Raw genomic sequence first — 52,240 nt, 5'->3', positions numbered from 1 at the left:
GGCCGCCAGATGACCACGCACGCGATAGGTGCGGATTAGCATCATCGCACGAATGGAGTCGGCGGCAGCAGTGGCGATGTCCGAAGCGCCAACCGCCGCTTTGCCCGGCTTGGCGGGTTTGGCCTCGACGGCCATTTGGGTTGGATCGAGCGCAGCGGTCAGGCTGTCATTGCCGACGGGCGGCCAGTTCTTCCGCTGCCAGCTTGGACCGGAAACGCTTTCCTCCAGCCCGTCGAACCAGCGCTGCCATTCCGGAGCCACGCTGGAGGGATTTGCGGAAAACTGGCGGTAGAGCGATTCCACGAAGGATGGGCTGACGCCCTCTATACCTTCGAAATCCTGACCCTCGAAACCCATGAGACTTGTCCTTGTTAGGCTGGTGCAGACAGACCTAGAACGTGCTGAAGGCCGCAATCCTGAATTGGCGGCTCATTCGAGTAGCTATTGAGCTTGTCGAACGGGCCATGGAGGCGCTTCGAGCGTGACTGAAAACGGACTGCCGTAGGAAGATAGTTCGCTTCCAGTCACCTTCGATAAATTCAACCCCTCAGCATGAGCGGTCATGGAAATCAGGCAGGCACACCCTTCAGCAGCGCGGCAAGCGTGGTGCCTAGTTCCGACGGGCTCGGCGACACACGGATGCCCGCCGATTCCATGGCCGCAATCTTGTCGTCCGCGCCGCCTTGGCCGCCAGACACGATCGCACCGGCATGGCCCATGCGGCGGCCCGGAGGAGCCGTGCGCCCGGCAATGAAGCCGACCATCGGCTTCTTGCGCCCGCGCTTCGCTTCGTCCTTCAGGAACTGTGCGGCTTCTTCTTCCGCGCTGCCGCCGATTTCGCCGATCATGATGATGGATTGCGTCGCCTCATCGGCCAGGAACAGTTCCAGCACGTCGATGAAGTTGGTGCCGTTGACCGGGTCGCCGCCGATGCCCACGGCCGTGGTCTGGCCAAGGCCTGCCGCCGTCGTCTGGTGCACCGCCTCATAGGTAAGGGTGCCCGAGCGGGACACAACGCCCACCGAACCCTTGGAGAAGATATTGCCCGGCATGATACCGATCTTGCATTCGCCCGGAGTCAGTACGCCCGGGCAGTTGGGACCGATCAGGCGCGATTTGGATCCGGAAAGCGCGCGCTTCACCTTCACCATGTCCAGCACCGGAATACCTTCGGTGATGCAGACGATCAGCGGCACCTCGGCGTCGATCGCTTCCAGGATCGAGTCCGCTGCAAAGGGGGGCGGGACATAGATTACGCTGGCGTCGGCGCCGGTCTTGGTGACCGCCTCCTTGACGGTATCGAAGACGGGCAGGCCGACATGCGTCGTACCGCCCTTGCCCGGCGTCACGCCGCCGACCATTTTGGTGCCATAGGCAATGGCCTGCTCAGTATGGAACGTGCCCTGCGAGCCGGTGAGGCCCTGACAGATCACCTTCGTGTCCTTGTTCACGAGAATTGACATCTCATTCGGTCCTTTCAGCACCCTGGCAACGGCCGGGGTCCCAGTTGCAGTGATGACTTGCCGGGGGTTAGGTCAGGCGAGCGAGCTGTCGATAGCCTTGCAGGCGACCAGCAGTTCCTTCACCGCATCGACGGAGACGTCGAAATTTGCCTTCGCTTCGTCATTGAGCTTGATCTCGACAACCTTCTCGACGCCGCCCGCGCCGATCACGATCGGGACGCCGACATAGAGATCGTCAACGCCATATTCGCCTGAGAGATAAGCGGCGCAGGGCAGGACCCGCTTCTTGTCCTTGAGGTAGCTTTCCGCCATCGCGATTGCGCTGGTCGCGGGGGCATAATAGGCCGAGCCGGTCTTCAGCAGCGCAACAATCTCGCCGCCGCCGGACCGGGTACGCTGCACGATGGCGTCGATGCGCTCCTTCGTCGTCCAGCCCATTTCAATAAGATCGGGGATGGGGATGCCAGCGACCGTCGAATATTCGACGACCGGAACCATGGTGTCGCCATGGCCGCCCAGAACAAAGGCAGTGACGTCCTCGACCGACACACCGAATTCCTCGGCCAGGAAATGACGGAAGCGCGCGCTGTCCAGAACGCCCGCCATGCCGACGACCTTGTTGTGGGGCAGGCCGGAAAATTCACGCAGCGCCCACACCATTGCGTCGAGGGGGTTGGTGATGCAGATGACAAAGGCGTCGGGGGCATATTGCTTGATGCCTTCGCCCACGGCTTTCATGACCTTGAGGTTGATGCCCAGAAGATCGTCGCGGCTCATGCCGGGCTTGCGGGGGACGCCGGCAGTGACGATGATGACATCCGCGCCCGCGATGTCTGCATAGTCATTCGCACCCTTGAGGTTCGAATCAAAACTTTCGACGGGTCCGGATTGCGCGAGGTCCAGAGCCTTGCCCTGGGGCATGCCCTCGGCGATGTCGAACAGGACCACGTCGCCCATTTCCTTCATCGCCGCCAGATGGGCGAGCGTTCCACCGATCATGCCAGCGCCGATGAGCGCAATCTTCTTACGGGCCATCACATTACTCCCAAGCGGGCCGGCGCAGGACCGGCGAGAAAAAGCCACGCCCGCTTAGGCGCAAACGTTACGGAGTTCAACCGGCGAAATGCCCGATTGGCCGATTATCTTTGCAAATGGTTCGCAATTGCATTAGGTGCGATAGGGTTTGTCACAATTCACAAAAGAGTCATGGCGGAGAGACGGAAATCTCTCTTTCTGTCAGGTGGAAAATGGGGATCACGTCTTCTGGAGACGTGTTCTCAGACGACACAGGGCGTGACCTCCCAGTCTGCTGCGATGGCAACAATCTCACACGTCAGGTCGCCGAGCCTGGCCATAACAAATACAGATGGCGTGCTTACCTCACACCCGCATCGGCATCAGCACATACAGGGCGGCGCTCTTGTCATTCTCCCGCAGCAGAGTCGGCGCGGCGGCGTCCGCCAGGTGGAGTTCAACCGTATCGCCCTGCATCTGTTGCAGGATGTCGAGAAGGTAACGGGCGTTGAAGCCGATCTCCAGCCGCTCGCTGCTATAATCGCCTGGCACCTCTTCGGCGGCGGTGCCATTCTCTGGGCTAGTCACGGACAGCGTCACCTTGTCCTTGTCGAGCGCCATCTTGACCGCGCGGGTCTTCTCGGTGGCGATCGTTGCCACGCGGTCGACACCTTCCTCGAAACTACGGGGATCAATGCGGAGCAGCTTGTCATTGCCGGTCGGGATGACGCGGCTGTAATCCGGGAACGTGCCGTCGATGAGCTTGCTTGTCAGGATGGCGCTGCCCAATCCGAAGCGGATTTTGGTGGCGCTGAGGTCCACCAGCACGCTGCCGTCGACTTCATCGAGCAGCTTGCGCAGCTCGCCAATGCATTTGCGGGGCACGATGATGTCAGGCATGCCTTCCGCACCATCGGGCCGGGGGACGGTGACACGCGCAAGGCGGTGGCCGTCAGTGGCGGCGGCCTTCAGCACTGGCTGCGCTTCATCCGACACATGGAAGAAGATGCCGTTCAGATAATAGCGCGTCTCTTCGGTCGAGATGGCAAAACGCGTCTTGTCGATGATCTGAATGAGCGTTGCCGCGGGCAGCTCGAAGCTGACCGGCAGCTCGCCCTCAGCAATCACCGGAAAGTCATCGCGTGGCAGCGTCTGCAGGCTGAACCGGGCGCGTCCGGCATTGACCTGCATCTTGCCTTCCGCTGCCGACAGCGAAACTTGGCTCCCCTCCGGCAGCTTGCGGACGATGTCGAACAGCGTGTGGGCCGACACCGTGGTTGCACCTGGCGTTTCCACCTGGGCCTGCACGCTATCCACGATTTGCAGGTCAAGGTCGGTCGCCATCAGCTTGATTGCGCCGTCCGACGTCGCTTCGATAAGGACGTTGGACAGGATGGGAATGGTGTTGCGCCGTTCCACCACCGATTGCACGTGGCTCAGGCTCTTGAGCAGCGTTGCGCGTTCGATTGTCGCCTTCATTCCCTGGTCCCGCTTCTGTTCTGGTCCGGCTGCCGGGGAAGGCAGCCATTGTGCTGAAAGGATTCTTCCCCTTCATTACCAGCTATGATGAACGGAGCAAGGAGGGACGGAAGGCTTTTGAAGGCTGAGATGCTTGCAAAGGCGAAATGTTTGCGCTTCATGAGGGGCGCATGAGGCATTTCGCACTTTTTCTGGTTTTGGCGTTTACCTTTTCGGTTCCCGCAGAGGCGCGGCAGTCGCTCGGCGTTTTCGAGGGCTGGGGAGCCTTTCGTGACCCTGCAACGCCGCGATGCTATGCCATAGCCCAGCCCGCAAACCATAAGGCAAAGGGCGACTGGCCTGCCTTTGCGGCCATTGGCTATTGGCCCAAGAAAGGCGTGCGGGGCCAGCTACATTTCCGCTTGAGCCGGGAGAAGGCGGCAAGGGCCAAAGTGACGCTAACCATCGGCATTCGCCGTTTCGAACTGATCGGCGGCAGGGCGGACGCCTGGGCCAGGGATAAACGCATCGACGCGGCAATCATCGCCGCCATCCGCTCGGCTAGCGGCATGAGCTTGCAAACGGTGGGAAAAGGAGGCAGCGCCTTCAGGGATACATATGCCCTGCGCGGCGCGGCAACGGCCATTGATGCGGCGGCATTGGGATGCGCGCGGTCCTGAAGCTCCTGCGCTAGCTATTTGGGCCGTTTCTCCCTATATGCGCGCCATGCAGATTCCCGGCCATATCGATCCCGTGCCTGTGCCGCGCGCTGTCACTCCGCGTGAAGACGGCCGCATTGACCTTCTGGGTCTCAACAAGGCGCAGATCCGTTCTGTGCTGGGGGAGGCGGGCCTCGACGTCAAACAGGCCAGGCTTCGTTCCAAACAGCTCTTTCACTGGCTCTATCATCGCGGCGAGACGGATTTCGAGCGCATGACGGACCTAGCCAAGCCAATGCGTGGCTGGATGGCTGAGCGCTTTGTCATTGGCCGGCCGACGGTGGTAGAGGCGCAAGTCTCTTCCGATGGCACGCGCAAATGGTTGCTTCGTTCGGATGACGGGCAGGATTATGAAATGGTCTTCATCCCCGACGCGGATCGGGGAACGCTTTGCGTCTCCAGCCAGGTGGGATGTACGCTCAACTGCCGTTTTTGCCATACCGGCACAATGCGTTTGGTCCGCAATCTGACGCCGGGAGAAATTGTAGGGCAGGTGATGCTGGCCCGCGACGCCCTGGGTGAATGGCCCAAGGGGAATATGGCCGCCACCAATGATGCGGATGAGGATGACGACACCCCGCAATATTCGACCGACGGCCGGATGCTCACCAATATTGTCATGATGGGCATGGGGGAACCGCTTTATAATTTCGAGAATGTCCGCGATGCGCTGAAGGTCGTGATGGACGGGGACGGTCTGTCGCTGTCAAAGCGCCGCATCACGCTTTCGACTTCCGGCGTCGTGCCGATGATGGCTCGTGCGGGTGAGGAGATCGGAGTCAATCTGGCCGTCTCGCTTCATGCGGTGACAAAGGACATTCGGGATGAAATTGTCCCGATCAACCGCAAATATGGCATCGAAGAGCTGCTGCAGGCCTGTGCCGATTATCCGGGTGCCAACAATGCGCGGCGCATCACCTTCGAATATGTGATGTTGAAGAACAAGAATGACAGCGATGAGGACGCACGGGAACTCGTCCGCCTGATCCGCAAATATAAGTTGCCCGCGAAGGTCAACCTCATCCCGTTCAATCCTTGGCCCGGCGCGCCCTATGAATGTTCCAGCGCGGAGCGGATCAAGCGCTTTTCCGACATTATCTTCGAAGCTGGAATCTCTGCCCCGGTCCGCACGCCCCGCGGCCGGGACATCATGGCGGCCTGCGGACAACTGAAGTCCGCATCTGAAAGGAAGAGCCGGGCGGAACTGGATCGCCTGGCGGAAGAGAAGCTGGCAGCCTTGGGTTAAGCTGGACTGGGCATCTTGGCTGAGAATCGACCGCCCGATGGGCGGCGCGAAAACTGAAAATCAGTTCCGAAGCCGCTCGATCGCTTGAGCCAGCGCAACATACAGCTTGCCCATGTCCGATGACAGCAGCGTAACCGCCAAGGCGCTGCCGTCGCGCGTCGCCAGAATGTGCCGCAGCATTGCCTCAAAATCATGGATATAGCGGTTCACATGCTCGCGGAACTCGGCGTCCTGATCATAGTGGTGCGAAATTTCCCGCGCTTCCCCGGCATCCAGAAGCTTTACCGCGCGGCGCGTGAAGACGCCTCGGTCACCCTTCAGATAGGCGGCCCAGCTTGAGTCGGTGATTTCGTTGGAAAGGATCTTGCTGACGTCGATGGCCGTGCTGTTCAGGGCCTCGATGAGTACCGCGACGCGGCGGGCAAAACTGTCGCGATCGCGTTCCTCTGCCTCGTGCCGCGCTTCATCGATCCGGCGCTCGACGCTGGCGCTCGTGTCGGCAATGGTCATCATCTGCCGCATAAGCCGTTCGGTCGCCTGATGCGCGCTGGTAAGCGCGTTCTGAGCCACGACAGAGATCTGCTCCATCTGTGCCACGACCTTCTGCGAGACAGCATCATCGAGCGCCTTCTGGCTGGCTTTGCCAAGAGCGTCGGCTGCCTCCGGAATGGTTCGAGCGAGCGATTGGCGCGCACGTTCTGCGGCTTGCTCGGCAGTTTCCTTGACTCGCAGCAGGGCCTCGATCAGCTTTGGCCCGGCCTGTTGCGCCAGGCGTTCCGATTGTTCATCCGCCGCCGCAATGGCGCTCCCCAGCTTTTCGACTTCGATGCGATTGGTCACGATGTGAGCTTCCGCGCCCGATAGCCATTCCCTGAGCAGAGTGGCCTGGGCGCGGATCATCTCCTCCGCCTCATTGACGCGACCCAGAATGGCTTCAGTAACGGCCTCCAGCTTCTCCGCTTCGGGCGAGGCACCTGCGATGATCCGCAGGGTCGTGCCAAGCCGCTCGTCCATCCGCGCAAGCGCCAGCGGCAGCGTTTCGTCCAATTCCCTTGTGCTGGAGTCGAGCGCCAGCAGCAACGATTCGGACCGGCTGATGAGACGGTCGGCCGTGTCATGGCCGCTGGAAAGCGCCTGGTTCAGTCGTTCAGCTTCCTTGCCGAGCGACTCCATGGCCAGCGTAAGCCGCTGATTGCGCTCGCCGCCTTCATTTTCGAGCGCGGCAAAGCGCTCGGTCACCACCCGCAGGCCATTGTCGAGGCCGCCCGTAAGCTGGTTTGCAAGACCGCTCTGCCGTTCCAGCAACATATCTATTTCACGCAGCTTGGCCTCCAACTGGGAGCTGCTCTCGGCAAAGCCGGCCGCAGTCTCCGCACCTATGGCAGTTAGGGCGGAGCGCGACTGGTCGATCATCACGCCGAGAGCCTCAGCTTGCGCATCCAGCCCCTTGCGGCTGACGTCCACAGCCTCGCGTGCCCGCTCAAGCGCAGAGTCGATACGGTCGCTTGCCATTTGCGTCATATCGTCGATTTGGCCGGTAACTGCCCTGGACGCCTCCTCAAGCTGCAGCAATTGCCCGGACAGGACCTGGGTAGCGTTGAGCGTTTCCTTCTTGGCCCGTTCGGTCAGCAGGGCGATCGCCTCTATCTCGACCTGCAGCAGCGTCGCCTGTTCCAGAGCCGCCGCGCCGCTGGCGCCGATCTGATCGGCAGCCGCCGTCAATTGCTCGCGCGCGCGAGGAAGGCCGCTGTTCAGCACATCGAGATTTGCGTTGATGGCGGAGCCCGCCTGATGCAGCCCTTGGGCCTTTTCCTCGGCGATCCGCATATTGTCAGCAAGCGCGCTGGCCGACTCCCTCAGCCGCGCGGCTGTATCGGTACCCAAATCCTGGAGCTGCTGGGCCTGCTGCTGCAATTCAGTCCGGGCGGCGGCGAGCTCCTCACGCATGTTGGAAAGGCGCAGTTCGAGTTTGCGGCCTTCGATGCTCAGCAGATTGGCGGCGTCACCGAAGCGGCGCATCTCCGTCCGGCTATTGCGCATAAAAACGAGATAGGTGAGCGCAATCAGCCCCAGGGGAATGGCTGCGGTGGTGATAATGGATGGAACTTCAGCCAGTCCGGGAGAGGGAAAACCCGCGCCAAAAAGAAACCAGCCATAAAAGACAAGCCAAGATAGGGCGACGGCAGCCGATCCCGCCTTGATCAATCGCGGCAGGGGCGACGGGTTCTCGAGAATCTCATCCAGTTGGGCAGGTCCGGCCGCGTCGATGCCGGTTGGTTCAACGCTCTGCTCGACCGGCAGCGATTCGGCGCCCTGATCTTCGCTCCCGAAGCTGGGTGCCGTGTTGCGAGGCTGCTGCTTGTCGCGCCAGAGGCCGACGATCTTGGTATCTCTGGACATGGCGGCATGTTTAGCATTTTTTCCCGGCGCTGGAAGTCGGCAATTTGGCAACAGTTCATTAACCGCGAACATGTTAAGCCCAGAAAATGTCTTATGATCCAGGAGCCTTGGACGCCGCGCTGGCCGCAGCCGTGGGCGATGATGCAGCGCTGATCGCTGACCTGCGCTATGCCTTTATCGAAAGCGCGGAGCGGCAACTCGATCTGCTGGAACGGGCGCGCTGCGATGCCAATTGGGAGATCGCCGCCTGGCGATTGAAGGGCCTTGCCGCCAGCTTTGGTGTCGTGGGGCTGATGGCACTAGCCGAGGAAGCCGCCCGCAGCGTCCCGGGCGACCCGGTCATGCTCCGCAAGCTCAGGGCTGCGCTCGTCGGCTTTGAGGCTGCCTGACCCGCCATTCTTACCGTCAAAGGCTTGCAATCTGCACATCGGATTGCGAAGAGGACAGTTCCAGGGATCAGGAACCGGGGACGCGCTCTTGCCCTTTGCGGCTGTCATTTCTGCAACCGCCACCGTCGGCCATGATGAAGGATCGCTAAGGGCGACCCTGGTCATAGCCGGACAGACATTGGTCGAATATCAGGCGCGGCAGGCGGCTGAAGCCGGGGCGGGTCATATTTCGGTTCATGTGGAAACGGTGACGCCCGCCCTGTCCCGGTCTGTGGATCGCTTGATAGCCGATGGCATCAATGTGTCGCTCGTACGGAGCACGACCGAATTGCGCCAGACGGTTCCCCCAGACACCGACATTCTTCTGATCGGAGACGGGATCATCGCGGCCCAGGCCTGGTTTGCGAGGATCGCTGGACAACCGGCGCCGGCCCTCCTCGTCGTCAACGATCATGTGACGCAGTCCCAATATGAGCGGATCGACGCGGAGCACCGCTGGGCGGGGCTTGCGCGGCTCAGTTACCGGCAGCTTTCCGACACCCTCGATACCTTGGACGTCCTTTCGGACTGGGATCTTCAGTCCACATTGCTTCGCCATGCGGTTCAGTCGGGTGGCGAACGCGTCCTTGTCAGCGACGAGGCACTGTTCAATGGAGGCGTCTTTCAGATCGAGTCGCAGGCGGCCGCCGACGAGGCGGAACAGCATTTCCTTCCCAGGCCCTCCAGTGAAAAGGCTGGCGAGGGGTGGATGGAATATTACCTCTTCCGGCCGATCTCCCGAAGACTTGTTCCGCTGCTGCTCCGGCAACAGCTCGAACCTGCGCCAATCAGGGTGTCTGCGGCGGCGATTTCCGCCATTGCCATCATCGTCGCAAGCTACGGTCTAACCTGGCCTGCTCTGTTGCTTTTCCTGATTGCGCTTTCCGCCCAGCAGGTTGCCGATGATCTGGGCGCGGCCGTCCGCCGTCCGGCCGGCGCAGCCTGGCCTGGCTATATCTCACCCGCGCTTGCTTTGCTGGGCCTGGCGGTTCTTGGCGGCGAGTGGAGGATCGGTGATCGGACGGCCGATTTTACCGGCCTCTATCTGGCCACCTCTATACTGATAGTCGAATTGACGATTCGTACCGGAAAAGCGCAAGGCTTGAATCCGTGGGCCCTCTGCAGCCTGGCTACAGCATTGCTGCTATTGCTGCTGTTCAGATTGGTGGGGGTTCTTGAGCTCGGCTTCGCCTTCGTCATCCTCTATGCGCTCGGGAGCATGGCAATCACCATCCTTGGCCAACGAAGGACGTCGGAAAGTCCCGCTGGCGTCAAATAGCCACTGATAATTGGGCGACGCGGTTTAGGGCAAATAAGCAGCACAGTCCGAGTCGATGGCGCATTTGAGCCATTTCCACTCGCGGGAACATGGAAAACTGACCCACGGAATCCTGCGGTGTCCGGCGTGGAATGGAAAACCGATTCCACCCCCTCCCTCAGCCGGGGAGGGGTGGCGATATGAGGGCACCACGTTTCCTCATCGGCTACTCCTGCTGCGGCGTCACGAGAGAGGCTTTCGAGCGGCAGGGCGTTGAGGCATGGACATGCGATGTGCGGCCAGCGCGCGACGGTTCGCCACGTCATCTCCAATGCGACATCTGGGACGTAGCGGAGGACGATTGGGACGGCGGCCTCTTCCATCCCATGTGCACGTATCTGACCGTCAGCGCGGCGTGGGCGTTCAATGACCCAGACTATGATCGCTATCCGGGCGTTGGATATCACCAGAAGATCAAGCCCGGCACGCTCACCGGGGAAGCGAGGCGGGAAGCGAGGCGGGAAGCGATAAAGGGCTTCCGAAGGATTTTGGATCTGCCGTATCCGAAGGCAATAGAAAATCCGGGAGCTTCGTTCATTTCGAAGGCAATCCGCCCGGCTGATCAGCTTATCCAGCCCTACCAGTTCGGTGACGACGCAAGCAAGCTGACGGGGCTTTGGCTGGACCGCCTGCCGCCCCTGACGCCCACGAAGCGCATTCCCGGCCGGGTCGTCAACGGCAAGGAGCGCTGGGCCAACCAGACGGACAGCGGGCAGAACCGTGTGTCGCCGTCTGAGGATCGCTGGCTTGAACGCAGCGAGACCTATGCGGGCATCGCCGCAGCCATGGGCGGGCAGTGGGGACGGTGGCTCATGGACGGCGCACCTGCGATGGCACGGACCTTATTCGCCTTCGCCCCCGAGCAGCAGGAGGCGGAGGGATGAGTGCAATTATCTCGCCGTGCGGCACATATCGCTATCGGTTGGAGCGACCGGATGTGTTCGGCGACTACACCACTGCGGTTATCATGGTGAACCCATCGACCGCAGATGCAGTTGAGGACGATGCCACCATTCGCAAGTTGATCGGTTTCCGCAACCTTTATGGATGGGGCAACCTGATCGTCGGCAACCTCTTTGCCTATCGCGCAACGGATGTGCGGGAACTCGCCAGCGCAAACGACCCCATAGGTCCAGATAACGGCTATCGCCTAGCTGATATATTCTTGGATGCGCAGCAGGTCATTTTTGCGTGGGGGCCATCTGCGAAGCTGCCGAAACGGCTGCGGGATCATTGGCGAGACGTGGATAGCCTCGCCCGCAAGATGCACCTGCTGCCCATGAGTATCGGCGCACCAGCCAAGGACGGCCACCCATGCCACCCGCTGATGCTGCCATACAGCCGACAGCTTCAGCGATGGACCCACCCCACCCCCGAGCAGGAGAGGATGATATGAGCGAGAAGCAGAACTGCCCGAAATGCGGGAGCGACGACATTGACCACCCGCGTCATTACCGGCCCCAAGGGTCATCGATGGCGTTCGATGGGTGTTCGGCCCATTGCCGGGCCTGCAAGCATGAGGAGCGGTTTGAGACGCACCAGAGAGCGTTGGATGCTTGGAGGAAAGCATGATCGGTCGCATCAAAAACATCTGGTTGCGGCGGGTGGCGATCTGCCTCGCGATCTTCCCGTTGACCATCGCTGGCGCAATCGTTGGGGCTGTAAGCGGCGGGTATGAATATGCCGCCAGCGTGGCTAAGTCGGCTGTCCGCGCGTGGAGCCAATCATGACCCCCACCATACCCAATAAGGAGAGAGGGTGATATGAACCACAACACGATGAAAGAATTGCAGAGCGATAAGGCGCTCGTATGTCGCCGCGAAATCAACTGCGACCAAGGCGGGGCGACCGTGTTTATGGTCCTGCTGGCAGACGGATTCCTGATCGATTGTGGATCAAGCGGATATGCCGAGAGGCGTGCCATGAAGCTGGCTGAAATCATCAACGAAAGCGGGCCAGAGCGTTTGGGTAAGGAGGGGTTACGCCCATGAACAAGGATGAACGGTGCGAGAATTGCCGGTTCTTTGTAAAATGCGAAGATCAGCACACTTACGGCGATTGCCATAGACTGCCGCCGCAGTTCAATTTCTCGGCTTATTTCACTGAGGATGGGTACTATACGCCCAAGCGCTACAAGGCTGAGATCAGTCGCCATCGAGACGGGGTATGGCCCAACCTCTCGCAAGATGCATGGTGCGGCGAATTCAAGGAGCGCAGCAATGATGATGGGTGAGGCAGAAACAGCGCGCGCATCGTAATACTTGAGTGTGGTCATCAATCCCGCCTCACAGGCGATAGGGCACTTACGCCACCTGAAAAGATGCGCTGCAAGCAATGCGCGGAGGAAAGCAATGGCTGACCCTATCTCACAGGCGGCGCGGGACTTCGCTGCCGAATATCTGCCCACCGCCGACGAAGATTGCGGAGAGTGCGAGCGCGGCTTAATGTGCGATGGTGGAATGGACCACCACTGGCTCGTTCAGGCTATCGGGCGCGCAATGGCAGACCAGCGGGAACGGGATGCGGAAATTGCCTACAGGGTATGTGCTGAAACTCGGCACGTTACATTGGGCGATAAAGCCGCCACCGCCATCCGAGCACAGAAAGGCGACCAATGAGCCACGCGCTATCACGCACCAGCCCCAAGGGGGGGGCGTTCGTCGGAACCTGCATGAAATGCGGAATGAAGAATATCCCGATAACTCGGATACACGAGCCATGCAGCAATCCAGCCAATTTGACCAGCGGTGAGGATTTGTCTGTGGCGATTGGCCTGCACGACACGGAGACAAAGCAATGACCAACATCATAGAGGACGCGATTGAGGCGCTTAGGCCGTTTATGATGGCCGCAGAGGCTTACACCAGTTTCGACGGGCAGCACGACTTCCCGGATGGATATACGTTCGACATCGGGGCTTTCCAGCGCGTGACCGTTGGCGACCTTCGCCGCGCAGCCGCCACACTCGCCCGTCTTGAGCAGGCCAAAGAGAATGCGCAGCCGGTGGCGTGGATGTATGGCGCGGATAGAGAAGAACCGCATGCATCAATCAAGCGATGGCCTAAAGACATTGTTGAGCGGCAATGCTGGACTGAAACACCCCTATACGCCGCGCAGTAGCGCCGCAGCAGACCTTGGAGCGCATAGGTGCCGAAGTGAAGCGCATATTAGAGGAACAAACCAATGAGCATTGAAATCACTGAGGCGGATAGGAAGCGCACGTGGCCCATTATGCGCCACTTATACACGGAGAAGGACGGCGCAGAGGTCTTCTTTAAGCGCGATTTTTTTGCGGGAGAATACGACTCCCATTTTATTGTCCAAGCCTTCGCCAAGCACCGCATCGCCGCCCTCCAAGCCCGCGAGGAAGAAACAGCATGGCTGATCGAGCGGCATGACTACATACCCGGCCTGCATTATTATGCTGAGTACCCAAACGGTGATCACTATTGGACGCCGGATCATCTGAAAGCCATGCGGTTCGCAACTGAGGCTGACGCTAGAGTAATCGCAAAGGATGACCCACTTTTGACGGTTGCAGAACACATGTGGGTCGCCAATCCTCAAGTGCGTGAGGATGTGGGGGAGGCTCTTCGTTTGGCAGAGAGCTTGTGCGCGCAAGTGAAGATAGACCTTGCCGCAGCGCACGAGCAAATCTGCAAATTACAAGGCTTGGACCCGGAAACGCACGCATGGCCTGAATGGTCGTCGCCAGCGAACACGATGCGTTGGGTAGATGAAATTATTCTACCTGCGATCAAACAGCATGTCACCCACCCCACCCCTACCGAGTTGCCGGGGGATGCTTTGCGCGCAACCTTCAAGCTCGCGGCCAGCCAGATCGAAAGAGACGTTCGCCTCAGCGAATTAACCGATGGAGAGATTGATGCTCTGGTGCGGGCGGTTAGGGGTTGACTGGCGTTGCGTCCTGCAAAACCTGCATCTTCTCCCGAGCGTCATCATATTGCGCGTAGCAGGCTTTCAGGGAGATTCTGATTTCGTCGGAGAGGGAAGCTTCCCTTGCAAGAAATTCTGAATCGTCTCGGTAAAGCTGTGCTCCAGTGCATCCGGGGGCAGCTTGTCCATTGGTGGCAACTGTGGTGGCGGCGGTGGCGGGGCGACGTGGCCGCGTCCGCAACTGCTCAAGAAGAGCATTCCGGTCAGCAACAAGATCGGCAATCGCATCGTTCTTTTCCTTCGTGATGGATCTGGCATTGTCGGCAAGGCGCTTTTCCGTGGCGCGGTAGGATTTGTCAGCGGCTTTGCTCTGGCGATGCATCTCTGCCACCGTCGCCAGCGCCCTATCCCGCTGCCCGGCGATGCGGTCTGTGCGCAACCACAGCAAGGCTGAGAGCGCCACGAGCGCGATGCAGAGCGCTTGCCAGGGGTTACGCTTCACAAAGTCCATGACGAACTGCGCGACGATGGCAAGCCACTGGACGCCGCCGAGAAGGAATTTACCGATTGCGAGAAATAGCGGCATGGGCTAATGTCCTTCGCGTGATGCGGGTAGAGGCCACAGGTTCAAGCCCTGCTGCTGGGTGTAAAAGACTCCGCTATAGCTCAGTTGGATAGAGCGCTGCCCGCTCACAATATTGTCCCGTTGTGATGTTGCTTCATTGGGACTGTGCATGGCTCTGGCTATCCGGTCGTTGATAAACGGGATAAGGACTGGTCCACGGTCGAGCGCCCGTAGCATCACCACACCGCCCTCTGCGCGTCTCTCGACACCTCACCCAGGATGAACCCGAGCAGAAGGCCGAGGACGAAGCGTTTCATGGCTTCGTCGCGCAAGTCAGAAGCAGTCCGCGAACAGTGAAAATGTCGCATCGTGGGCCAACGCCAAAAAGCTCGTATGTGTCTTTCATGATCCGCTCACCTTCCCCGTTTGGCTTTTCTTCTGTGTGCCCAAGGCAGATTGCAACCGTGGTGATGACGCCATATTCGCCAGCCTCTATTTCATCGGCGATCAGGCGCAGTGTGCGGACAATATCTTGCGCGGCATAACCGGCGTGCAATTGGACTACGCTCATTCCTCAACCCCATCGCTTATTTCAACGCCATCCCGCCCGACCTTGAGCACCCGCTTGACCAGCAATGCGGCAAGCGCCGTCAGCCCGACCAGAACTTGCGCATGGGCCGCCAGCGCCAGCCAGAAGGCTTTCTCAGCGTCATCGCGCAGAAGGTACACGCCCACCGCCGCGAACAGCGTGAAGGTCACGCACCCGCCCACGATGGCCACGAATGCAAAGGCGCGGCGTCCGTCTGGGGTGAGGATGTGGCGGAAGATGGTCATAGCTGCATCACGCCTGTTTCAATCATGTCGGTGACGCGCTTTGCCCGCTCCGGCGTCTGCTTGGCCCATAGCGACTTACGGAAGTTGGCCGCCGCCTCATCCCACCGCTTCTGCGCCACGAGCGCCAGTGAATTCTTGAACCCAGCCAGGCCAGCAATTCCCATTTGAAAGCACATGGACAGAAGGGCAGTCGCGCGCACCGGATCGCTCTCAACAGCTTTCCATGCAGGCCAGTCCTTCATGGCATTGGCGAAGCGCTTTATGTCGTTGGCGAGCAGATAACTCATTTCCTCATCGCTCAAACCGCCACCCTTACGCTTGTCGATCAGGCGGCCAACGCCAATGGTCCAATATCCAAGATGATCTTGGTAGGCGTGCTTAACCCGCCCTTCCTCGCGATTGAGATGCTGCGTCGCCATCTTTATGGTTTCGTCGTTCATCCCCGTGCCCCCTTCAAGAACACCCACGCCGCTACAGCCCCGGCGAACAGCCAAGCCAGCAGCGGAGATTTCAGCAGCACGGCCCCGAGATTAACGGCACCGGTCCGCTGGTTTTCCTTCGCTTCAAGCACGGCAACACGGGCTTTCAGATCGGCAATATCGTTCGGTATCCCCTGCGCCTTCGCTGCCGTCACCGCCATGGAATCGAACTTCTGCGACAGGTTGTTGAGGGTGTGATTGACTTCCCTGAGCTGCCCGCGCACTTCTCCCAGCTCCCCCTTCATGTCGCCGATCATGCCTAATAGTTGGGCCTCCTGTGTCATGCGTCTAACCGTTGCGGGAAACCGATGTCAAAGCCTCCAGCGAAGGGGAATCGCTGGGATAATACAATCTTCCTCGTGGTTCTTAACCACGACGCTTCCTTTTCCATAGTCATTACGCCTGCATGTTTCGCCATTGCCAAGAAGGTGCTACTGAATAAGTCACTGCAATAGTACTGCCCGGTTGGACAATAAATACCCCGCTAGTCAGGCCAAAGGCAAAACCATCGACTGTAACGGCAGTCACGGTCCCGCCCCATATGTAGACCATAACAGAATGCCCGGTGGTGTTGGTCGCCGCAACGGTTGACGCTGGAAGTGATGGCGTCGAAACAGAACGGCTGTGAACTATACGGACCCCAGAGTAATTGGATGGGTCTACGAGAGCGCCTGATGGCGTGTAATTGTTTCCAATAAATGTTAGCGGCTCTCCGGAAAGCGAAGCGGAACTATAAATAGCATAAGTGGCGACATTGGAGAATTGGCTGCCCATGACGGTGTGGGCACCGCTGTTCGCAGATCGGTTGCTAAAGCAGTAATCCGAGTTCTCATAGGTTTGCCCGATGAACGTGCAGCCAAAACTCACTCCATCAGTAAAATCAACCCCCCGAGCGGCGTTGCCCGCCGCGCCGCCGACAAAAGATAGAAACTCGCCCTGCCGAATGCGGAGGGCAGAACCTTTATTCGTCCCCGAGCCGTTGGAATAGGAATTGCACCGAAGATTGATCGCTTCCCCGCCAGTAATATAGTTCAGCCTAACGGCTTCATTTCCCGTCCCGTTGTAAGAATTTTCGACAGAAACATTCTTGATGGCCATCATGTTGACCGGGTCGGAATAGTCATTCTTGCCGATCACGAGTAGAGGAATGTCCATCGCGCCATAGACGGTGAACCCCTCAAGTGTTAGGTCGAACCAGTCCGAGGAGCTGGCGATCTGCCAAGCGATAGAAGTGCCGTTGGTTATATGGATAGATGTCTGCCCAAGCCCAGCGCCAATGATCGGAATCGCGCGCTTGGCCCCCCGGACGGTGCGAGTGACATCCCATGATGCTGTTCCAACACTAGTCAGATCCCACAAATAATCTCCAGGCGGGATGAACATTGGCGCGCCAGTCGCAACGCATTGGGCCAGCGTATCGGTAAAATGGGTGTAATCGTTGGTCGATCCATCGCCCAATGCGCCGTAGCCTTTGACGTTAAGGCCGAGGTCGTTAATGACTGCGGCAGTCGTTCTAAGCGTTGAGCCAGTGCCTGAATATTGGTGCCCGATCAACGCAGAACCGCCCGCTGCGGCTAACGCCGCACTTGTCGCCCGCAATTCAACCGCCGTCTCAAGCGCCTGCATAGCCTGCTGGACGTTACTGCCGTTGGGTATCGTCGTGCCGGAGAAGTCCGCTGTCCCGATCAGCGCCGCCCCGCCTGTAGCCGCAAGTGTGGCAGAGGTGGGGCGGGCATCCACAGCGCCGCCAAGCTCCTCGATATTCTGCTTGGCCGTCTGATTGTCCGTCAATGATGGGCTGGTGTAGATGCCCATATTGGTCGCAGATGATGTGATCCCGACCGCATCGGCGCGGGCTTTCGTCTCAACCGCCGTTTCCAGGCTCTGGATGTTCTGCTTGGCCGTCTCATTGTCGGGAATCGTCGATCCCGTGTACGTCCCCATATTTTCAGCAGAGCCGCTGATGCCAACAGCAGATGCTTGCGCTTTGTTCGCCACCGCTCCTGACGATGTGGAGGCAATCGTGCTGATGTCGTAAAGCTCGACGTTCGCGAGCGTCTTCACTACGCCATTATATGTCGTTCGCACAGAATAGGTGCCGTCCGCAACATAAAGCTCGACAAGGCCGTTCGCGTCCGTGGTGCGCGATGTGGCTGCGTTTTGGGTCAGGGCGTCATCGGTATAGGTCGTGACCAGCGCCCCAGCACCGGTTAGAAGCTCGACCGTCGCGCCTTCCAGGGCTGTTCCGGCGTCCGTGGTGATCGTGTCGGTATATTTGGCGGCCATCGATCAGACCCCCACCGCGATCCAGAACAACGTCATTGACGAGTCCGCAGGATTTACGAAGTTGAAGCCGGTCGTGGATGAAGCGTAGGCTGCCGGGAAGTTCTGGTCGTAGTTGGTTTGGTTAAGCCCTCCTGTGACCACCGGTATGCTGAAGCTTGAAAATTCAGTCGGATATGTGACCGACTGACTGCCGGTATTAGCAACGGCGGTTACCGTGCCCCATTGAAGTATTAGAATCCCGATAGATGGGATGTTGATCTTCACATATCCCGGATTACCGAGAGAAGCCGCAATCACCCCCAGCGCTCCCAACGTTGTGCGGGCTGTGGCCGCGTCCGCATCGTCCAGAAGCGTGCGGGCAAAGCTGGTGAGGGTAGCGAGAGCAGCGGCAGATGCGCCAGTATAATACGGCACCCTGTCTGCGGCTGGCGTGAGCGCGCCGATGGCTTCCACCGCCGCCGTTGCCTCCAGAGCATCCAGCGCGGTCCGGATCTCTGCCACCGTGGCTTTCGCCGTGAGCGTCAAAACCGCGTCAGTCAGTTCTGTGCGGATGTCCGCCATCATCTGCCTGATGGCGTTGTTCAAATTTCCAGCAGGGCAATTTTCGGCAATATTCGTGCCGGAAATTGTCGTGTTCGATGATGCTGTGGTGCTGTAGCTCGAAACTGACATGCTCATCCATCCGATTACGTTGGATGGGATGAGCCGCGCGAAACGCTGGGTTCCCTGAAACTTGCGCTACTCTAGCGGATAACCACCCCTATGCAAAGGGGGATTTGCCATTTCTGGTCTGACACTATATGATCACACCGATGTCCAGCATTGCTATTGTCATTACGGTGAAGGCCATCATTCTCACGCTCTGCGGCGCGTACAAGGCCAGCAGTGAACTATTGGCCTCCTCCAAGGAAAAGCGGAACGCCAACAGCTCCACCGACCCCACCGTAAAGCCTGTCCCTGTTCATAATAAAGTCAGAGCGGGCGGCTTGGGCAGCGGCGATGTCATCAATCTGCGCAAGAGTAGAAGCGGGATTTGGGTTAAGTAAGATCGGCGCGATTTCCTCCGCCTTCCGCCGAGCGTTGCCGAACATGCCGAGCCTCCCAGCATCACGAACGTAATTCCCGGCAGCACGCAAAATACTTGCACTTGCTGGGACCCCGCCGAAAGCAACATTAGTGGCGACATCCAGCGCCGCAGATGGCAATGCCCCGCCCTCAAATGCCTGATCGGCCAGCGCCCTTTCGGCCGTCTTGGAATTGCCGAGTATATCGTTTGTTGTCCGCGCCATATCACGCTCGATATCCCGATGACGCAGAAAGTTGGCAGAGCTATCTGGATAAAGTATCTCAAGCCGTTTTTCCATCGCCGGAGTGCCCAACGTCGATTCAAACGGATTAGACGAATAGCGCTGCCTTTCCGCTGCGTCCACGAGCGCCCCGCGAAAGCCAGTCTGCATCTGCGCGAGCCGTTCGGGTGACTGATTGCCAATCTGGACTGCCAAAAGATCAGGATTGGTCCTGATGGCATCCTGTCCTAGCGCCAGAGCTTCACGCTCACCAGCCGGGCCAGCATAAGCCTGCCGCGCCTCTGCATAGACAGGGTTGAGCGTGTCAACCTCTCGAATGAATTTCTGGCGCACGTCGTTCTGCGCTCTCCCCGCCTCGTCAAGATTCAGCCTGCCTGTGATGGCATTGCGATATTCTTCAAGAACATCGTCCATTCCGCGCTTGACGTAATCCAGAGTCTGTGTCGAGGGCGCGCGCGTAAAAATCACCTCTCCTTGGTCATCAAGATCAAACCCCAATGCCGTTGGGTCTCTCCGTTCGTTTGCCGCTATCGTTCTTGCCCGTGCCAATGCACTTCGTCCGAATGGAGTATGTAGAAGGGACTCTAATTCATCACTTGTTCGCCCCGGTGCGGCATAGGCCTCTTCGTATAGAGGGGATGCCCGTTCCCTAGCTTGGTTGATAAGATCATCGCTCAGTCGAGGAATGTTTTCAATCGGCCCAAGGTCACGCTCAACGGCGCTACGGAAACGATCGATCTGTCCGCGCGATCTAGGTACGAGCGCGCTTTCCGCGTACTCGGCGGCTGTCGGAGATCGGCGGATCGCGGCCCCTGCGAGCGAGCGCAGCTCCGGGTGGGTATCAGCCAATGTCATTGGTACATCGAAGCCTACCGCCTCTTGCAGCGCCTCGCGCGCTCGCTCCGGCCCTGCTTTGTTGACGGTAGAAAACAACACCTCCTGCCCTTGGGTCAACGGAGATGGGATATCAAACGAACGGCCTGTCGACTTCTCTGCCGTCTTTCGAACAAGCTTCGATGTAGCGGCCTTCCCTATGGCTTTGCCAATAGTATGCCCTGCCGCACCGCCCAACATGCCAATCGCGCCCTCTTTGCCAGCCATTGCCGAGCGGTTGCTCAAATCACCTTCGCCTGAACCAAAACCATAAAGGCCACCCTGGACCAACCCCTCGCCAGAAGCCCTTGCCACATTGGGCAGATTTGACGCCCGAATGGCAGATGCCCCCGGAACTGGTGCAGCGATCCCTCCAACGATCTGCCCAGCCAAGCGGTAACCTGGATTATATTGTTCGTCATTCCGATCAATCGCACGCTGTTGTGCAACATTTGATCTATAGGCGCGATTGAATGCCCCAACAGGGTCCGACAAGACACCTTGCGACCAAAGGCTCTTTGAGCCCTTATCGAGCGGGATAAGGCTATTGGCTGCAGCGGCGGCCTCATCCATGAAGCCAAAGGTAAGCATGTCAGCAGCACCGCGCACGGCCGCGTCTATTTCCCCGAATAGCCCTTGCCGCTCCTTCATCGGCTTTGCGCCGCGTGCTTTTTCAACGCGCGCCATAAGTTGGGAACGTGTCGTTCCTGCCGGGACATTGCGGATTATAGTACCATCAGGAAGGCGGACATCAGGCATTCACGTCACTCCGGCAGGTCGTTAAAATCAATAACGCCGCCACTTTGTGGAACCGCATGGCCTCCGAACATGCCGCGTTTCTTTGCTCCTATCTTCTTGGAGACGTACCGCTCCAACTCACCTTCGTTGCCGCCAGCGCCTATAAACGCATTGTGATACGCATTCTCATATTGCTGCACGGCGTTCTGGAAATCCTTGTCAGGTTGCCCAATGTCCAAATTCGCAGTGTTTCTCGAAATCAACTCTACGTCGCTGTTTGACATGGGCTGGAATGGATTCTTGCCGCCGTTCGCTGCTGTGAGTTTAAGGACTTCCGCAAGCGCGCCGCCGGCCTTCAACGTGTCAGCCCCAGCCTGTACGCCCCTGGCATTGGTTCCGCCCCATTGAGACATTGTGGGCGCGAGAAAGCCGGTCGCGAACCATTCATTCTGCGAGCGATCCTTCAACATACGGGCAGTTATGATTTTGTTGACGGCATCACGCCGCACAGACTCCAGTTTGTCCGGCGTCATTTGCGTACCAGCCTGCAGCTTCTTCAAGTTAGCCTCAGCCGTCAACGCATCGGCTTGCACCTTGCGCGCTCGCCACGGCTCTATTTTAGCATCCGCCGCCGCTTTCGCCGCCGCTCGCGCATCCGCCCGCGCCTTGTAGGGATCGGGCGATCCGATGGTGAACGGCTGCGCTGGCGCCGCGTCAAACTGGTCGAAAGGATTTGCCATTATCGTTTTAGTCCTATGGTCCCGCGCTTGCCAAAATAGGGCGCATTCAATCCCTGCCCCTGCACATGGAGATGGTCGCCCTCGTCAACGATACGGACGCCCGGCCCAAAATAGTCCCGCAGAGCCTGGGATGTGGTCCCGGTATAGTCCGCAGCGTCACCGGAGAGATGCATGCTACTGGGCAAGCCACCAACAATGCGATTGCCTTCCACCGTCCTGCGACCACTCGTCATAGTGCCTGGCGCCATCATAGGATCACGGAAAGGGGCGCGGGCCGGAACCCGCACCTCCCAATATTTTCTGAGATGCACCAACCCCATATTTCGCGTCAAAATCAGCGGCCAAGTTCGGATTCTTCCGCAGATGATCAATGGCCCCCTGTGGGGCGGCGGTTGGCGCGAGAGCATCCCCACGCGGCAATCCCTGAGGATAGATCGTGCTTGTCCCGTCATTGTTCCTCTGCACGAATGGCGGTGGCAGCGTCTTGTTTTGCAGATAGGCTTTCGCCGCATCCGGGCCGAGTTGCTGGGCTATAAAGGCATAATCCGCCGCCGTGTCATTGTTGACTGGCTTTGGGTTATTTCGCTCCCACTGCTCTTTCCACAGCCAGTCAGACATGCTTGTCTTGCGGTCAGCCTCACGCTGCTGCAATGCCCGCTGATTCTGGAATGACTGATTAACCATGTTCGCAGTCATGGGCTGACGTGTGAAGGCATCACCAATCGCTCCGAGTGCGAGGCCAAGACCGTCCTTCAAGGTAAACTTCCCGCCCTCCAGCCACCGCCTGTTATCCGGTATTGTTGGCATTTGAGGCGCAGTCATGGGTTGGACTTGGATCAGCGGGGCGGCCAATTCACTATCGTTGAATTGCAGGCCCCTGGAGTTTCCGAACATAGCCATCAGACCAACTCCGCCAGCTTGGCATAATCGACGGTCATATACTCACCCATGATCTTCGGGCCGAGAGCCTCGGGATAATGTTCGGCTACATCCTGCGCCATCACGCCCACGTGCCGCTGATCACCTCCTTCCTCGGTAATGTAGCTGTAGAGGTAGGTTGGGAGTTTACCCCACTGGCCTACGTGCACTACGTTTTTCTTCAATCGCCGGTCGGACGCCATGATCGCCGCCGAACCCAACTGAGCGCCTGCCCCAAGCAACGCTTGCCCAAGGCCGCCGCTCGTTTTGGTCGTCTGGGAATTGCTCCAGAGGCCGCCGAGACCTTGTGCCAGCTTCTCCGCACCGATGTATGGCACTTCTGCGGCTGTTGCACCAAGCGCGCCAAGCGTGGCAGCGTCGGCATTGGCGGCCTGGTTGATACCAAGGCCCAATTGCGCCGCGCGTTCCATGCGCCCCATCTCATCGCCATAGCTTTGATAGCGCAGGCGGTTTTCAGCCTCTGCGAGTTGCTTGCCAAGCTCCCCTATCTGGCGCGATGAGCCTGTCTGCCCGGCATTGGAAAATAGCGCATTGATCCTGTCCGTGACGCTATCGCCGGTCTGATCGATCATGCCCTGAAGATAGGGGTTCTGCTTGTCGAGATATTTGCCGCCAAGCACATCGGCGGAAAAGCCGCGCGCGCCCTCCAAATCCTGCCCCATGTCGGCAGAATAGGTCTTGTAAGCGTCAAAAAGGCTGTCTCCAATCGCTTGGACCCTGGGAGCATTTGCGTCATAGGTACTTTTCAGAGCGGCAGAGGCCGATTGCAGATGCGGCATCGCCTGCTTTGAAGGGCCTGTTGATGTTTTCTGCGATGACAAGCCCATCAGAGCGCCTTTCGCAGGCTGGTCTGATGCAGTGAATATCCGGAAGCCTTCATTACCCTTGCCCATCCTTCGCGCGATTGAATGACCGCGATTTCACAACCATGAAGCCTGCCATGGGCTTCTGCTTGCGGAATGAGCTGAGACACGACCGTCTCTAGGTTTCCTGCCGCCAATTCACCGTGAAGCTCTTTCAAGCCGCTGGGATATGTGCGGATGCTGGCCAATATAGCAGAATCGGACGCCGTGAAAAGCACCATTTTCCCGGTGGCAATCTGCACGTCGAGCCATTCCAGCGGGTAATATCTCGGGTCCAGAATCTTGGCGAACTCACCCCGGAACCGCCAATATGCGGCTATGCCTGCATCGTCTGCCAGACCGTTCCGTCGCTCACCAGCGTGCACCACGATCCCGCTGTTGCCGGGAGGATCGCTGTCCCCGCTGCCCCGCCCGCTATCGGGACGACATTGCTCGACGCGCTCACCACGGTCTGCGCCTGGCGGTTGGTGATCACGATCTCGCGCCCCGGCCATTGCGCTGCGTTCGGCAAGGTGACTGTGCATGATGATCCCGATTTGTTGTTGATCAGCCAGACCTCAGTGTCGGCCACTGTGAAGTCTGCTGTTTTGGTGACTGGCGCGCCCCTCCCAAGCAAAGCCCTGCTGGTCAGGAGGGAGTTGAGCGCAAACGCAACTTGGCGCACCCATTCAGGGCGGTTTGTGTCGGTCGTGGAGACAAACAGGCTCACTTTGCGCCCTCAATCGTATATTCGAGGCGGACGCCGTTGCAGTAGGTCCACGTCGCACTGGCGGGGATCTGCACTCTGATCCCGTTCCATTGCCCATTTGAGCGCAGCGGTAGCCGCCCACTGCCCCGCATGGAACCTGACACCTTGAGGTTAGGACTGTCCCCAGCGCGTTTACGCGCATCAATGGTTACGGTTCCGGTCGTCGCATCACTAATCAGCCATGCCCCGGTTATCCGCACGCTCTTGCCCTGCTCAATCTCCATCGGGGGCAGCGCAATGGACATCGCCAGATTGTCGCCGGTCAATGTGCCCACGGTGTCGCTGTAGTTGACGATCAGGAAAAGAGGCTGGCCACCCGCAAAGATCGACGCATCCAGCGAATAAGGCACGGTATCAATGCCTCCCGGATAGAGCGCGTCGATGCCCTCAAGGCTCGTGTTAAGCGTGAAGCCCTGAAACACCATCTTGACGCCGGTTTCCGCGACCGACCATTTCTTGCGCGTCCAGTTATAGGACCAGAGCCGCCCTGGATCGCCCGGCATCGACCATGTGACGGTGGTTGAGCGTGGATCGACTGCCGCGCGTATGCTCGATACGATGTCCGCGCGACTGTAGGACTTGAAGAAAAACTCGTCGATCTCGTCCACACCAATCGGCAAAACCTGATTGCGGTCGCAGACCTTGAATCCCTGATCAGAGAGGAAAAACACCAGCAGGCCGGCTTGAGCCACAGAGCCTTTCGCCATGCAGCCGATGTCCTTGCTGATCTCGTCGAACTGCCAGACAGTTACGTCACCGGTATAGGTGGCCCGCTTGACCGAGCGCTGTTGCAGGATGACACCCGTCTCCCCGCCGCATAGGCCCATGATATCGCCACCGGACGGGAACGGTACAGAAAGGCTTTGGTTCGTCCCCGCCGTCCATTGCGCACTGTTGTTGTATCCTGAAATTGACAGCGTATTGCGCGCCGAGGGGTTCCCGGCGAGAAATGCTTGCTGCCGCACCGTGGCGACAAGATCGCTTGCTGGTGGGCTTCCACCGAGCGCCGCCGCGGTCCCTGCCGCGATGGCATAGCTCACCGGAGCAGCCCCGTTGACCGCGATGACGTTATCCCCGAACTGATCGAATCTCCAGATTGTGGCCGATAGCGCGCCTAGGACACTGGCCCAGGTTCCGCCGACATAATGATAGAGGTTGGTCGCCGTACCTCCAAGCATGCGGGAAGTGCCGTCCGCGCCGATGAAGGAGGCACCCCCGAGAATGCCAGACAGCGCCGTGGTGACAGCGGAAAACGCCTTAACCGGCCCATATCCGTTCGCTATCGCGGTGACATTGGAGAAGTCGCCGGTCGTCAGCGGAACGTCAGGCGTCCATGCCGGGAAGGGGACTGTGGCTAACAACGCGCACCCCTGATTTGCGCTGGGCCGTTCGGGACAAGTGGCCCAGCGCCCCACCGATCCGTGCGGCTTTCGCGTTGCAGGCTGGCTATGGCAAGGTCCAGCTTTTCGGAGCACAGCGCGATGGCCTCAGCGTCCCGGATATAGATTGCAGCCTCCAGAAGCGTGCCAACAAGGTAAATGTCCGCATGCTCTTCCAAGAGCCAATTTGTGTCATTCTCCGATGTAAGGGGTGATATGCGCGCAAAATAGGTTACCCCGAACACCGTAGGGGCCGATGGGGGAGGTGCGAATGTGATCGTGCGTCCCTCAATATAAAATGCTTTGGGCGTTCCTGATGAGCCTGAGAATGATCCGGCTGCGGCTTGCGGCGCGATCTCGTACAAGGGCCTGTCTGGCGCCCCCTCAATGTAGATTTTGCGCAGTCTGCGGAAGTCAGATGGCAGCACATAGCTTTCGTCAGCGGTTGTCCATGTCGTGCGCGTCTCCATGTTGACGGCACGCAGTTCACGATTGAGCCGCGCTTCCAGAAGTGCCACGAAGTCAGGAATCCGGTCTTCAAGGTCGTCGCGGTCAAGCCAGAGCGCCACCTTGTCGCGCAACTGGCTATAGTTGCCGATGGTGCCAGCGATGATGACTGATAATGCAACCATATTCGAGCACCCCTAAGAACTCACGGCGTCAATATACGCCTGAACCTCTGTCTGGATTGTCCCGTCTGCCGCCAGTTTGGCGATGACCCCATGATCGTTGCCCGGATAGGCATTGCGCGTCACATTGCCGTTGCTGTTGACGACTAAGGCATGCTGCCACTTCTGAATGTCGAGATAGCCGCCCTGTTCACCCTTCATGGCGTATAGGATTGCCATCATGTCGCCGAAACCGCGTGTGCTGGTCTGAGCGATGCTGTTCTCGACACAATAGGTGCCCCATGCGCGCTTCCAGGGATCCGTCGCGTGTGTGTTGTCGGCATTCTTGATCCGGAACACAGGCGTCTGGAACGACGGTTTCGAGGCCATCAGGATCGGCACGGGGCAATTGCGAAATACCCGCTTTGCCTCAGTGAGGCCGAAATTGTTATTGTTCTCCTGCGAGCCGTCATCGCTCGTGCCGCAAAAGGCAATATATTTGGCTTTCGCCTTCATCAGGTCCCAGCCATTGCGCGCATCGATACCGTCGCCGGCAGACGAGATCAGTCCATCGACACTGTGCCAGGTGCCGCCGATCCCGATAACTATGCTGTTGTCCGCAGCGGCGGCGAGCAATGTCCGATATTGCGTCACGGAGGATGTGAACTCGGTGCGCTGACGCATGGTCGCCGGTGAAGCGCGGAACTGATCGACGATGTTTTGAGGCCAGGTCAGCGTCGTGGTGTCGCCCGTGCTCCCCTGCCACGCGCCAAGCGGGATCGACGCGAGCTTCGCGTGGCTGATACGAGTGGCCGCGTCCTTCAACAAGATGTCGGCGGCCGCAGCGGAATATGTGTAATTGCTGGTGACGATCATGCCCTTGAGATCGACTTCGCCCAGCTTGTCAGCGCGCGCGATCAGGGCGAGGTTGTTCACGCCGTCGATATCGCTGTCGATGTCGTCGTCCCATATGAAAGCGACAGGTGCAGTTGGCGCGGCAAAAACGCTGGCTGTATCGTTGTAGCTCCAGGTCTTGCGCTCACCCCATAGGTTGCTGATCTCTTGCGCCGTCAAAACGCGGCTATGGATGCTGACGTCACCCACATGCCCTTGCATGTGATTGACCTTGGTGGAGCTATCTAGGCCCTTGCAGCCCAGCTGTAGATCGCCAGCGCCGGCGCAGGTTCCCGTTGTGATTGGACCTGCCGCCGTAATGGTGCGCGTCGTCAGTTCTACGCCATCAAGATAGAGCTTGATCCCTGCCGTCGTCCCCGAGCCGTCATTGGTGACGCAGAGCATATGCGGAACCGCCTGGCTCACCACCGTGTCTGTTCCATAAAGCGCCATGCTGGTGGTGCCGTTATGAAGCTCAAAGCGCAGGCACGTTCCGGGCGAACTGAACTTCCGGATATTCATGTCCCAGCCCTGATTGGTGCCGGAGCCAAGCGCCTTGGTCAGGACACTGAAGGCTGTGTTTGTCGCATACCCGCTATCAAGTTCGTGACTGACCCATGCAACAATGCTGAACGTCTTATTCCAATCAACATAGGCATCGGCTTGGGTGTTAGCCGCCGCATTCCCGTAGCAGCGCCCTGTACCGTCGCGATTGATCTTGGCCGATCCGCCAAGGTCATCCGTGAAACTTGCTTGAACTATACGAGCGTACATGTCTCCACGCGAGCTTGTGCCATTGGGGGTCAGTGTGCGGGAAGCGTTCAGGCGATCAGATTGCGCGCCCTGCGAAGCGCGCATGCGGAAGTGCGTGACCGCATCCAGTGTATCAATCATGTCCGCATAGCTATCGTCGTAGGTAATGCTCGACTTTCGAAAGCCGTATCCCAATCCGGAGCCAGGATAGATAAACCCGCCCATTATGCATAAACTACGTTCAGGCCAACAACGTCTGCCGCCGTCAAAGCGCCCGTATCCGCGTCGGCAGAGCCGGTGGTGAGCGCATAGGCAATGCCGGTATTGAGGCGAAAACCGAATGCGAAGTCAATGACGAACCCCGCCGTAGCAGGCAGGGGAATGGTCAGAACCGGCGTATCCGTCCCCACTGTGGGCGCGCTAGCCTTGTCATAGATCTTGAGATAGCGCAAGGCAGCAGCGGCATTATAGCCGATGATCTGCATGATTGCGCCGCCTGACGCCTTCGCGGATGTGGCGTTGGTCGAGGCTGCGGTAGAGACGATGCGCGAAACAGAGGTGGTGGAGCCGCTCAAGGGAGGGGTAGGCGTGACCGAACCTGAACCAATTGTACCGGAAACGACCAGCGCTCCGGTATTATCCAGCCTGGCACTTGCCGACTGCCCGTCTGTCAATGGCGCAGGGGAAGCCTTATATTCCCCGAGCAGATTACCCATAAATCCTCCTACACCCGCAGTTCAGACGTGCGCAGCCAGCGCCAGTCGGGGTCATTCAGTTTGCGCTTCAGCTTCTTGTCGGCATCCGGGCATTTGTCCGCGTCGTAGACATACCAACCCTCTTCGTTCAGCCATTTCAGCACGAAGATCGGCGGGATGGTGGCGATGGGATTGTTATAGTCGGACGTGATGGTCTTGCCGTTGTGAACCTGAAGCGCCTTGTTCTGCTCAATCAGCGGCTCAAGGTCCTGCACCGCCTCAACGGTCATGTTTCCGTCATCGTCACAATAAAAGTGACGGGTTACACCGAGTAAATTGGTTTCGGTGTGGATCAGTTTCACGCCAGAGGCTCCACGGTGACAGGGCGCTTGGTCGGAATGCACTGACCCGAATCAAGAAGGTGATTGGCCAGAGCCTCCTCGACTTCCGCTACATCGCCATGTTTGACGACGCGGGTTCCTTCGCGCACCGGGCCAAGTAGGCGGCGGCCATCGCCAAGATGCACATCAGGGCTGCAATTGCATTCGATCCGTACCAGCTTTGCTTCGGTCATGATCATCTCCAAAAGGGTGGGAGGGCCGAAACCCTCCCTAGTTCATCAGCTGGTGGTGAGATCGGCCACAACCATGTGAGCAAGCTCGTTTGATACTTTTAGGGTATATTCCACGAGCATCTGGCGCTTCTCGGTATCGCCGCTCTTCGACAGCTCCCAGTTACGCATGGGGCGCAGGTAATCGACCTGAGCCATGCGAGGGTCCACGCCGATGACGGTACGCGCACGCACACCATAGGGGTGAGGGATGGCCGCCAGTCGCCCGAAGTCGCCAACATAGACATCGGCCGCACCGATGATCACCGCCGCCTTGTCGCCGGTATCGCGGCGCTGCTGGGCTACGCCAGCAAATGCCGAGAATGCCTGCTTCTGGAAGCCGCCCATGTAGAGCTGGTTGGGCTTGCCGCCGTTGTTGAACGCCAGCAGATGGGCCGCCTTCAGCAGAGCTTCCGTGAAAGCGCGCTGTGTGCCGTCCGTTGGTGCCGCAACGACGCCGCCAGAGAAGCCGCCCCCCGAACCGCCCGCGCCGCGCGAAGCATTGGTGGTAATCCAGCTTTCGATGCCTGCCGACTGACGGGCCGTGCCGGCAGCACCCGCCACAGATGCCTTATTGGAGAGCATCTGCTTTTCCTGATCGCGGGCCAGCTCGAGGCCTTTGAGCATGACCTGGCGCGCCATTTCGGTTTTCCGGCCGGCCTTGTTCACAGCATCATTGGTGCCGGAAACAACAGCGGTCTTGTCGGAAATCTGACAGCGGTTGCCGACACGCGCCGGGACGTTTGCCGCATCGAGTGTGGCGTCATCACCTTCAAGGACGGCATTGTCATCAGCAGCAGCGGTCAGGTTTTCCGTCTGCCACTCATGATAGGTGTTCGTCGCCTTGCCAGTGCCGATGTTGTTTATGAACGGGGTTTCCTCCGGAGCCACACGATAGATGATGTCCGAAAGGTCTTCGCGGATGCCTACGTTCGCATAGGTCGTCGCGGTATTGGTAGGAAGTGCCATTTACCGTTTCCTTTCAAAGAGCAGCGCGGCGGCGTCATCGCCACTGCGCGTCAGCCCGAAATTGTTCATTGCCTGGGTTTTACGCTGTGCTGTGGAGGCCTGCTGCTGGCTGCGGGTCGGCTTGACGCCGGGCCTTGCCATGCGGGGCATCTCCTTGGCGGCACGAACCCCTTCCATCTTCTTCGCCATCAGCTTGTCGAGCTTGTCGGCTTTCGCGCGCCACTCGGCAGCTTTCTTCAAGGCAAGGATGTCGGTTGAGGAGGCTTCCGCCATCAGCTCCACGGGGTAACCGAGTTCCGAGCCGATGGACTGCAACTCAGTCTGCAGTTTCGGCCCTTCGGATGGATCGAACCATTCGGGTAGCTGCTCTTTGAGGCGCTGGGCATCGGAACCGCGTTCCGCTTGCTGCGCCTGGGTGCGGGCAAGATTTGCTTGCTGCTGAACCTGTGCGATCTGCTGGTGCAACTGCTGTTGCTGGTCAGCCCCCGCACGATACGCAGCGTCCTGCCGCTGATAGGTTAATACATCATCCGGGTTTCCTGTGTAAAGCAGTCTTTGATCCGGAGGCTGTGGCGTGAACTGCTGTGCGTAGACAGCGAGCGCCTGAGCGTGATTATCGTGGAGTTGTGCAATCACCTCTCGTGCTTGTGTTTCCACCTGCTGGCGGGTCTGCGATGCCTCGAAACCGACCTTCCGGACATATTTGTCGCGCTCGGCCTCCCGGCGCGCTACGACAGCCTGGGCATCAGGCGGGAGAGTTTCCCAGACCTTGGCGTCTTCCTTGGACCAGGACGCCGGAAGAGGGGCTTTCTCCACCAGATCAGGTTCGCCCTCATCTTCCCCGCCTTCCTCTTCGCCATCACCGGCCTCTTCCTCCTCGGCAGGAATATCATCTTCCGAAAGCTCAAGCTGCTGCTCTTCCTGAGAGGCCTGCTGCTCACCTTCCTCTTCGACAAGGAAGTCATTGATGGAGGGAATGTCGTCCTGTTGCTCACCGCTCATAACCATTTCCTTTTTGCGACCGGAAGTTCTGCTATTTCTCTGGCTCGGTTGATCTGGTGTTCAGCCACGCCCCCATTCGCGATGATGGCGCGGAGATGGGCTTCAACCTTGTCAATTACGTTGCGAGCGACGGCGAGTTTGACGATTTTGTCCGAAGCCCACGGCTCCTTGGCCGCCACAGCAGTCAGCGCCTCCATGTATTCCGCGCGGATGCTGTCGAGCGCCGGGGAGAGGAATCCGAAGGCCTGCTGTGCCTGCCTGCCGCGTTCTGCGAGTTGCTCGGGGGTCATTTATCCAAGTCTCCACCTTCGCGGAACTTCTTGGTTTCCGCGTCCTGCGCCGCTTTCATCTGGGCCAATTCCCGCTGCTGCTCGATCTGCATCAGGCTCAATTGCCATTCACGGTCCGCCTGCTGTTGTGCGAGATTGGCTTCGAATATCGCCTTGTCGCGCGCCAGTTGTTCGTTGAGTGCAGCTTCCTCGCGCTTGGCCTGTAGTTCGGCCTCAAGCTGCTGCTGCTTCAGTTGCGCCTCAACCTCAATCTGCCGAGCCTTCAGCATCATGTCGCCTTTGCTCTTCTGCTGATCGGCCTTGACCTTTTCGGCTTGGATCATCGCGTCCGCCTGCACCTTCAGCGCCGCTGGGTCTTGTTTCTCTGCCTTGGGTCCAAGAGTGGCGGGATCGGTCAGGTAATCGCGAACCGAACCAAGGTTGGCATCGGCAATGACGCCCTTGACCATGTTGTAAAGCCCCTCATCCGTGACGATGCGGGAACCGCCCTGTGCTGCGGCCTGCATGATCTCCAGTACGGTCAGGCGATATTGCAGGCGCTGGTCCTTGCGGCCTGAGCCAAGGCCGACGCGAACGCAGACCTTCATATCGTCGGGCCACTGGCGCGGGTCCACCGTCTTGGTTTCGCCGTCGATGGTGATCTGCATTGGTTGCCCAAACTCGCGCATGAGCCGATATTTTTTGAGCATCAGCCGGGCGAAGGCTTCCGCAAAGTTGCGCGCCAGATATTCCTCGATCTGCTGGCCCTGCGCCTGCATCAAGGCTGTGCCGGTGGCGGTCTTGTTCAGCGTGTCCGCGTCAAGGCCCTGGTTGAGGCGGGTAATGCCGGTGCGGGTTTCCTTCTCGCCATTCAGCACCTCCATGAACTCAAAGGCGTTCTGGGCAACGAACGGAATTTCGACAGGCACAGGCCCCTGCGGTCCGACATGGCGGATGATTCCCGCTGCCCGAACGGTCAGGAGGTCGTCAATCGTCGTGTCACCAATTGAGCTTTCGGCAATCGTCCACCGCGGTGCGTTCGACTGATACACATTGTCCAGCGCCTGGCGCATCAGCACAGACCGCGTGCGCTGGATGTCCATCACCTTATCAGCAAGGCTCTGGCCGATGATGCGATGTGGAGACGGGAAAGGGCACCAGATGACGCCTGGTTGCTCATCGATCTCCTGAATGGCATATTGCCCGTCGCGCATCAGAACTCGCGTCCCGACACGATGCACCAGCAGCAGTTCAGCTATCCCGTCCCCATTCAGGTCATAGCGAGCATACTCCTCGCGATACCAGACCTTGCGATTGACGCCTGAACGGTTGAATGCGCTGCGCCAATAAGGCCGGTCCGCCCCATCGCGGGCGTCAGAGAGAACGCCATTATCCTCGCTGTAATCGTCCGCGTCAGCAAGTTCGTCGGTATCAAAGCCCATCTCCGCCAGTTCGGAGAGGGTCTTTGGCGTCTTGAAGCCGATATAAACCCCATCCTCGTCCAGATCGCGCGTATCCTGCGCAATGTCGCATTCCTCATTAGGAACGACATAATCACGGAACTGCGGCGGTTGAGGAACCAGAGCGGCGACACGAAAGGCCGTCTCTTCGGCGTCCAGTGGTGAGGCGGCAATGATCTGCGCGCCTTGGTCCACCATTTGCGCGATTAGTTCAGCCGGCACGTCCTGCTCAACACGCTTTGGAGGTTGCACCTCAATGCAGCATTTGGCCGTGCTAGTCTTTTCGAGTAGCCCAGCCTTGATCCAGTCATGAAGGAAGCGATAGCCGTCCTGCCCCTGCATGAACTGATGCGAGACAGCCGCCGTGGCCTCTTCGGCAGTGTCCTTGTCGTAATATTCGAACTCAACGACACGATCCCCGCTGACCATCGTGCGGAGCAGTGAGACGGTCATATAGTCCACGACCTCGGCGACATCGCGGGTGACAACCTGGCTGCGCCCCTCTTCCTCGTCTCCGAATGGTTCGCCGTTGTAGAAATCGATGGCGACAGCGCGCTCTTCGTCAATCAGCTCGTCGCGGGCGTTCTCTTCCTCTTCGCGGAGGAAGGAGACCATTCCCTCAATATCGATCTCCGGTTCGTCGTCTGGCGCGTCGATTGGCTGGCTTGCCATTAGACAATTCCCCGATTGCTATAGTTGATGACACGCTGGATTGCTGGCGGCTTGTAAGTCACAGCCATGAGGCCGAATGCGTCTGCACAATGACTCGACCAGTCATGTTCTGGGCCAAGGCCTATCCCGCGCACCTCGTCCTTCTTTTCGTGGTACCAACCCAATGCCTGTAGCCCGCCAGCGCAGCGGGTTTCATCAAACCACATGCGGGGGAAGAGACGACGAACAGCCTCGATGCGAATATTAGCTGCGCCGGCACCCTGATTGGGAACAACCGTTACCGGGAACGCGGCTTCCCGCAGCGCGCTTTCGTAGCTGACCTGATAGACCTTATCGTGAGCCGCGCCATCATGGGGAAGAACGACTTCGCAGCCGTCATAACCCTGTGCCCGCATCCACGCGACATGCGCAGAGAGGGGTTGCCCCTGCGCCTCGTAATAATCCACCAACTTGATCTGCTGGCCGATGAACTGCGCCACCCAGATTGCGCACGCGTCAGCTTTTGCGCCCGTTCCGCCGATGTCCCAGAACGTGCGCAACCGCATAAGCGGGTCCGCGGGCACAAAGCCTATGCGGCTCTCGGAGCGCGCCAGCGCCAGTGACTTTGCGAAGTAGGCTCCTTCCGCAACGGTCACATATTCGCCGTCCCAGATATGCCCATATTGGTCAGGGTTGACCCTGAGGCAATCAAGGCGCTCCTGCTCAAGTTCAGCAGGTAGCCACGGATTGTCCGAATAGTTCGCCTGAACAACAAGTGAATTGGTGGGTGGATCACCACCGCGAAACATCGCGTCAACCGGATCGGTGCGCATACGCGGGTTCCAGCTGAACCACAATTCAGAGCCTGGGGCGCGAATGGTTGGGCGAAGTAGCTGGAGCGAGCGAGAGGAAAGTGTTTGCGCTTCCTCCACCCATGCCCGATTGAAGCCCTCCAGCGACTTGATGCTTTCCGCCGTATGGTCCTGCATCCCCTGGAAAATGATCACGCCATTCCCTGGCGTTTCAATCCGATCCGCCAGAACCTTGAAGCCGTCTTTTTCACCAAGGCCGAATTCCTCGATCTTGCTTTCGAGCAGGCGCTTTGCCGATTCCTTCAAGCTCTTTTGCACCTCGCGGATACAGACCGAGCGCATGCCGCGATTAGCGAGATGCTCTTCAATCAAAAGCCCCGCGAAGAACCACGACTTGCCGGAACCGCGCCCCCCGTGCGCCGCCTTGTAGCGCGATGGCTGTAGCAACGGCTCAAACACGCCCGCTGTGTCGATCTGAAGGGCTAGCGCTTTCATTCGCCATCCTTAACGATGCGGCGCGTGATATTGATCTCTACAGGTCCGCCGTCCTCGCCGGTGACCTGCATTGGCAGCACCTTTCCGAGCAGAGGTAGGAAGGATTGCGGATTGGCTGAGGCTTGCGTCTTGAGATAACCGACGAGGCCGTCCTTACCACCGGCTTGAGCGGCGGCTGCCAAGATGGCATCCTTGAGTAAGGCGGTTGTTTTGTTCAGGACGCCTTTCTTGCGTCCCTTACCGGCATTGGTTAGGTTTTCAGGTTTCCCTTGCTTTTGGCTTGTATTTTGCTGGCGGCCCGCTGTCATAATGGACAAACCAACTAAGGCACAAAAACCACTCTGCCTATGCGGTCAAATTCAGCATACCTAAATTTTTGGGAATTATATACTTGACTCCCTAAAGCGGATCAGGTAGTTATCTTCTTATCAGGAGGCGATAGAGCCTCAAAACAAGGAGATACGGAATGGCTTACATCGCAATCGAATGGACCTATGGCCGCCCGAACACTGGTGCGGACGAAGATGAAGCCCGCGCCGCGTCCGCTGCTGAAGCCGTCCTTGACGCGGCGGGCGTGGACTACAGTGAAGCCGAAGCCGAGTATCAACGTCAGTGGCTCGAATTTGACGACGAAGCGCCGATGAGCGGCCTCGCTCTGACGTGGATCAAGGCCCGTCAGGCGGCTGACATCGCTCTCACCGAAGGATGGCACAACACGGACGGCGCTTCCTGCTCGATCGTGGCGGGCTAAGTCATGAGCAAGTCCACCATCAGCACCTTTGAACTGTTCGAGATGTTCCCCGATCAGGAAAGCGCACGGGCCTATTTCGAGGCTCGCCGCTGGCTGAACGGCGTCATATGTCCCGCCTGCTCGGAGGCAAAGCGCATAGGGACGCGCAAGGGCGGCTTTTATCGTTGCAACGCTTGCCTGCTCGATTTTACCGTCCGCACCGGAACCATCTTCGAGCGGGCTAAGGTGCCACTGCATAAGTGGATTTATGCCATGTATCTGCTTGTTACGAGCCGGAAGGGCATCAGTTCGATGCAACTGGCGAAGCAGATCGGCGTCACTCAGAAAACCGCCTGGCATATGCTCCACAGGCTTCGGGAGGCGTGGGCGCTCGAAAGCGAGGCCAACGAACTTCGCCTTGCCGCGATGGGGGATGGCTTGAAATGACCGTGCGCATAAAAGCGATCCTCGACGCTGTGACCGATCGCGTCCTTTCCTACAAGCCGAAGGACAGAGGCTTACAGGCAAAGAAGATCGGTCGCCGTGTGAACCGGCAGAAAAAGAAGGCTGAAGCCGGGGAGGCTCAAGACGATGGGGAGTCATCTATATAATTCCCAAATTTTTTAGGCGCTGCACATAGCGCCGATCAGCACCCGTCGCCCTCACAACCTGCATGATGGCGCATGGACCATGCTTGCGCCAGTACGTCAACACCCGCGCACGTGTCACGGGGGGTCTCCCCAATCTAGCCATTCAATCCCCCTGCGCCTCAATGATAACCATTTCCTTAACCCCGTCTAAATTGCCCTCAGAAGCCCGTACAGATGGATTGTGAAATTCCGCGCCTCCGTTACGTCCTGAGATGATTTTGCCTCTGTGCTCGTCTGAGGCTGCCAAATTGGGCATCATTTCCCCCTGCATGCCTGCCACCTAACGATATCGCTACTTCCCCCCGTGACGCTCCACCGCAGTTCGTCCAAGCGCTCGACGTTGCGATATGTCCGGCCGTTCGCGAACTGGAGATCGGCGCGGGTGAGGTTGGGCGGGAGGTGGCCGGGGTTAGGGGGCATCGTCAGGCCTCCACCATTGCGACCTTGACCTTGCGGCCGCGCTTCCCCTGGACAGGCTTCCCCGGTTTCCTGCACGCGGCACAGCGGCGGGAAAACCCGTTCGTCCTGAGCGGCGTCTTCACCTCGAACGGGCTCTGGCAGTTGGCGCATTGCGTTGCCCAAACTAGTAGTTCGGTTTTCCTCCCGTCCCTGCGCCGGTAAGGCTCGACCCCGACCAGTTCGTATTGCTGCTCGTCGAGAAGGATGACGGTGCCGACAGTTGGCTGCTCGCTGAAATCAAAATCCATCTTCATCGCCCTCGCCAAAATTCAGGAACGGGTCATCCTCACCGATCGGCGGCGCCTCATCGATCCAGAGCGGGGTCACGTTCGAGGGTGGCGCGCCGCGGTTCAGGATCGGATTATCCGCCGCCAAGCTTTGGGTTGGTTTGTTGGGGACATTCTCGCCGGGAGCAACCGATGGGGACACTGATGGGGACATTTCTGGGGGTCCCTGTAGGGGGGCCCCAGAATGTCCCCTGTGTCCCCCAGCCTGATTTTTAGATGTCCCCTTATGTGTCCCCTGATGTCCCCTTGTCGGTTCGGCGGGTGCTTTATCCTGCCAGGTGCGCCATACATAATCACCAAAAACGCGCACAATTCCGTCGTTTTGTAGTCGCTCCCGGACCCGTTGGAATGACTTTTTTAAGCGCTGATATTCAGTGTCCCCTTGAGTGTCCCCATCTGTCCCCAAGGCATTTCTGTACTTCTGCCGCCAATCAACCAATCTGGTTACTTTACCAACGATCATCCGGTTAATTTCACCGTCCGGAATGTCGTTCGGAGGATAGAAGCCGGACTGCTCCAGCGTCTCATTGAGCATGCTCAAGGCGAGCCTCGCGCCATCCGGAAGCTTTGCGATTTTCGCCCCCACGTTGTCGCCACGCGGAGCAAGGTCCACGTCGGTTGCTTCGACAATGCATGAGGTTACGGGATCTCCATCCTCGTCCTGGCCAAGTTCCACGACCTTGAGCTTGAACAGCATTTCAATGCCGTCCTCGCCGTCCTTCTGCTTCGTGATACGTGCTTTCTTCGTCTCTCCTGCTTCCACGATGATGATGGTTTCCGCGCCGCCTTTGAGGCTCGAATGGCCGCGCGGCTCTTCGCTCTCGGCGTCCTTGGGTCGGTGGTGGACCGGCATGGTCAGGCATTCGAACTGGTTTGAAAGCCGCTGGCAGTTTGCGACGTAGCTTACCATGTCGTCGGTGTTTTCCTTGCCGGCGCCAAAGGTCTTCGAAATCGTGTCAACGACGATCAGGACTGCATTCTCGCCATAATGTTCTTCAGCGGTCCGGATCGCCTCGATCACGCGGTTCACGTCCGCATCGGGGGCCTGTAGGTCGACGCTGGTAGGGATGAGCGCGAAAGGCACCGATTTGACATCGTGGTGCCGCCTGAACGCTTCCACGCGGTTCCGGAGCCCTGAGACGCCTTCCGCGCAGATATAGACCACAAGGCCCTGTTTGACCTTGCGGCCGTGCCATTCCCAGCCCAGCGCGACGTGCAGCGACCAGTCCAAGGCGAGAAAGGTCTTGCCGCTTCCCGGGTGCCCGTACAGCACCGCCATGCCGGTTGACGGCAGGAGATGCTTGACAAGCCACAGGCCGGTCAGCTGCATTTCGATCTCGTCGAAATATTGCAGCGGAAGCGGCTGTGTCTCCCGCTGGTCCATGTCGCTGCGGTCCATGGAAATGATGTTACGCCGCATCCCGACGCATCCTCCCTGTTTTGATTTCCGGGATCCTTGGAGGCCGGGAGAGTTCGAGGCGTAGCGCCCGGGCAAATTTCGGGCTCGCCACGTCGATTGCGCGGAGGTCGCGCAGCGTCAGGCGGGCGTCGTCGGTCCAGTCAATGACGCATACGCCGCGGCCGCCGGCCCGCAGCCAGTCGAGCGGTGTAGCGTGCAGAAAGATCGAATGACTCTGGTCAAGGGCGGAACGGGCGTCGGCGATCTCGTCCATGCCGAGCGCCCAGCAATTGCCGACACGGGCATACCATGTGTCCGGTTGCGAAGGACGAAAGGCGATGAGGTCTATGATACATCCGTTTTCCATGGCTGGAATGATGATCGCGCGCGGCCCGGAATCAGTGGGGGTCCAGAAGTCGTTTCGGCCAGTCTCGATATTCGCGGCACCGACCAGGCTCTCACCGAACAGTTGAGGCGCTGGAATGCCGTGGCCGTGCAGCACTGTCATGTCGCGGGCGGACATCGCGTTCAACATCGCGTCGAACTCGCGGCGCAGCGGGTTGTGCTGCTCCGCCCTGTATTCGTTCAGGATCGCGCGCTGGTCGTGGTCGAACAGGTCGGCCGTCATAACCCCTCCCTGTCGATGAACGGAGCGCCAGAGCGCATCAGAAAATCGAGCGCGCTCTTCTCCTGCCGGAACACGCCGCAGAGATGACCTTGCCGAGTGTACATGTTGAGCCGGTCACGCTGGTTGGCATCAGGCATTTTTGTGCCGTCCTTGAACTCCAAGAAGGCCACACCACCGCAATGCCACGTACAGACGAGATCAAGGACGCCCGCCGTCAATCCCTCCCGCTTAGCTTTGCGCGCGGCCCATTGGCTGCGCTTGGCTGCGTTTGGCACCGCAAATATATTGACGGCGGGGCAGAGTATCTTCGCATCCCGGATGAATGCGGACTGGCGGGCGAGTTCGTCACGAGGATCTGTGTCCTTGGGATCGATCCACCAATCAAGATCCGCATCATCTTCGTCTAGAAGGGCGGCAAATGCGTCCGTCATATCATCCGCCCCCGATAGGCCAGCTCATCCGCCAGCAATTGCGCGCAGAGCTTCACCGGCACGCGATGGGTGCGGGCAAGGCCTTCCGCCGTAAACTGGTCCAGCGACCGCGCACCGGACAGCAGCATTTTAAGCTGCGCCCTTGCCCCCGCCGCCGAAATGGCGTCCGTGTCTGCCTTGCGGACCCTCATGCTGCCAAATCCCCCCATCCAGGGCGACCCAGCCTGTGATGATAGCGCGCGATGGCCTTGAGCAGCCGCCTGCTTCCATCCTCCGCATCTGCTCGGGCGCGGCGCTCCATTTCCATATTGGGCCGCTCGTTTACGTTAGATGGCTCTTTGTCGAGATTGGGGCCAACGCGGCTACCGCGCGATAAGGTCTTGCGAACTGCCGTGACTTTTGCCCATGCGGCAATCATCGTGTCATCAGTGACGTAGCCGCACATCTGTCTGATGAGCGCCCTGGTTTCGGGGTGCATGGTCGTGCTGCGCAAGCCTCCCATTCTTAACCTTTCCTTATGATCATGGTTTCCAGATTAGATTAATGTTCTACTATGAAGCACTTGTATTAACGCGCTTTTTTGCAGGCGCGAACGGGTATAATTTAAGGCTTATGGACGAATCGGAACTTAGTGTGATCGAATGTGTCGGCGGCCCCGGCGTGGGGATCTTCGAGGCCGCCGACACTGCGACCCGGCTGCTCTGTGGCAGCGTGGGAAATTATGGCGTGACCGCGCGCCGTTGCGGGGTTTGCGGTCACGCCTTGCGCCGTAGAGGCAGGTCCGGCGCAATCAGTGAGATTGAGAATGGCGCTCATGCCGCCGCACCAAAAGGTAAACGGTTGTTAAACCTCGAATATTTGTTGCAGTTTGTTGACAGCCGAACCGCCAAGGAAGACCATATCCAAAATAGGAATCGGGTCGATCCACCAAAAAAGCGGGGTACGGGATGGCTGAAATTCTGCTTGTCGAAACATTGCCCTATGTCGAGGCGCGCGGCGGTCTGTTCCATGTCCATATCGAGGGGCGCGACATGGCTTTTACGCCCCACATGTTTCTGGCCTGCATGCAGCTCGCACAGCGCACCTATGCAGAATGGGCCAGAGGGCAATGTGAGGTCGTCAGGGATGCGGCGACGGCAGGGCATTAGGCGGCCCTCTCCAGTTCTTCCAATTTTCGGAGAGCCTTTTGGAAAGTGTCTAATCTCGGGAAGGAATTGCCTTCCTCAATTTCAGCAAGCCGATTGCCGCCGCCAAACAGGAGCCGTGAGACGGTTTTTGTCGAACACTCGCGCCGTCTGGCATATGCGTGGACACGTTCGATGAAATCATTGATGTCTGACATAGGCGCACCATGTAGTTTTCTACATCGCCCGTCAAGTAGAAAGCTACACTCACGCCATGTAGTGCCGTGGTGGCATCATCCAGCTATGGATGTGAGGGACAGAATCAGGCAGATTATTGAGGCCAACCCAGAACTTTCGTTCGCGGGGGTGTCGAAGGCGGCCGGCCTATCGGATAGCGCCGTGCATAAATTTTGCACCAGGCAAGTCCAATCCATGACCCTTGGCAACATCGAGAAGGTGGCTGCGGCGTTGGGAATGTCCTTGGTAGAACTGCTTTCGCCGGATGAAAATGACCGGAAGGCTGAAGCTGAAGTGATAGAAATTTGGGACCATATACCGCTGGAACGCCGGGAACAGGCCAAGGATATCCTAAAGACGTTTGCGACGGGGGAATAATGCGGACAGGAGCAATCGCGTTGGTTATGCTGCTATCGGCATGCGGGGATGCAAGAGATGATTACAGCAGAACGATGGCCGCTGATGCACAGCGGCGCGTTGGCGCAACTGAATCGGACCTTGAGGATCTAAAGCGTCGAATAACTACAATGGAGGAGAGGCAGGGCGCAACGTATGAACTGGCGAAGGCGACATACGATGCCCACGAGAGCCTAAGAAAGACCTTCAATAAGAATGTCGATATAGACAACCGCCGTAGTGACGCCATCGACACCCAATTGGGGAATTGTGGTAAGCAGTGGATACAAGGCGATCAAGGTTGGGTCACGGTTAATCGCGATTGCTCCAAGCTCCCAGCAAAAAAATAACCCCACACCCACACGATTTCCGGATACCTATCCCCGCTTCGGCGGGGTTTTTCGTGCCTGCGCGGAGACAATGTAAAAAACTACATTTACCGCTTGACGTGTAGAAAACTACATCATAACATCCCCCCATCAGCCACCCGATCTCCTCGGACGAAGACGGTGGCGCAACGATGGGGAATGTGATGACAGAGATAGCGCAGACCGCAGCAGAAGCCTTCGCCCGCTACGAAGCGGCTTTTAAGGAAGATCGCCTCATTCAGGTGAGATGGCATAAAGAACAGGATGGTCGCCATCTCGCCTGTGCGCTGGGCGTCCTGGGTGACGCTGTGGATGGTCCGAACAAGTGTCCGGCCACGATCATGCCGCGCTGGCTTGCGCAAATGGTTCCCACATTCTTCGACCGTCAGAAATTCGATGATGCGAAGGATTGGGGCCTGCGCTTCTATGCTGCGCTTGACCGGATCGGCGGCAATGTCCCGTTCAGCGTTGTCCACGACTGGCAGGCCAATACGGTTTGCGTTTTAGGCATTGACGCGGCGAAACTTCGCAACCGCGACACTGCCCCACATGAAGCCCTGAAGGCGCTACACGAACGCTCGCTGGCTGGCGAGAAGATCAGCGCGGACGAATGGAAGCCGGTGCTTAAAAACGTCTACGCCTACGCCTACGCCAACACCCACGCCTACGCCTACGCCTACGCCAACGCCTACGCCTACGCCTACGCCAACGCCCACGCCTACGCCTACGCCTACGCCGACGCCTACACCAACGCCTACACCAACGCCTACGCCAACGCCTACGCCTACGCCAACGCCTACGCCTACGCCGACGCCTACGCCTGGAAGCGTCTGGCTGCCTACGCCTACGCCTGGAAGCATCTGGCTGACGGCATGGTCGATGCACTCAACCGCGTACCCGTGAAAGCCTGACATGACCGACCAACTAACCCGCCTTTCCGAAATGCGCCGAGGACTTGAGGTGATGGACGGTGAACTAGAGGGTATCGACATCACGGCAGAACTTGACGTCGCGATTGACGCCCTCGCCGCCGCCGAAATGTGCATCGAGAACGCCCGCCATGACCGGCGCTGGGGCGTGTTTGGCAAGCCTGAGATGGAATGGAGGGTGTGATGCCAGCCAACAACGAACGCTTTCTCGTCCTCGGCGCGCTCCGCAACATCGCGCAAGATTTGTTCGCGGCGAGCAGGACGACCGAGGGATGCCGCGCGCTGTGGATATTGGGCGAACTGCTCGACCGGCGCGACGTGCCACGGTCGGCGGTGAAGGAAATCAGGGCGCTGTCGGCTCTTGCCGCTGGCCCGCAGGAATGGAGGTAAACATGAAACTCAGCGACTATTTCAACGCGCAGTGCGACCAGCACGAGCTAAAGAGCATCTGCGTGAGTCACGACCGTTATGGCGTTGGCATAACCTATCACGCCTATGCTCACTGGAACGGCGAGCCGTCAGGAAAATGTGCTTCTGCCTATGGTGACACGCCCGAGGAAGCGATCGCCAAGGCCGTAGCAGAGGCGAACGCGCTGCGTGGTCGCGGGGTTGTGATCCCTGATGCGCTTGAGGTGGAGCCGACCGGCTTCCCGCCGCTGCCAACCGGCAAGCCTCCGCATGGGGTTTACGGGTGATGACCAACGACCAGATCACCTTGCTTGAGGACAAGCTGAACATTTGGCGCGAGGCGTCCAAGACCGGCACATTCGAACTGCGCGACTATTACCGCCGTTGCGCCGACGCCCTTGAGGAATGCCTCCATGAAGCAATCGAAGGGAAAGCATGATGAACAGCGAAGGTTTTCGCGTTGGCGATTTCCTGATCGAGTGGCGCGATGATGAAACGGTCCAGATCACCAATACGCGATATGGCCGTTACGCGATGATGCGCAGCCTGGACTTCGAGCACTTTCTTAACGCCATGGTCGAGACTGCTGAACTTTCGGTGCGGGAGGCAATGTCATGACCCACTACCCCAACGGCTTTGTGCCTGACATCGAATGCAAGCGCTGCGATGGCAATGGCTGGATCGAGGTCCGCCGCCACGGCATTCTGCGCGGTTTGCATCAGGAGGATTGCCCGGACTGCTGCGGTCACGGTTGGCGTCCCATGACGCAAGACGAGATCGAAGACGCTGCCGCCGATGCATTCAGCGACATGTGCGAGGGCGAACCGCCTATGACCGCGCAGGAACGTCACGAGGCGGCATTCCGCCAGAAGCAGGAGCTGCGGAAATGAGCAACCTAACCAAATTCACAGAAGAAGATATTGCTGTCGGCCCCGTTCTAGGTCCGGAATATCGCGCCAGCAACAGAATGGCCGAAGCGATGCTTGAGAAATTTCAAGCGGAGCACCTGAGGCCGCTCGTCGACGAGTTCGCCGATAAATTCCGTGAAAAGCTGTGGGATGATGTGCGCGACTGGCTTTTGTCCGATGCTGAGATGAACGTTGCCGGGGAAGTCCGGCACATGGTTGAGCAAACCATAAGTGCCCTGCTGGCCGGTGAAGAATGGGCCATGAACCGATACCCCTATGCGGACTATAGCAAGGGCGAAAGGGTACGTGCCGCTGTCTGCAAGCATGGCGGCGATACCATTCTTTCCCGCCGCATCGCCGATCTTGAGGCCGAATTGGCCAAGAAAGAGGAAACGATCAAATGGATGCGTCGATGACCCCCTGGGCCAACCCGGCGAGCTATCAGGAGCGGCCTGTCGTCAGCGATAGCGCGGAGAAGAATGCCGCAATCGTGGATGAAATTCTCGCGATGCTTGGCGAACCCATACCGGACGAACCCATGGACCGAACCAGCAAGCTCGTGCTGCTTGGGTGCGCGTTCGCCATGGGCGTGTTTATCGCGCTTCAGATTGGAGGGTGAGGGATGGGTATCGCATACCACAAGGACTTGATCCAGGGTTCGGATGACTGGCTTGCTCAGAGATGCGGGCTTTTGACCGCCAGTGAAATGAAGCTGATCATCACGCCGACGCTCAAAGTCGCAAACAACGACAAGACGCGGGCACATTGCTTTGAGCTGCTGTTCCAGCGCCTCACCGGCTATGTCGAGCCGGTGTACGTCTCGGACGATATGCTACGCGGCCAAGATGATGAGATTGAGGCGCGGCTGCAATATTCCAAGCACTTCGCGCCCGTCGCCGAAGTTGGCTTCATCACCAACGATAGCTGGGGATTCACCATCGGATACAGTCCGGACGGGCTAGTCGGGGACGATGGCCTGATCGAGTGCAAATCCCGGCGCGGCAAATATCAGGTCCAGACCATCGCGGAGGACAAGGTTCCCGACGATTACATGATCCAGATACAAACTGGATTGCTGGTGACGGGCCGGAAATGGTGCGATTTTATCAGCTATAGCGGCGGGCTTCCGATGTTCGTCAAGCGCGTCGAACCCGAACCGGATATTCAGGACGCCATCATTCAGGCTGCGATAGCCTTTGAAAAACGCATTGTTGAAACCGAGCGCGAATACCGCGCGACATTGGCCGCTATGTCGAAGCTTATTCCGACCGAGCGGCGGGTAGTTCAGGAGATGTACGTATGAACGATATGTCGCCAGTCATCGTCCCGCGTAGCGATCAGATATCCGCTGATGACCTGATCGCTGGACCCCTTACCATCCGCATAGGCGATGTCGATATCCGGCCTGGCACTGAGCAGCCGGTGACGATACACTATGACGGTGACAATGGCCGCCCGTGGAAGCCATGCAAATCCATGTGCCGTGTCCTTGTGGCAGCATGGGGGCCGGACGCGAAGCTCTATGTTGGCCGATCGGTCACGCTCTACCGTGACCCGACCGTCAAATGGGGCGGCATGGAAGTGGGTGGCATTCGCATCAGCCACATGAGCCATATCGACCGGGATATGGTGATGGCTCTTACCGCGACACGTGGCAAGCGCACGCCGCACACCGTCAAGCCGTTGGCTGCACAACAGCGGGCCGACAAAGCCGCCGAATGGGCATCGGAACACATATTAGCGCTAGGCATGATCGACGACCTGGACGCACTAGAGGCCCATATCGCATCGGGCGCGAAGGCAATGACCAAACTGGCAGCACAGCGCCCGGAACTGCATCAGCAGGTGACGGACGCTTACGCTGTACGGCGCGACATGCTGGCAACAGAAGGACCGGCAGACGAACAGCGCGGCGAGGGTTTTGTCGACGATGACGACGACGAATTTTGATCGTCCGCATCCATGAGTTGAGCGGCGGCAAATAGCACCCCGCCGACCCTAACAGGGAGAACCACCATGTTCATATCACGCAAGAAGCATGAGGCCATTGTGAAGGATCTTCATCAGGAGGTCCGCGCCCTTGACGCACTGGCCGCGGAATACAAGCGCGAGCGGGATGCGGCTCGGATCGAAGCTGCTGCCAATGCGGAGGACGCGGGGAAATACCGCCGCAGCAAGGCGAACCTGAAGCAGTTTCGGAAGGAGGGGGTGTGATGGGGGCGCCTTTTGAAGCATATGGCCGCGAGCCGAAAATGCCGCTGTGGGCGAAACTGCTCGGTGCAACCTATTGGACCGGTGACAGCTCGGTGCGAACCAAGATCGGGGAGATTGGCTACCGCTATAGGACGGTAGCCTGCAAGGCGGTGTTCTATGGCGACATGATTGATGGCGACCGCCCATCGCTAATGCTGGGCTTTGGCTTCTTCACATGGTTCGCGCCGATGCCGCTATGGACCCGGCGCTTTTTCCGGGGCGGCGACTGTGGAATGGACCGCCCGTCGTACGGCTTCAGTTCATCCGAGGAAGCATTACACCTGCATTGGGGCAAGCGGTCCAAGATGTTCTGGTGGCCGTGGGGGCTAGAGCATATCCGCACCGAGTATCTAGGGACAGATATGCGATGGCACGATGACCGAAGCCACCCAGATGCCACAGGGTCGCGCAAGCATCCAAACCCGATGCACCGCTACACAGGCCCAATCGGCCCGGAGAAGTGGAACGAGGTTCACCCTTACCGCTACATGCTCCAGTCGGGCCAAGTGCAGGAAGTCGAGGCGACCATAACCCGCCGTCGTGCCTTTCATGGCAGACAATGGTTCGGCCCGCTCCGTTTCCGGCGCCTGCTGCGTTCGATCATGCCCAAGCGCGTGTTTGACAGAATCGACGTGCAGTTCAGCGACGAGGTTGGAGAGCGCGCTGGAAGCTGGAAGGGCGGCTGCATCGGTTGCAGTTACGATATTAAGCCGGAGGAAAGCCCCCGCGCTGCGCTCATGAGGATGCAGCGGGATCGACGTTTTCGATAACCAATCAACAGGGAGTGGCCGGTTCCCAACAAGACCGGCCACAGAATTTCGATGACCCCACCAACCCCCCGAGCGCGCTTTTACGCGGCGCGCATACACGAATGGAAGCGCCATGTGCAGTTGAAGGGCCACAGGGCGACGATTGAGCCGGTTAGTAGGAAGGTGGCGAAGTGACGTACTATGCCAATTCCAAGCAAGTCCTCCACGGCAAGGCGCACGTCTGCGATGCGGTGGATGAGGTATGGGCGGCGCGGATCGTGGGGGCTTTGAACGCACCGGATCGGATGGCCGATCATTTGGACGCAGAAGCCGCGCGCCGTCCACGTAGGCGACAGTTCACGAGAGGGATCATGTTCGCCGCGCAGGAAGTCCGGGCGCGGTTTTGGGAGGATGGTAATGGGTGACGTCACCAAAATTGAATGGGCTGACGCGACCTTTAACCCCTGGATAGGCTGCACCGAAGTCAGCCCCGCGTGCGACAATTGCTATGCGCGAGGGATGATGGATGAGCGCTACAGGCGTGTCACATGGGGACCGGGCGAGGATCGAGTTCGCACTTCCAAGAGAAATTGGGCGAAGCCTCGCAAATGGAACCGGGAGGCTGCCATCACAGGGATGCGACCATTCGTTTTTTGCGCCAGCTTGGCCGACGTGTTCGACAACGAGGTTGATCCAGCATGGCGCTACGACTTGATGCAGCTTATCGAGACCACGCCGAACCTGGTATGGCTGCTGCTGACCAAACGCATCGGCAACGTGATCCGGATGACCGATGCGATGCATGGACACCGCCCCCTCCCGTGTAATGTCGCCATCGGGGCGACAATGGCCAACCAGTTTGAATATGACCGCGATCGACGGAAGTTGGCGGAGCTCAAGCAGCAACGCGGTCCTTTATTCACATTCGGCAGCTTCGAGCCACTTCTAGGGCTGATCCTGATGGATAACAGCGCGCCGGACTGGATCATCGTTGGCGGTGAAAGTGGCAAGAGCGCCCGCCCGATGAATCTGGATTGGGCAAGATCAATGCGCGACCAGTCGCACCGGCTTGGGCGAATTTTCAACTTCAAGCAGGTTGGCGGTCGTGGTGCCGACAAGGGCGGGCACGAACTGGACGGACGGACGCACTTTGATCGTCCCGCCGTGCCGATGTTGGCCACGCAATGACCGCCCGGGCGCGCATGTGGGAGGAATGAGGATGAAGCACAAATTAGCAATTGCAGCCGCTCTGTTTTTAGCGGGCTGTTCCGACCCGAATGAGGCTCGCCGCACGGCTGAATCTTACGGGTTCAAGAACGTCCAGACGACCGGCTACCGCTGGACCGGATGCGGCCAGGATGATGATGTGCGCACAGGCTTCACCGCTACCGCGCCCAGCGGCCAGCAAGTGACCGGCGTTGTTTGCTCCAACTGGTCGCCGTTCGGGAAATCCAGCACCGTGAGGATAGATTGATGACCGCCCCCGCGCGCATCAGCCAGGCCGATATGGAGCGCGCCGCAAAGGCCGTGAAGGCGGCGGGGATCGAGCGCGCGCGGATCGTTATGGATTTGGAGAAGCAGACAATCGAAGTCATCATTGGCGAATCGGAAGATGCGCCCGCTACGTCAAGCGATTGGCGCAAAAACCAGCCTCTCTATTCAGGACAGGGATAATGCGCAGGAAGGGATTGCCATACACCAAAACCGTCCGCTCCAAAGGCAAGGTCTATGTCTATTTCGACACGGGCGAAAAGGACCAGCGCGGCAACATCATTTACAAGCCGCTCCCGCCACAATCCGACGCGAAATTCGGGACCGTCTATGCCGCAATGCTTGGGCACCGATCCCGCCATTCCATGCCAAGCGTTTTGACCGCAGCAGAACTGGTCGGGAAATATCAGGCCAGCGCGCAATTCGCCAGGCTGGCGGCCTCAACACAGAAGCTCTATCGTATTTACCAAGGGCGCTTTGTCACCATGCTCCCGACTGCGCCAGCCGGAGAGATTGAGCGCAGCGACATCGTGGCGTTGTTCGACAGGATGGGAGGCACGCCGGGAGCCGCTAACATGCTCATCGCCTCAGTCTCCGCTCTGTACCGCTGGGGCAGGCGGGGCGGACTGGTGGCGAACCGTCCGACCGATGACATAGACCCGAACGAACTTGGCGAGCATGAGCCTTGGCCGCAGGAGCTTCTCAATGCGGCGCTGGCGAGCGATGACGACACACTGCGTCTTGCCGTGCATCTGCTCTATTACACGGCGCAGAGGATCGGGGACGTGGCCGCAATGCGCTGGTCGATGATCAGCGACGGGGTGATAACGATGCGCCAGCAGAAGACGCGCAAGGACATGATCATACCCCTGCATCCGGCGCTTGTGCGCGAACTGGACCGCCACAGCCGGGATCTACGCACCATTCTGTTGAATGGCGGGAAGGCGTTTAACGAATCGAGCCTGCGCCGCCTTATCCAGAATTGGGCAAAGGAGCAGGGGCAGAAGATTGTCCCGCATGGCCTCCGCAAGAACGCAGTCAATGCGCTTCTGGAAGAAGGATGCACGGTTGCCCAGACGGCGGCGATCAGTGGCCAGTCCATGCAGATGGTCGAGCACTATGCCAAACTGCGAAACCAGGCTTCACTGGCCCGTTCAGCCATGAAATTATGGAGCGGAACGGAAAGTGAATCTTCAAACCGAATGGAAAACCATTAAGAAAAGGGCGGAAAAGCGTGACTTGTCGTTTAGGGCAAATTAACCACAGAGCCCTAAGGTGTAATTATGACTGCCCGCAATCATCAGCCGGATGGAGGATTTTCCGCCCGTTCCAGCGGCGTTTTTGCGCCCGGCGGACACGACGCGGCGCACCTTAGCCGGCATCTTCTTGATCTGACCGACATTTTCCGGGCAAATGACCGGAAAATGCCCGATGCCATGGTGACCGAGATGCGGCGCCATCTGGAAGGCTGCGTGACGACGGTCGAAACCGGCATGCTGTTCGCCCTTCGCGCCAAGGCAGGCGAAATAGCTTCCTTGCTGCCCGATGCCGTGGACACACTTGGCCACGGCTATAGCTGGCGGGCCATTCAGCTACACCCGGAACTGGCAGGTCCGGAACTTGTGGCGCATATGCGGCATCGCGCCTGCATTTCCATTCTCGCGCGCAAGGGCGGCAGCGTCACGCCTGACGGGCCTGCGGAGACAGATCTTTCCTGGCTGCTCGACGACCCGGACCGATCCATTGCCGACGCGGCTCTTGCTCTCTTCCTGACGGAAAACCGCTGGGCGGAGCCGGATCAGGAGTTTGTGCTGGTTCGTGCCGATGTCCCGGCTGAAATCTATGCCGATCTCGTCTGGACGGTCGCTGCCATTCTGGCAGGGGCTCTTACCCGCACGGGTATCGCTTCCGGGCGCAAGATCGATACCCTGATGGGTGAGATCGGTACCGCCATGCTGCGCCAATATGACGAGGAAAAGGGCCCATTTGCGCTGGCCATGAAATTGGCCCGGCTGATCAGGGACAGGCGGGACGGCTCCGCAAACCAGGTCCAGGCGCTCGGCCAACGGCGTTACCTTCTGCTCATGGCCTTCATTTCGCTAAAGCAGGACGTGCCGCTCGACCGGCTGTTCGCCCTGCTTTGCAGCGAGGATCCCGAGCTTCTGCTCGCCATCATGCGGCGTCAAGATTTGGCCGGCGATGAGGCGAGCCGGCTGTTGCTGGACCTGCAGATGATCCGGGGTGATCTTACCGACGCGAAGCTGATCGATCTTGCTCGGCAATATGGTGTCTTGGAGCGGGAGCAGGCCGAAAAGGACGCAGCGGCGGTGCTGCTGCCACAGACTTATCGCGACAAGTCGGCCATGCTCTACGGCGTTGGCTTGCCGGGACGGACGGCAAAATGAGTGCCTTGCCCGCCGGGCAGGCGGCAATCCAGGCGGTTGTAAATTCGCAAGGTGAACTGGTTTCAGCCGATCCCCTGCTCATGAATCTTCATTTGCGGGCGGGAGGGGAGGAGGGCGGACCACTCGCCATACCGCAACTGGCGGCGCTGGCGAGATTGGCCCTGCGCCTCAACACGCTCATTTCCCGTCCCGTCATCGCAGCCGACCGGGACGCCGACATCGACATGTGGGTGCGTGCCCGTCCCGACCATGGAATGGTGACTCTGACGATCGCCGACTGGAAGGAACGTGACGCCGAGCCACCCAGCCCTGTTATAGAGCAGGAACGGCAGGCGGACCTTGTCCGGGCGTCGGAGGGCTGGAACTGGCGGATCGACGGCGAACTTCGCTTTCTGGCCATGCCCCGCACCGCTCCCGCCACCAATGGAGAAAATTGGCCTGAGGCGGGAACGCTCCTGACGCACTTCTTCAGGCTTGAAGAAGGCGAAGATCATCAATTTCCCATTTTGAAGGCGATGGCGGAGCGCGTTCCGTTTCTCGACCAGCACGCAGCCGTGCGCGAGCGGCCGCAGGAGCGTTATGTCCTGTCCGGCTTTCCCATTTTCGATGCGCATGGTTCCTTGGTCGGATATCGTGGCAAAGCGGCGGCCGCCGGAATCCCCGCAGCCCAAGGGACGCCGACGCCCGAACAGGGGGCTTATGCCCATATGTTCGGGCAGCGCCTGGATCGCGCATTGCGTAAGCCGCTAGGCCGGATCATCGCCAATGCTGAAACGATCAGCGGCCAGTTGCAGGGGCCATTGCGGCGGGATTATGCCGCCTATGCCAGCGACATTGCCGCTGCGGGTCGGCATCTTATGGAACTGGTCGATGATCTGGCGGATCTCCAGGCCATAGAGCGGCCCGATTTCAATCCCGTCATGGAGGACATTGACCTAGCCGACATCGCCCGGCGTACTGCGGGGCTGCTCGGTGTAAAGGCATCCGACCGCAAGATCAGGATCGAAGCGCCGGGGCCTGAGGAGAGCCTGCCCGCTACCGGAGAATTTCGACGCTCCCTTCAAATACTGGTGAATCTGGTCGGCAATGCGATTCGCTATGCACCTGAGGCTTCCCTGGTTCAAATCCAGTGCGAACAGGGTGAGGAATGGGCCAAGGTCATCGTGGCGGATGAAGGCGGGGGAATTGATCCTGAGGATCGGGAAAAGATATTCGACAAGTTCGAGCGGCTAGGCCGCGACGACGCAGGAGGAAGCGGCCTCGGTCTCTATATTTCCCGCCGTTTGGCGCGTGCGATGCAAGGTGATTTGACTGTTGAAGGCACGACTGGAAAGGGCGCCCGCTTCATCCTGCGGCTGAAGGCACGGTAGCGGGATTCTTAGAGTGATTTCGAAGCAGGTGGAATCACCTGCTGGCTCGGAAATCACGGAAAACAAAGTCTCCCTAGAGGCATTCCGGTTCAATCAGAACCGGAAT

General features: G+C 58.9%; 74 protein-coding genes and 1 pseudogene (1 of these 75 cut by a window edge). 37 read left to right on the top strand and 38 right to left on the bottom strand.

Annotated elements, in window-relative coordinates; translation table 11 throughout:
* The 4 genes from VJS46_RS10020 to dnaN all read right to left on the bottom strand — a co-directional run.
* A protein-coding gene (locus tag VJS46_RS10020) for a 2-oxoglutarate dehydrogenase E1 component (protein WP_324059895.1) crosses the window boundary here: on the bottom strand, positions 1–357 show its 5' portion. 2,553 nt of this gene lie to the left of the window's left edge; only the first 357 of its 2,910 coding nucleotides appear in the window; it begins with the start codon at positions 355–357; the stop codon falls past the left edge of the window.
* Positions 358–569: 212 nt separating this feature from the next.
* Positions 570–1,463: a succinate--CoA ligase subunit alpha gene (gene sucD / locus VJS46_RS10015; protein WP_324059894.1), complete on the bottom strand. Its 894-nt coding sequence runs from the start codon at positions 1,461–1,463 to the stop codon at positions 570–572.
* A gap of 72 nt (positions 1,464–1,535) precedes the next feature.
* Positions 1,536–2,498, bottom strand: a complete 963-nt coding sequence (gene mdh / locus VJS46_RS10010) for a malate dehydrogenase (protein ID WP_324059893.1) — start codon at positions 2,496–2,498, stop codon at positions 1,536–1,538.
* Positions 2,499–2,843: 345 nt separating this feature from the next.
* A complete protein-coding gene (dnaN, locus tag VJS46_RS10005) occupies positions 2,844–3,956 on the bottom strand; it encodes a DNA polymerase III subunit beta (RefSeq protein WP_324059892.1) in 1,113 nt (370 codons plus the stop codon).
* A 170-nt stretch (positions 3,957–4,126) separates the two neighbouring features.
* On the opposite strand from dnaN, the gene VJS46_RS10000 reads away from it, so the two are divergent.
* Together VJS46_RS10000 and rlmN are read left to right on the top strand one after the other, a co-directional pair.
* Complete coding sequence (locus VJS46_RS10000) at positions 4,127–4,615, top strand: hypothetical protein (protein WP_324059890.1); 489 nt, start codon at positions 4,127–4,129, stop codon at positions 4,613–4,615.
* A gap of 37 nt (positions 4,616–4,652) precedes the next feature.
* Positions 4,653–5,900, top strand: coding sequence for a 23S rRNA (adenine(2503)-C(2))-methyltransferase RlmN (gene rlmN, locus VJS46_RS09995; protein ID WP_324059889.1), 1,248 nt, complete (start codon positions 4,653–4,655; stop codon positions 5,898–5,900).
* Between the two features lie 60 nt (positions 5,901–5,960).
* Here rlmN and VJS46_RS09990 read toward each other — a convergent pair whose 3' ends face one another.
* Positions 5,961–8,300: a hypothetical protein gene (locus VJS46_RS09990; RefSeq protein ID WP_324059887.1), complete on the bottom strand. Its 2,340-nt coding sequence runs from the start codon at positions 8,298–8,300 to the stop codon at positions 5,961–5,963.
* Positions 8,301–8,386: 86 nt separating this feature from the next.
* Between VJS46_RS09990 and VJS46_RS09985 the strand changes: the two genes are divergently transcribed.
* The 10 genes from VJS46_RS09985 to VJS46_RS09940 all read left to right on the top strand — a co-directional run bounded on the left by VJS46_RS09985 (position 8,387) and on the right by VJS46_RS09940 (position 13,961).
* On the top strand, positions 8,387–8,689 hold the full coding sequence (locus tag VJS46_RS09985) for an Hpt domain-containing protein (RefSeq protein WP_324059886.1): 303 nt from the start codon (positions 8,387–8,389) through the stop codon (positions 8,687–8,689).
* Positions 8,690–8,777: 88 nt separating this feature from the next.
* A complete protein-coding gene (locus VJS46_RS09980) occupies positions 8,778–10,007 on the top strand; it encodes a hypothetical protein (protein ID WP_324059885.1) in 1,230 nt (409 codons plus the stop codon).
* 179 nt (positions 10,008–10,186) lie between these two features.
* Complete coding sequence (locus VJS46_RS09975; RefSeq protein WP_324059884.1) at positions 10,187–10,930, top strand: hypothetical protein; 744 nt, start codon at positions 10,187–10,189, stop codon at positions 10,928–10,930.
* Positions 10,927–11,442 carry a DUF1643 domain-containing protein gene (locus VJS46_RS09970; RefSeq protein WP_324059883.1) on the top strand — a complete coding sequence of 172 codons (516 nt, stop codon included), beginning with the start codon at positions 10,927–10,929 and terminating at the stop codon, positions 11,440–11,442. Before VJS46_RS09975 ends, VJS46_RS09970 begins: the two co-directional genes overlap by 4 nt.
* 172 nt (positions 11,443–11,614) lie before the next feature.
* Positions 11,615–11,776, top strand: coding sequence for a hypothetical protein (locus VJS46_RS09965; protein ID WP_324059882.1), 162 nt, complete (start codon positions 11,615–11,617; stop codon positions 11,774–11,776).
* Between the two features lie 33 nt (positions 11,777–11,809).
* Positions 11,810–12,037 carry a hypothetical protein gene (locus VJS46_RS09960; protein WP_324059881.1) on the top strand — a complete coding sequence of 76 codons (228 nt, stop codon included), beginning with the start codon at positions 11,810–11,812 and terminating at the stop codon, positions 12,035–12,037.
* Positions 12,034–12,279 carry a hypothetical protein gene (locus VJS46_RS09955; protein ID WP_324059880.1) on the top strand — a complete coding sequence of 82 codons (246 nt, stop codon included), beginning with the start codon at positions 12,034–12,036 and terminating at the stop codon, positions 12,277–12,279. The genes VJS46_RS09960 and VJS46_RS09955 overlap by 4 nt, the downstream gene beginning before the upstream one ends.
* 118 nt (positions 12,280–12,397) lie before the next feature.
* Complete coding sequence (locus VJS46_RS09950; protein ID WP_324059879.1) at positions 12,398–12,664, top strand: hypothetical protein; 267 nt, start codon at positions 12,398–12,400, stop codon at positions 12,662–12,664.
* Between the two features lie 178 nt (positions 12,665–12,842).
* Positions 12,843–13,166, top strand: a complete 324-nt coding sequence (locus VJS46_RS09945) for a hypothetical protein (protein ID WP_324059878.1) — start codon at positions 12,843–12,845, stop codon at positions 13,164–13,166.
* A 63-nt stretch (positions 13,167–13,229) separates the two neighbouring features.
* A complete protein-coding gene (locus tag VJS46_RS09940) occupies positions 13,230–13,961 on the top strand; it encodes a hypothetical protein (RefSeq protein ID WP_324059877.1) in 732 nt (243 codons plus the stop codon).
* Here the strand turns inward: VJS46_RS09940 and VJS46_RS09935 are convergent.
* From VJS46_RS09935 to VJS46_RS09815, 26 genes are all read right to left on the bottom strand, one after another.
* Complete coding sequence (locus tag VJS46_RS09935; protein WP_324059876.1) at positions 13,951–14,529, bottom strand: hypothetical protein; 579 nt, start codon at positions 14,527–14,529, stop codon at positions 13,951–13,953. The genes VJS46_RS09940 and VJS46_RS09935 overlap by 11 nt on opposite strands.
* Positions 14,530–14,821: 292 nt before the next feature.
* Positions 14,822–15,079, bottom strand: coding sequence for a hypothetical protein (locus tag VJS46_RS09930; protein ID WP_324059875.1), 258 nt, complete (start codon positions 15,077–15,079; stop codon positions 14,822–14,824).
* Positions 15,076–15,342, bottom strand: a complete 267-nt coding sequence (locus VJS46_RS09925) for a hypothetical protein (protein WP_324059874.1) — start codon at positions 15,340–15,342, stop codon at positions 15,076–15,078. Before VJS46_RS09925 ends, VJS46_RS09930 begins: the two co-directional genes overlap by 4 nt.
* Entirely contained in the window at positions 15,339–15,782 is a 444-nt protein-coding gene (locus VJS46_RS09920; RefSeq protein WP_324059873.1) for a glycoside hydrolase family protein, read from the bottom strand. Before VJS46_RS09920 ends, VJS46_RS09925 begins: the two co-directional genes overlap by 4 nt.
* Complete coding sequence (locus tag VJS46_RS09915) at positions 15,779–16,078, bottom strand: hypothetical protein (protein WP_324059872.1); 300 nt, start codon at positions 16,076–16,078, stop codon at positions 15,779–15,781. Before VJS46_RS09915 ends, VJS46_RS09920 begins: the two co-directional genes overlap by 4 nt.
* 139 nt (positions 16,079–16,217) lie before the next feature.
* Positions 16,218–18,107 carry a hypothetical protein gene (locus tag VJS46_RS09910; protein ID WP_324059871.1) on the bottom strand — a complete coding sequence of 630 codons (1,890 nt, stop codon included), beginning with the start codon at positions 18,105–18,107 and terminating at the stop codon, positions 16,218–16,220.
* Between the two features lie 3 nt (positions 18,108–18,110).
* Positions 18,111–18,785: a gp53-like domain-containing protein gene (locus VJS46_RS09905; RefSeq protein ID WP_324059870.1), complete on the bottom strand. Its 675-nt coding sequence runs from the start codon at positions 18,783–18,785 to the stop codon at positions 18,111–18,113.
* A gap of 212 nt (positions 18,786–18,997) precedes the next feature.
* On the bottom strand, positions 18,998–20,974 hold the full coding sequence (locus VJS46_RS09900; RefSeq protein ID WP_324059869.1) for a hypothetical protein: 1,977 nt from the start codon (positions 20,972–20,974) through the stop codon (positions 18,998–19,000).
* A 77-nt stretch (positions 20,975–21,051) separates the two neighbouring features.
* The gene (locus tag VJS46_RS09895; protein WP_324059868.1) at positions 21,052–21,765 is read right to left on the bottom strand and encodes a hypothetical protein; all 714 of its coding nucleotides are present in this window, start codon (positions 21,763–21,765) and stop codon (positions 21,052–21,054) included.
* On the bottom strand, positions 21,765–22,013 hold the full coding sequence (locus tag VJS46_RS14255; RefSeq protein WP_414707998.1) for a D-Ala-D-Ala carboxypeptidase family metallohydrolase: 249 nt from the start codon (positions 22,011–22,013) through the stop codon (positions 21,765–21,767). Before VJS46_RS14255 ends, VJS46_RS09895 begins: the two co-directional genes overlap by 1 nt.
* A 7-nt stretch (positions 22,014–22,020) precedes the next feature.
* Positions 22,021–22,665, bottom strand: coding sequence for a hypothetical protein (locus VJS46_RS09890; RefSeq protein WP_324059867.1), 645 nt, complete (start codon positions 22,663–22,665; stop codon positions 22,021–22,023).
* On the bottom strand, positions 22,665–23,483 hold the full coding sequence (locus VJS46_RS09885) for a tail fiber domain-containing protein (RefSeq protein WP_324059866.1): 819 nt from the start codon (positions 23,481–23,483) through the stop codon (positions 22,665–22,667). The genes VJS46_RS09890 and VJS46_RS09885 overlap by 1 nt, the downstream gene beginning before the upstream one ends.
* 47 nt (positions 23,484–23,530) lie before the next feature.
* Entirely contained in the window at positions 23,531–23,809 is a 279-nt protein-coding gene (locus tag VJS46_RS09880; protein WP_324059865.1) for a hypothetical protein, read from the bottom strand.
* A gap of 74 nt (positions 23,810–23,883) precedes the next feature.
* Positions 23,884–24,276 (bottom strand): hypothetical protein, encoded by a 393-nt coding sequence (locus VJS46_RS09875; RefSeq protein WP_324059864.1) that lies wholly within the window; start codon positions 24,274–24,276, stop codon positions 23,884–23,886.
* Positions 24,273–25,676, bottom strand: coding sequence for a hypothetical protein (locus VJS46_RS09870; protein ID WP_324059863.1), 1,404 nt, complete (start codon positions 25,674–25,676; stop codon positions 24,273–24,275). The genes VJS46_RS09875 and VJS46_RS09870 overlap by 4 nt, the downstream gene beginning before the upstream one ends.
* Positions 25,670–26,326 carry a phage adaptor protein gene (locus VJS46_RS09865; protein WP_324059862.1) on the bottom strand — a complete coding sequence of 219 codons (657 nt, stop codon included), beginning with the start codon at positions 26,324–26,326 and terminating at the stop codon, positions 25,670–25,672. Before VJS46_RS09865 ends, VJS46_RS09870 begins: the two co-directional genes overlap by 7 nt.
* Positions 26,327–26,338: 12 nt before the next feature.
* Positions 26,339–28,090, bottom strand: a complete 1,752-nt coding sequence (locus VJS46_RS09860; protein WP_324059861.1) for a LamG-like jellyroll fold domain-containing protein — start codon at positions 28,088–28,090, stop codon at positions 26,339–26,341.
* 83 nt (positions 28,091–28,173) lie between these two features.
* Positions 28,174–28,665, bottom strand: coding sequence for a hypothetical protein (locus VJS46_RS09855; protein ID WP_324059860.1), 492 nt, complete (start codon positions 28,663–28,665; stop codon positions 28,174–28,176).
* An 8-nt stretch (positions 28,666–28,673) separates the two neighbouring features.
* Positions 28,674–29,006 carry a hypothetical protein gene (locus tag VJS46_RS09850; RefSeq protein ID WP_324059859.1) on the bottom strand — a complete coding sequence of 111 codons (333 nt, stop codon included), beginning with the start codon at positions 29,004–29,006 and terminating at the stop codon, positions 28,674–28,676.
* Positions 29,003–29,218: a hypothetical protein gene (locus tag VJS46_RS09845; RefSeq protein WP_324059857.1), complete on the bottom strand. Its 216-nt coding sequence runs from the start codon at positions 29,216–29,218 to the stop codon at positions 29,003–29,005. The genes VJS46_RS09850 and VJS46_RS09845 overlap by 4 nt, the downstream gene beginning before the upstream one ends.
* Positions 29,219–29,263: 45 nt before the next feature.
* Positions 29,264–30,223, bottom strand: coding sequence for a DUF5309 domain-containing protein (locus tag VJS46_RS09840; RefSeq protein WP_324059856.1), 960 nt, complete (start codon positions 30,221–30,223; stop codon positions 29,264–29,266).
* On the bottom strand, positions 30,224–31,225 hold the full coding sequence (locus VJS46_RS09835; protein WP_324059855.1) for a hypothetical protein: 1,002 nt from the start codon (positions 31,223–31,225) through the stop codon (positions 30,224–30,226).
* Complete coding sequence (locus VJS46_RS09830) at positions 31,222–31,515, bottom strand: hypothetical protein (RefSeq protein ID WP_324059854.1); 294 nt, start codon at positions 31,513–31,515, stop codon at positions 31,222–31,224. The genes VJS46_RS09835 and VJS46_RS09830 overlap by 4 nt, the downstream gene beginning before the upstream one ends.
* Complete coding sequence (locus tag VJS46_RS09825) at positions 31,512–33,626, bottom strand: portal protein (RefSeq protein ID WP_324059853.1); 2,115 nt, start codon at positions 33,624–33,626, stop codon at positions 31,512–31,514. The genes VJS46_RS09830 and VJS46_RS09825 overlap by 4 nt, the downstream gene beginning before the upstream one ends.
* Complete coding sequence (locus VJS46_RS09820; RefSeq protein ID WP_324059852.1) at positions 33,626–34,912, bottom strand: PBSX family phage terminase large subunit; 1,287 nt, start codon at positions 34,910–34,912, stop codon at positions 33,626–33,628. The genes VJS46_RS09825 and VJS46_RS09820 overlap by 1 nt, the downstream gene beginning before the upstream one ends.
* Complete coding sequence (locus VJS46_RS09815; protein ID WP_324059851.1) at positions 34,909–35,220, bottom strand: hypothetical protein; 312 nt, start codon at positions 35,218–35,220, stop codon at positions 34,909–34,911. The genes VJS46_RS09820 and VJS46_RS09815 overlap by 4 nt, the downstream gene beginning before the upstream one ends.
* Before the next feature lie 158 nt (positions 35,221–35,378).
* Here VJS46_RS09815 and VJS46_RS09810 point away from each other — a divergent pair, with 158 nt between their 5' ends.
* The 3 genes and pseudogenes from VJS46_RS09810 (at position 35,379) to VJS46_RS09800 (ending at position 36,253) form a co-directional block, all read left to right on the top strand.
* Positions 35,379–35,663 (top strand): hypothetical protein, encoded by a 285-nt coding sequence (locus VJS46_RS09810; RefSeq protein WP_324059850.1) that lies wholly within the window; start codon positions 35,379–35,381, stop codon positions 35,661–35,663.
* Between the two features lie 3 nt (positions 35,664–35,666).
* Positions 35,667–36,026: pseudogene (locus VJS46_RS09805) on the top strand (transposase); the annotation flags it as partial.
* A gap of 59 nt (positions 36,027–36,085) precedes the next feature.
* A complete protein-coding gene (locus VJS46_RS09800) occupies positions 36,086–36,253 on the top strand; it encodes a hypothetical protein (RefSeq protein WP_324059849.1) in 168 nt (55 codons plus the stop codon).
* A gap of 461 nt (positions 36,254–36,714) precedes the next feature.
* Here the strand turns inward: VJS46_RS09800 and VJS46_RS09795 are convergent, their stop codons facing one another.
* The 6 genes from VJS46_RS09795 to VJS46_RS09770 are packed head-to-tail and all read right to left on the bottom strand — an operon-like array spanning position 36,715 to position 39,998.
* Positions 36,715–36,999, bottom strand: coding sequence for a hypothetical protein (locus VJS46_RS09795; RefSeq protein ID WP_324059848.1), 285 nt, complete (start codon positions 36,997–36,999; stop codon positions 36,715–36,717).
* Entirely contained in the window at positions 36,989–38,458 is a 1,470-nt protein-coding gene (locus tag VJS46_RS09790; protein WP_324059847.1) for an AAA family ATPase, read from the bottom strand. The genes VJS46_RS09795 and VJS46_RS09790 overlap by 11 nt, the downstream gene beginning before the upstream one ends.
* Positions 38,448–39,065, bottom strand: a complete 618-nt coding sequence (locus VJS46_RS09785; RefSeq protein WP_324059846.1) for a hypothetical protein — start codon at positions 39,063–39,065, stop codon at positions 38,448–38,450. Before VJS46_RS09785 ends, VJS46_RS09790 begins: the two co-directional genes overlap by 11 nt.
* Positions 39,062–39,496 carry a hypothetical protein gene (locus tag VJS46_RS09780; protein ID WP_324059845.1) on the bottom strand — a complete coding sequence of 145 codons (435 nt, stop codon included), beginning with the start codon at positions 39,494–39,496 and terminating at the stop codon, positions 39,062–39,064. The genes VJS46_RS09785 and VJS46_RS09780 overlap by 4 nt, the downstream gene beginning before the upstream one ends.
* The gene (locus VJS46_RS09775) at positions 39,493–39,687 is read right to left on the bottom strand and encodes a hypothetical protein (protein WP_324059844.1); all 195 of its coding nucleotides are present in this window, start codon (positions 39,685–39,687) and stop codon (positions 39,493–39,495) included. The genes VJS46_RS09780 and VJS46_RS09775 overlap by 4 nt, the downstream gene beginning before the upstream one ends.
* Positions 39,684–39,998 carry a hypothetical protein gene (locus VJS46_RS09770; RefSeq protein ID WP_324059843.1) on the bottom strand — a complete coding sequence of 105 codons (315 nt, stop codon included), beginning with the start codon at positions 39,996–39,998 and terminating at the stop codon, positions 39,684–39,686. Before VJS46_RS09770 ends, VJS46_RS09775 begins: the two co-directional genes overlap by 4 nt.
* A 445-nt stretch (positions 39,999–40,443) precedes the next feature.
* On the opposite strand from VJS46_RS09770, the gene VJS46_RS09765 reads away from it, so the two are divergent.
* Positions 40,444–40,644 (top strand): hypothetical protein, encoded by a 201-nt coding sequence (locus VJS46_RS09765; RefSeq protein WP_324059842.1) that lies wholly within the window; start codon positions 40,444–40,446, stop codon positions 40,642–40,644.
* Here the strand turns inward: VJS46_RS09765 and VJS46_RS09760 are convergent.
* On the bottom strand, positions 40,641–40,838 hold the full coding sequence (locus VJS46_RS09760) for a hypothetical protein (protein ID WP_324059908.1): 198 nt from the start codon (positions 40,836–40,838) through the stop codon (positions 40,641–40,643). The two genes, VJS46_RS09765 and VJS46_RS09760, sit on opposite strands and share 4 nt — an antisense overlap.
* Between VJS46_RS09760 and VJS46_RS09755 the strand changes: the two genes are divergently transcribed.
* From VJS46_RS09755 to VJS46_RS09655, 21 genes are all read left to right on the top strand, one after another.
* Entirely contained in the window at positions 40,816–41,235 is a 420-nt protein-coding gene (locus VJS46_RS09755) for a helix-turn-helix transcriptional regulator (RefSeq protein ID WP_324059841.1), read from the top strand. The two genes, VJS46_RS09760 and VJS46_RS09755, sit on opposite strands and share 23 nt — an antisense overlap.
* Before the next feature lie 550 nt (positions 41,236–41,785).
* On the top strand, positions 41,786–42,532 hold the full coding sequence (locus VJS46_RS09750; protein WP_324059840.1) for a hypothetical protein: 747 nt from the start codon (positions 41,786–41,788) through the stop codon (positions 42,530–42,532).
* Position 42,533: 1 nt separating this feature from the next.
* Positions 42,534–42,734, top strand: coding sequence for a hypothetical protein (locus tag VJS46_RS09745; RefSeq protein WP_324059839.1), 201 nt, complete (start codon positions 42,534–42,536; stop codon positions 42,732–42,734).
* Positions 42,734–42,940: a hypothetical protein gene (locus tag VJS46_RS09740; RefSeq protein ID WP_324059838.1), complete on the top strand. Its 207-nt coding sequence runs from the start codon at positions 42,734–42,736 to the stop codon at positions 42,938–42,940. Before VJS46_RS09745 ends, VJS46_RS09740 begins: the two co-directional genes overlap by 1 nt.
* A gap of 2 nt (positions 42,941–42,942) precedes the next feature.
* A complete protein-coding gene (locus tag VJS46_RS09735; RefSeq protein WP_324059837.1) occupies positions 42,943–43,245 on the top strand; it encodes a hypothetical protein in 303 nt (100 codons plus the stop codon).
* Positions 43,245–43,397 carry a hypothetical protein gene (locus VJS46_RS09730; RefSeq protein ID WP_324059836.1) on the top strand — a complete coding sequence of 51 codons (153 nt, stop codon included), beginning with the start codon at positions 43,245–43,247 and terminating at the stop codon, positions 43,395–43,397. Before VJS46_RS09735 ends, VJS46_RS09730 begins: the two co-directional genes overlap by 1 nt.
* Complete coding sequence (locus tag VJS46_RS09725; protein WP_324059835.1) at positions 43,394–43,576, top strand: hypothetical protein; 183 nt, start codon at positions 43,394–43,396, stop codon at positions 43,574–43,576. Before VJS46_RS09730 ends, VJS46_RS09725 begins: the two co-directional genes overlap by 4 nt.
* Positions 43,573–43,848, top strand: a complete 276-nt coding sequence (locus VJS46_RS09720; RefSeq protein ID WP_324059834.1) for a hypothetical protein — start codon at positions 43,573–43,575, stop codon at positions 43,846–43,848. The genes VJS46_RS09725 and VJS46_RS09720 overlap by 4 nt, the downstream gene beginning before the upstream one ends.
* A complete protein-coding gene (locus tag VJS46_RS09715) occupies positions 43,845–44,282 on the top strand; it encodes a hypothetical protein (RefSeq protein WP_324059833.1) in 438 nt (145 codons plus the stop codon). Before VJS46_RS09720 ends, VJS46_RS09715 begins: the two co-directional genes overlap by 4 nt.
* Positions 44,279–44,485 carry a hypothetical protein gene (locus VJS46_RS09710; protein WP_324059832.1) on the top strand — a complete coding sequence of 69 codons (207 nt, stop codon included), beginning with the start codon at positions 44,279–44,281 and terminating at the stop codon, positions 44,483–44,485. The genes VJS46_RS09715 and VJS46_RS09710 overlap by 4 nt, the downstream gene beginning before the upstream one ends.
* 3 nt (positions 44,486–44,488) lie before the next feature.
* The gene (locus tag VJS46_RS09705) at positions 44,489–45,169 is read left to right on the top strand and encodes a lambda exonuclease family protein (protein WP_324059831.1); all 681 of its coding nucleotides are present in this window, start codon (positions 44,489–44,491) and stop codon (positions 45,167–45,169) included.
* Positions 45,166–45,816 (top strand): hypothetical protein, encoded by a 651-nt coding sequence (locus VJS46_RS09700; protein ID WP_324059830.1) that lies wholly within the window; start codon positions 45,166–45,168, stop codon positions 45,814–45,816. The genes VJS46_RS09705 and VJS46_RS09700 overlap by 4 nt, the downstream gene beginning before the upstream one ends.
* Positions 45,817–45,882: 66 nt before the next feature.
* Positions 45,883–46,080, top strand: coding sequence for a hypothetical protein (locus tag VJS46_RS09695; RefSeq protein ID WP_324059829.1), 198 nt, complete (start codon positions 45,883–45,885; stop codon positions 46,078–46,080).
* Entirely contained in the window at positions 46,080–46,889 is an 810-nt protein-coding gene (locus VJS46_RS09690; protein ID WP_324059828.1) for a hypothetical protein, read from the top strand. The genes VJS46_RS09695 and VJS46_RS09690 overlap by 1 nt, the downstream gene beginning before the upstream one ends.
* A 170-nt stretch (positions 46,890–47,059) precedes the next feature.
* On the top strand, positions 47,060–47,293 hold the full coding sequence (locus VJS46_RS09685; RefSeq protein WP_324059827.1) for a hypothetical protein: 234 nt from the start codon (positions 47,060–47,062) through the stop codon (positions 47,291–47,293).
* Positions 47,286–48,056 carry a DUF5131 family protein gene (locus tag VJS46_RS09680; protein ID WP_324059826.1) on the top strand — a complete coding sequence of 257 codons (771 nt, stop codon included), beginning with the start codon at positions 47,286–47,288 and terminating at the stop codon, positions 48,054–48,056. The genes VJS46_RS09685 and VJS46_RS09680 overlap by 8 nt, the downstream gene beginning before the upstream one ends.
* Before the next feature lie 31 nt (positions 48,057–48,087).
* Complete coding sequence (locus tag VJS46_RS09675; RefSeq protein ID WP_324059825.1) at positions 48,088–48,342, top strand: hypothetical protein; 255 nt, start codon at positions 48,088–48,090, stop codon at positions 48,340–48,342.
* The gene (locus tag VJS46_RS09670; protein WP_324059824.1) at positions 48,342–48,542 is read left to right on the top strand and encodes a hypothetical protein; all 201 of its coding nucleotides are present in this window, start codon (positions 48,342–48,344) and stop codon (positions 48,540–48,542) included. The genes VJS46_RS09675 and VJS46_RS09670 overlap by 1 nt, the downstream gene beginning before the upstream one ends.
* A 14-nt stretch (positions 48,543–48,556) precedes the next feature.
* Positions 48,557–49,576, top strand: coding sequence for a site-specific integrase (locus tag VJS46_RS09665; RefSeq protein ID WP_324059823.1), 1,020 nt, complete (start codon positions 48,557–48,559; stop codon positions 49,574–49,576).
* A gap of 66 nt (positions 49,577–49,642) precedes the next feature.
* Positions 49,643–50,764 carry a hypothetical protein gene (locus tag VJS46_RS09660; protein WP_324059822.1) on the top strand — a complete coding sequence of 374 codons (1,122 nt, stop codon included), beginning with the start codon at positions 49,643–49,645 and terminating at the stop codon, positions 50,762–50,764.
* Positions 50,761–52,134 carry a HAMP domain-containing sensor histidine kinase gene (locus tag VJS46_RS09655; RefSeq protein ID WP_324059821.1) on the top strand — a complete coding sequence of 458 codons (1,374 nt, stop codon included), beginning with the start codon at positions 50,761–50,763 and terminating at the stop codon, positions 52,132–52,134. Before VJS46_RS09660 ends, VJS46_RS09655 begins: the two co-directional genes overlap by 4 nt.
* Positions 52,135–52,240: the final 106 nt, after the last annotated feature.

The organism is Rhizorhapis sp. (genome assembly GCF_035276005.1).
Lineage (GTDB): Bacteria > Pseudomonadota > Alphaproteobacteria > Sphingomonadales > Sphingomonadaceae > Rhizorhapis.
This window is presented reverse-complemented; position numbering and strand designations above follow the sequence as displayed.

Bases quoted from the DNA above. Each gene is read 5' to 3' on its own strand.
- sucD (WP_324059894.1), bottom strand. From the start codon at position 1,463: ATGTCAATTCTCGTGAACAAGGACACGAAGGTGATCTGTCAGGGCCTC.
- mdh (WP_324059893.1), bottom strand. From the start codon at position 2,498: ATGGCCCGTAAGAAGATTGCGCTCATCGGCGCTGGCATGATCGGTGGA.
- dnaN (WP_324059892.1), bottom strand. From the start codon at position 3,956: ATGAAGGCGACAATCGAACGCGCAACGCTGCTCAAGAGCCTGAGCCAC.
- VJS46_RS10000 (WP_324059890.1), top strand. From the start codon at position 4,127: ATGAGGCATTTCGCACTTTTTCTGGTTTTGGCGTTTACCTTTTCGGTT.
- rlmN (WP_324059889.1), top strand. From the start codon at position 4,653: ATGCGCGCCATGCAGATTCCCGGCCATATCGATCCCGTGCCTGTGCCG.
- VJS46_RS09990 (WP_324059887.1), bottom strand. From the start codon at position 8,300: ATGTCCAGAGATACCAAGATCGTCGGCCTCTGGCGCGACAAGCAGCAG.
- VJS46_RS09985 (WP_324059886.1), top strand. From the start codon at position 8,387: ATGTCTTATGATCCAGGAGCCTTGGACGCCGCGCTGGCCGCAGCCGTG.
- VJS46_RS09975 (WP_324059884.1), top strand. From the start codon at position 10,187: ATGAGGGCACCACGTTTCCTCATCGGCTACTCCTGCTGCGGCGTCACG.
- VJS46_RS09970 (WP_324059883.1), top strand. From the start codon at position 10,927: ATGAGTGCAATTATCTCGCCGTGCGGCACATATCGCTATCGGTTGGAG.
- VJS46_RS09965 (WP_324059882.1), top strand. From the start codon at position 11,615: ATGATCGGTCGCATCAAAAACATCTGGTTGCGGCGGGTGGCGATCTGC.
- VJS46_RS09960 (WP_324059881.1), top strand. From the start codon at position 11,810: ATGAACCACAACACGATGAAAGAATTGCAGAGCGATAAGGCGCTCGTA.
- VJS46_RS09955 (WP_324059880.1), top strand. From the start codon at position 12,034: ATGAACAAGGATGAACGGTGCGAGAATTGCCGGTTCTTTGTAAAATGC.
- VJS46_RS09950 (WP_324059879.1), top strand. From the start codon at position 12,398: ATGGCTGACCCTATCTCACAGGCGGCGCGGGACTTCGCTGCCGAATAT.
- VJS46_RS09945 (WP_324059878.1), top strand. From the start codon at position 12,843: ATGACCAACATCATAGAGGACGCGATTGAGGCGCTTAGGCCGTTTATG.
- VJS46_RS09940 (WP_324059877.1), top strand. From the start codon at position 13,230: ATGAGCATTGAAATCACTGAGGCGGATAGGAAGCGCACGTGGCCCATT.
- VJS46_RS09935 (WP_324059876.1), bottom strand. From the start codon at position 14,529: ATGCCGCTATTTCTCGCAATCGGTAAATTCCTTCTCGGCGGCGTCCAG.
- VJS46_RS09930 (WP_324059875.1), bottom strand. From the start codon at position 15,079: ATGAGCGTAGTCCAATTGCACGCCGGTTATGCCGCGCAAGATATTGTC.
- VJS46_RS09925 (WP_324059874.1), bottom strand. From the start codon at position 15,342: ATGACCATCTTCCGCCACATCCTCACCCCAGACGGACGCCGCGCCTTT.
- VJS46_RS09920 (WP_324059873.1), bottom strand. From the start codon at position 15,782: ATGAACGACGAAACCATAAAGATGGCGACGCAGCATCTCAATCGCGAG.
- VJS46_RS09915 (WP_324059872.1), bottom strand. From the start codon at position 16,078: ATGATCGGCGACATGAAGGGGGAGCTGGGAGAAGTGCGCGGGCAGCTC.
- VJS46_RS09910 (WP_324059871.1), bottom strand. From the start codon at position 18,107: ATGGCCGCCAAATATACCGACACGATCACCACGGACGCCGGAACAGCC.
- VJS46_RS09905 (WP_324059870.1), bottom strand. From the start codon at position 18,785: ATGAGCATGTCAGTTTCGAGCTACAGCACCACAGCATCATCGAACACG.
- VJS46_RS09900 (WP_324059869.1), bottom strand. From the start codon at position 20,974: ATGGCGCGCGTTGAAAAAGCACGCGGCGCAAAGCCGATGAAGGAGCGG.
- VJS46_RS09895 (WP_324059868.1), bottom strand. From the start codon at position 21,765: ATGGCAAATCCTTTCGACCAGTTTGACGCGGCGCCAGCGCAGCCGTTC.
- VJS46_RS14255 (WP_414707998.1), bottom strand. From the start codon at position 22,013: ATGGCGCCAGGCACTATGACGAGTGGTCGCAGGACGGTGGAAGGCAAT.
- VJS46_RS09890 (WP_324059867.1), bottom strand. From the start codon at position 22,665: ATGGCTATGTTCGGAAACTCCAGGGGCCTGCAATTCAACGATAGTGAA.
- VJS46_RS09885 (WP_324059866.1), bottom strand. From the start codon at position 23,483: ATGCCGCATCTGCAATCGGCCTCTGCCGCTCTGAAAAGTACCTATGAC.
- VJS46_RS09865 (WP_324059862.1), bottom strand. From the start codon at position 26,326: ATGGTTGCATTATCAGTCATCATCGCTGGCACCATCGGCAACTATAGC.
- VJS46_RS09860 (WP_324059861.1), bottom strand. From the start codon at position 28,090: ATGATTGATACACTGGATGCGGTCACGCACTTCCGCATGCGCGCTTCG.
- VJS46_RS09855 (WP_324059860.1), bottom strand. From the start codon at position 28,665: ATGGGTAATCTGCTCGGGGAATATAAGGCTTCCCCTGCGCCATTGACA.
- VJS46_RS09845 (WP_324059857.1), bottom strand. From the start codon at position 29,218: ATGACCGAAGCAAAGCTGGTACGGATCGAATGCAATTGCAGCCCTGAT.
- VJS46_RS09840 (WP_324059856.1), bottom strand. From the start codon at position 30,223: ATGGCACTTCCTACCAATACCGCGACGACCTATGCGAACGTAGGCATC.
- VJS46_RS09835 (WP_324059855.1), bottom strand. From the start codon at position 31,225: ATGAGCGGTGAGCAACAGGACGACATTCCCTCCATCAATGACTTCCTT.
- VJS46_RS09830 (WP_324059854.1), bottom strand. From the start codon at position 31,515: ATGACCCCCGAGCAACTCGCAGAACGCGGCAGGCAGGCACAGCAGGCC.
- VJS46_RS09825 (WP_324059853.1), bottom strand. From the start codon at position 33,626: ATGGCAAGCCAGCCAATCGACGCGCCAGACGACGAACCGGAGATCGAT.
- VJS46_RS09820 (WP_324059852.1), bottom strand. From the start codon at position 34,912: ATGAAAGCGCTAGCCCTTCAGATCGACACAGCGGGCGTGTTTGAGCCG.
- VJS46_RS09815 (WP_324059851.1), bottom strand. From the start codon at position 35,220: ATGACAGCGGGCCGCCAGCAAAATACAAGCCAAAAGCAAGGGAAACCT.
- VJS46_RS09810 (WP_324059850.1), top strand. From the start codon at position 35,379: ATGGCTTACATCGCAATCGAATGGACCTATGGCCGCCCGAACACTGGT.
- VJS46_RS09800 (WP_324059849.1), top strand. From the start codon at position 36,086: ATGACCGTGCGCATAAAAGCGATCCTCGACGCTGTGACCGATCGCGTC.
- VJS46_RS09795 (WP_324059848.1), bottom strand. From the start codon at position 36,999: ATGGATTTTGATTTCAGCGAGCAGCCAACTGTCGGCACCGTCATCCTT.
- VJS46_RS09790 (WP_324059847.1), bottom strand. From the start codon at position 38,458: ATGCGGCGTAACATCATTTCCATGGACCGCAGCGACATGGACCAGCGG.
- VJS46_RS09785 (WP_324059846.1), bottom strand. From the start codon at position 39,065: ATGACGGCCGACCTGTTCGACCACGACCAGCGCGCGATCCTGAACGAA.
- VJS46_RS09780 (WP_324059845.1), bottom strand. From the start codon at position 39,496: ATGACGGACGCATTTGCCGCCCTTCTAGACGAAGATGATGCGGATCTT.
- VJS46_RS09775 (WP_324059844.1), bottom strand. From the start codon at position 39,687: ATGAGGGTCCGCAAGGCAGACACGGACGCCATTTCGGCGGCGGGGGCA.
- VJS46_RS09770 (WP_324059843.1), bottom strand. From the start codon at position 39,998: ATGGGAGGCTTGCGCAGCACGACCATGCACCCCGAAACCAGGGCGCTC.
- VJS46_RS09765 (WP_324059842.1), top strand. From the start codon at position 40,444: ATGGCTGAAATTCTGCTTGTCGAAACATTGCCCTATGTCGAGGCGCGC.
- VJS46_RS09755 (WP_324059841.1), top strand. From the start codon at position 40,816: ATGAAATCATTGATGTCTGACATAGGCGCACCATGTAGTTTTCTACAT.
- VJS46_RS09760 (WP_324059908.1), bottom strand. From the start codon at position 40,838: ATGTCAGACATCAATGATTTCATCGAACGTGTCCACGCATATGCCAGA.
- VJS46_RS09750 (WP_324059840.1), top strand. From the start codon at position 41,786: ATGACAGAGATAGCGCAGACCGCAGCAGAAGCCTTCGCCCGCTACGAA.
- VJS46_RS09745 (WP_324059839.1), top strand. From the start codon at position 42,534: ATGACCGACCAACTAACCCGCCTTTCCGAAATGCGCCGAGGACTTGAG.
- VJS46_RS09740 (WP_324059838.1), top strand. From the start codon at position 42,734: ATGCCAGCCAACAACGAACGCTTTCTCGTCCTCGGCGCGCTCCGCAAC.
- VJS46_RS09735 (WP_324059837.1), top strand. From the start codon at position 42,943: ATGAAACTCAGCGACTATTTCAACGCGCAGTGCGACCAGCACGAGCTA.
- VJS46_RS09730 (WP_324059836.1), top strand. From the start codon at position 43,245: ATGACCAACGACCAGATCACCTTGCTTGAGGACAAGCTGAACATTTGG.
- VJS46_RS09725 (WP_324059835.1), top strand. From the start codon at position 43,394: ATGATGAACAGCGAAGGTTTTCGCGTTGGCGATTTCCTGATCGAGTGG.
- VJS46_RS09720 (WP_324059834.1), top strand. From the start codon at position 43,573: ATGACCCACTACCCCAACGGCTTTGTGCCTGACATCGAATGCAAGCGC.
- VJS46_RS09715 (WP_324059833.1), top strand. From the start codon at position 43,845: ATGAGCAACCTAACCAAATTCACAGAAGAAGATATTGCTGTCGGCCCC.
- VJS46_RS09710 (WP_324059832.1), top strand. From the start codon at position 44,279: ATGACCCCCTGGGCCAACCCGGCGAGCTATCAGGAGCGGCCTGTCGTC.
- VJS46_RS09705 (WP_324059831.1), top strand. From the start codon at position 44,489: ATGGGTATCGCATACCACAAGGACTTGATCCAGGGTTCGGATGACTGG.
- VJS46_RS09700 (WP_324059830.1), top strand. From the start codon at position 45,166: ATGAACGATATGTCGCCAGTCATCGTCCCGCGTAGCGATCAGATATCC.
- VJS46_RS09695 (WP_324059829.1), top strand. From the start codon at position 45,883: ATGTTCATATCACGCAAGAAGCATGAGGCCATTGTGAAGGATCTTCAT.
- VJS46_RS09690 (WP_324059828.1), top strand. From the start codon at position 46,080: ATGGGGGCGCCTTTTGAAGCATATGGCCGCGAGCCGAAAATGCCGCTG.
- VJS46_RS09680 (WP_324059826.1), top strand. From the start codon at position 47,286: ATGGGTGACGTCACCAAAATTGAATGGGCTGACGCGACCTTTAACCCC.
- VJS46_RS09675 (WP_324059825.1), top strand. From the start codon at position 48,088: ATGAAGCACAAATTAGCAATTGCAGCCGCTCTGTTTTTAGCGGGCTGT.
- VJS46_RS09670 (WP_324059824.1), top strand. From the start codon at position 48,342: ATGACCGCCCCCGCGCGCATCAGCCAGGCCGATATGGAGCGCGCCGCA.
- VJS46_RS09660 (WP_324059822.1), top strand. From the start codon at position 49,643: ATGACTGCCCGCAATCATCAGCCGGATGGAGGATTTTCCGCCCGTTCC.
- VJS46_RS09655 (WP_324059821.1), top strand. From the start codon at position 50,761: ATGAGTGCCTTGCCCGCCGGGCAGGCGGCAATCCAGGCGGTTGTAAAT.